Genomic DNA, 57,671 nt, shown 5'->3' with positions numbered 1-57,671 from the left:
TCAATTTTTGCGATCGCTGCTTTGCTTACCAATACTTTTTTGTATTGAACTAAAGCTAATGGATCAGCGTGCTGTGGCTCACATACAGCAACCTTATGCAAGTTGCGTGATGCCAAGTACAAATTCTCGCTAACCTGATCAACGATGATCAAGACTGAATCCAAGCCCATTGCTTTAACTTTGTCAGCTAAAACTTTGGTCTTTGGAGCATCAAGAGTAAATTGGTCAACAACGTTCAAACGACCTTCGCGAGCCAACTGAGACAAAATCGATCTCATACCAGCGCGGTACATTTTCTTGTTTACTTTTTGGCTGAAATTTTCTTCAGGTGAATTCGGAAATATACGACCACCTCCACGCCACAGCGGGGAAGAGCTCATACCAGCACGTGCACGACCAGTACCTTTTTGACGCCAAGGTTTTTTGGTTGTGTGCTTAACTTGCTCACGGTCTTTTTGTGCACGGTTACCGCTACGTGCATTTGCTTGGTAAGCCACAACAACTTGGTGTACCAATGCTTCGTTATATTCGCGTTCGAATACTTCTGGTGAGGCTTGAATGCCAGCGCCTAAAGTTCCGTTATCTTGGAGAAGCTTAAGTTCCATATTCGCTCTCCTTATTTCTTCTTCAACGGTGTCTTCACCGCTGGAGTAACAATAACTTTACCGCCTGGGGCACCTGGAATAGCGCCTTTAACCATGATGAGATTGCGTTCTGCATCAATGCGTGCGATGACTAAATTTTGTACAGTGCGTGTTTCGTCACCAAGGTGGCCTGTCATGCGCTTACCTGGGAAAACACGGCCTGGATCTTGCGCCATACCGATAGAACCTGGCACGTTATGTGAACGTGAGTTACCGTGCGACGCGCGACCTGAAGCGAAGTGATGGCGCTTGATAGTACCGGCATAGCCTTTACCAATTGTTACGCCTTGTACGTCCACTTTTTGGCCAGCAGCAAATGCAGTGTCAGCAGGAATTACTTGTCCTGGTGTCATTTCTGCGATTTTTGCTGCATCTAAATGAAATTCGTTGAGACCGTTACCAGCCATCACACCCGCTTTGGCGAAGTGACCAGCCATTGCTTTGGTAACGCGAGTAGCTCTACGTGTGCCATGTGCTAACTGGATAGCATCATAGCCATCAGTTGCCTGGGTCTTGATTTGAGCGATTCTGTTGTCGCTCACGTCAATTACGGTGACAGGAATTGCTTCCCCTTCGTCCGTAAATAGACGGGTCATGCCGATCTTGCGACCGATTAAGCCTAAGCTCATATTCATGCTCCACGCCGACTTCGATTGGTCGGCAAAATTAATTTAAGTGATTTACAAGTAAAAGTACTTCTAAATCAATAACTTACAACGTTTTTAATGCTAATGAAACTTAGATTTTCGCCCAAATAAATGAACGAAGCCTTAGATTCTATCCCGAAAGTCTAGTCTTGGCAAGCCAAAAGACTGAAAATACTAAATTACTGCAACTTAATTTCGACGTCCACACCTGCTGGAAGGTCTAATTTCATCAAAGCGTCTACAGTTTTCTCTGTAGGATCTACGATATCCATCAAACGCAGATGGGTACGAATCTCTAACTGGTCACGTGAAGTCTTATTTACGTGCGGTGAACGCAGAATGTCAAAGCGCTCGATACGTGTTGGCAAAGGTACTGGACCCTTAACAACTGCACCAGTACGCTTAGCTGTATCAACGATTTCAGCTGCTGACTGGTCGATCAAGCGGTAATCAAATGCTTTAAGACGAATACGAATTTTTTGGTTTTGCATATTAATTCCAAAGAGCGGTGTGGTGCTGCCACGTTATATTTCTAAAGAGCTCGGTGACATCCGCAGCACGGACGTCACCGGTTAGCAAACCGCTAAATATTTTTACTAATTAAAACTATTAAGCCAAAATCTTCGCAACCACACCGGCGCCAACAGTACGGCCACCTTCACGGATCGCAAAACGTAAACCTTCTTCCATCGCGATTGGCGCGATGAGTTTGACGGTAATCGTGACGTTATCACCAGGCATCACCATTTCTTTGTCTTTTGGCAACTCGATTGAACCAGTTACGTCCGTAGTACGGAAGTAAAACTGAGGACGATAGTTGTTAAAGAATGGTGTATGACGGCCACCTTCATCTTTACCCAAGATGTAAACCTCGGCTGTAAAGTGAGTATGTGGAGTGATTGAACCTGGCTTAGCCAATACTTGGCCGCGCTCAACTTCTTCACGTTTTGTACCGCGTAACAAGATACCAACGTTATCGCCTGCTTGACCTTGGTCGAGCAATTTACGGAACATTTCAACACCAGTACAAGTTGTCTTGAGTGTTGGCTTGATACCAATGATTTCAATCTCTTCACCAACCTTAACGATACCGCGCTCGATACGGCCTGTAACAACAGTACCGCGACCGGAGATAGAGAACACGTCCTCTACCGGCATCAAGAACGCACCGTCAACAGCACGCTCTGGAGTTGGGATGTAGGTATCTAATGCATCAGCTAACTTCATGATGGCTTCTTTACCCAATGGGCCTTCGTCGCCTTCTAAAGCTAACTTAGCAGAACCTTGAACGATTGGTGTGTCATCGCCTGGGAAGTCGTACTTAGACAGAAGCTCACGAACTTCCATTTCAACTAACTCGAGCAACTCAGCATCATCAACCATGTCGCACTTGTTCAAAAATACGATGATGTAGGGAACACCAACTTGGCGTGCCAAGAGGATATGCTCACGAGTTTGTGGCATTGGGCCGTCAGCTGCAGAGCAAACCAAAATAGCGCCGTCCATCTGAGCAGCACCAGTAATCATGTTCTTTACGTAGTCAGCATGTCCTGGGCAATCCACGTGTGCGTAGTGACGATTTGCTGTCTCATACTCCACGTGTGCTGTATTAATCGTAATACCGCGTGCTTTTTCTTCTGGAGCAGCATCGATCTGATCATATGCTTTTGCTTCGCCACCAAATTGCTTAGAAAGCACGGTTGCAATTGCTGCTGTCAATGTGGTTTTACCGTGGTCAACGTGACCAATGGTGCCAACGTTTACGTGCGGTTTAGTCCGCTCAAACTTTTCTTTTGCCATTTTTTTGTCTGCCTTCTTAGCTAGTCAATATTCAAAATAATGTGGATAAATTACTTCGCTTTAGCAGCCATCACTGCTTCAGCAACGTTCTTAGGTGCTTCGGAATAATGCTTAAATTCCATGGTGTAGGTAGCGCGACCTTGGGTCAACGAGCGCAAGCCAGTTGAGTAACCAAACATCTCTGCCAATGGCACTTCAGCGCGAACGATCTTGCCGCCCCCTGGAATGTCATCCATACCTTGCAAAATACCGCGACGTGATGAGAGGTCACCCATTACGTTACCCATGAAATCTTCTGGTGTTTCAACTTCAACAGCCATCATTGGTTCAAGCAACACAGGTGATGCTTTGCGCATACCATCTTTGAATGCCATCGAGCCCGCCATCTTAAATGCGTTTTCGTTGGAGTCAACGTCATGGTATGAACCGAAGAATAATGTTGCTTTGATATCTACCACTGGATAGCCAGCCAAAATACCGGAGTTCAATGTTTCGATAATTCCTTTTTCTACTGCAGGGATGTATTCACGAGGAACCACACCGCCCTTAATAGCATCAACGAATTGGAAGCCTTTGCCTGGTTCTTGTGGCTCAAGCTTCAGCACAACGTGTCCGTACTGACCACGACCACCAGACTGCTTAACAAATTTACCTTCAACTTCTTCGCAAACCTTGCGAATCGTTTCGCGATAAGCAACTTGTGGCTTACCAACGGTTGCCTCAACACCAAACTCACGACGCATACGGTCAACCAAAATTTCCAAATGGAGCTCGCCCATACCAGAAATAATTGTTTGGCCAGATTCTTCGTCTGTCTTTACGCGGAATGATGGATCTTCTTGTGCCAAGCGATTCAAAGCAAGACCCATTTTTTCTTGGTCTGGTTTTGTCTTTGGCTCAACTGCCTGTGAGATCACCGGCTCTGGGAATACCATGCGCTCCAAGATCACAATGCCATCTGGATCACACAATGTTTCGCCAGTAGTTGCGTCTTTTAGACCAACCGCAGCTGCGATATCGCCCGCAAATACTTCTTTAATTTCTTCACGTTCGTTTGCGTGCATCTGCAATAAACGACCAACACGCTCCTTCTTACCCTTGATTGGGTTGTAGATCGTATCGCCAGATTTCATCACACCAGAGTAAACACGGAAGAAGATGAGCTGACCAACAAATGGGTCAGTCATGATCTTAAATGCCAACGCTGAGAATTTCTCATCATCAGCAGCTCTACGTGTCGTAGGTGTACCGTCTTCCAATTCACAAGGAACCGGTGGAACGTCTAATGGTGATGGCAGCAATTCAACCACTGCATCCAACATAGCCTGTACACCTTTATTTTTAAAGGCTGTTCCACACATCATTGGAATGATTTCATTAGCGATAGTGCGTTGACGCAATGCTGATTTAATTTCTTCTTCGGTCAATGCTTCACCGCCGAGGTATTTTTCCATTAATTCTTCTGAGCTTTCAGCAGCGGCTTCAAGCAACTTCTCGCGCCACTCTTCAGCAGAGGCTTGTAACTCAGCAGGAATTTCTTCGTAGTTAAATTTAGTACCTTGTGATTCCTCATCCCAGTAGATGGCCTTCATTTTGACCAAGTCCACAACGCCTTTAAAGTTTTCTTCAGCACCAATCGGAATCTGGATCAAGATAGGGTTGGCCTTCAAGCGCAATTTCATCTGGTCATAGACCTTAAAGAAATTTGCACCAGTACGGTCCATCTTGTTTACGAACGCTAAACGTGGAACCTGATACTTGTTAGCTTGACGCCAAACAGTTTCAGATTGTGGCTGTACACCACCCACCGCACAGTAAACCATGCAAGCACCATCCAAAACGCGCATTGAGCGCTCAACTTCAATCGTGAAGTCTACGTGTCCTGGGGTATCAATAATATTGATGCGGTGCTCTGGGAAATTACCAGCCATGCCCTTCCAGAACGTTGTAGTAGCCGCAGAAGTAATCGTGATACCACGCTCTTGCTCTTGCTCCATCCAGTCCATGGTTGCAGCGCCATCATGTACTTCACCAATTTTGTGATTAACACCGGTGTAGAACAAAACGCGTTCTGTTGTTGTTGTCTTACCTGCGTCAATATGCGCAGAAATACCGATGTTGCGGTATCTTTCGATAGGGGTTTTACGTGCCACTGTTGGTACCTTTTCTTTACTGTGCGATTAGAAGCGGAAATGTGAGAAAGCTTTATTAGCTTCTGCCATACGGTGAACTTCTTCACGCTTCTTCATTGCTCCGCCGCGACCTTCTGCAGCTTCTAATAATTCGTTGGCCAAACGTTGAGCCATGGATTTTTCACCACGCTTTTTAGCGGCTTCGCGCACCCAGCGCATTGCCAAAGCTGAACGGCGTGATGGGCGAACTTCAACAGGAACCTGGTAGTTAGCACCACCAACACGACGGCTCTTCACCTCAACCATTGGCTTAACGTTGCCCATAGCTGTTGAGAAAATTTCGAGTGGCTCTTTATTTGCTTTTTTCTCGATGTGATCAAAGGCACCGTAAACAATACGCTCTGCAACCGATTTCTTGCCGTCCAACATGAGGACGTTCATGAATTTTGCTACTTCTACATTACCGAATTTTGGATCAGGCAAGATTTCCCGTTTGGGAACTTCACGACGACGTGGCATAACAACTCCTTCAGTTCAGTTAGGGGTGGCCCAAACAGATCACCCGCTCCGGTCGTCCTACTATCTAGCAACTGAAATAAATCAATCTCTAGACGGAACGGCCACTTACTTGTCTTTAAAGTCTGACAAACGAAGACTTACTGCAAATACTTTAAGTTGCTATTAAGCAGCTTTCTTGGCGCGCTTAGCACCGTACTTGGAACGTGATTGCTTACGGTCTTTAACACCTTGCAAGTCAAGTGAGCCACGAACGATGTGGTAACGAACACCTGGCAAATCCTTTACACGACCACCGCGGATCAACACTACTGAGTGTTCCTGGAGGTTATGGCCTTCACCACCAATGTATGAAATCACTTCAAAACCATTGGTTAAGCGAACTTTAGCTACTTTACGTAGCGCAGAGTTAGGCTTTTTAGGAGTGGTTGTGTACACACGTGTACATACGCCACGGCGCTGCGGGCTGTTTTGCAGCGCAGGGCTCTTGCTTTTAACGGTCAGCCGGGTTCTTGGCTTACGTAATAATTGATTAATTGTTGGCATAAAATAGCTCGGTTAGTACTTCTTTGTTGCTTTCTTCAAGAAAATCAATGACTTAGATAAATTCTAGGTCAAAAAGACCCTCTTCTGAATCAGTAAAACTCAGTATTCTAGCCTGGCCAGCCCATTCCGTCAACCTCGAGGGAAAGAACTGGCCATTTCTGGCCAGGAATACCAAATTAGCTTGGATCAACCTCTCCAGCAGGAGCAATCACTTCAGCCTCTATTTCTACAGGCATATCAGCCATTGCTTCCTCTTCGGCGGCAATCATTTGAGCGCGATCACGCTCGAATTGCTCTCTGACCTTGCGTGCACGGCGGTAAGACAAGCCGGTACCAGCAGGGATCAGGCGACCAATAATGACGTTTTCCTTGAGGCCACGGAGTGTATCGGTCTTGCCCATAATTGCGGCTTCAGTCAATACACGGGTGGTTTCTTGGAAAGAAGCTGCTGAAATGAAGCTGTCTGTCGACAAGGATGCCTTAGTAATACCCAGCAACACGTTCTCGAACTGAGCTGGGCGCTTACCTTGTGCAATCACGGCATCATTTGCGTCATACAACTTAGAGCGCTCAACTTGCTCACCAGTGATGTAGGCAGTATCGCCGCCATCAGTAATTTGCACACGACGCAACATTTGACGCACGATCACTTCAATGTGCTTGTCATTAATCTTTACGCCTTGCAAACGGTAAACATCTTGCACTTCATCCACGATGTAGATCGCCAACTCTTCAATACCTCTGAGAGTCAAGATATCGTGTGGATCGGCAGGGCCTTCCACAATCATCTCACCCTTGTTCACAACTTGACCGTCATGAACGAGAACTTGCTTCTCTTTAGGAATCAAGAATTCGTTAGCTTCACCATCCATATCGGTAATTACCAAACGTTGCTTACCTTTGGTTTCTTTACCAAAGGAAACAGTTCCAGTAACTTTCGCCAAGACAGCTGCATCTTTTGGTGAACGTGCTTCGAACAATTCAGCAACACGTGGCAAACCACCGGTGATATCACGAGTCTTCTGTGATTCGATCGGAATACGCGCCAATACTTCACCAACTTCGACTTTTTGACCATCTTTAACCGTGATCAAAGCGCCCACTTGCAAACCAATGTTTACTGGGTGATCTGTACCCGCAATCATCACTTCGCCGCCTTTGGCATCAACTAAGTTGATCATTGGACGAACGCCTTTGCTGGCAGCACTACGACGCTTACCGTCAATCACCACCAAAGTGGAGAGGCCAGTAACTTCGTCAACCTGCTTAGCTACAGTAACGCCTTCTTCAACGTTGTCAAAGCGAGCAATACCAGCGTACTCAGAAATAATTGGACGTGTTAACGGATCCCATGTGGCTAAGCTTGCACCAGCCTTAACTGCAGCATCTTCTTTAAACAAGAGAGTTGCACCGTAAGGCACCTTATGACGCTCGCGCTCACGACCATTCTCATCAACGATCACGGCTTCGCCTGAACGTGAAATCACGATCTGCTCGCCCTTCGCATTCTTCACAACACGCATCGTGCCGGAGAACTTCAAGGCGCCATTAGACTTGGCTTCAATATTGCTTGCAACCAATGCACGTGACGCTGCGCCACCAATGTGGAATGTACGCATAGTCAACTGTGTGCCTGGCTCACCGATGGACTGGGCGGCAATAACACCAACCGCCTCACCAACGTTCACCAAACCACCGCGACCTAGATCACGGCCATAGCATTTAGCACATAAGCCAAAGCGCGTTAAGCATGACAACACTGTGCGAACTTTAACTTCGTCAATACCCAAGGCAACGATTTGATCTACGTGATCTTCATCGAGCAATGTGTCATTGGAAACGATAACTTCTTGTGTGTCCGGATGAACGATGTCACCAATACATACACGACCCAAAATACGATCGCGCAATGCTTCGATAATTTCGCCACCCTCTACAAGAGCCTTCATTGTTACACCGGAAATTGCGCCGCAATCATCTTCGATCACCACTAGATCTTGAGTTACATCACACAAACGACGTGTCAAGTAACCTGAGTTCGCTGTCTTCAACGCCGTATCAGCCAGACCTTTACGAGCACCGTGAGTTGAGATGAAGTACTGCAACACGTTCAAGCCTTCGCGGAAGTTCGCAGTAATTGGAGTTTCAATAATCGAGCCATCAGGCTTGGCCATCAAACCACGCATACCAGCTAACTGACGAATCTGCGCTGCAGACCCACGCGCACCAGAATCCGCCATCATGTAGATGGAGTTAAAGGATTCTTGACGCACAGTTTTACCGTTACGGTCGAGCACGTCAACGTGTGACAACTCATCCATCATGGCTTTACCGACTTGGTCACCAGCAGCACCCCAAATATCAACCACGTTGTTGTAACGCTCTTGATTAGTTACGAGACCCGACATGAACTGCTTGTCATACTCCTTAACCTTGGTAGAGGCCTCACTGATGATGCGCTCTTTAGAGCTTGGAATCAGCATATCGTCGATCGCAACCGAGATACCGGCGTTAGTAGCCAAGCGGAAACCAGACTGCAAGAGGCGGTCAGCAAAAATCACTGTTTCACGAAGACCGCACTTACGGAATGAAGTGTTGATCAAACGTGAGATTTCTTTTTTCTTCAGAGGCTTATTGATTTCCTCGAAAGACATACCTTTAGGCAAGATTTCTGACAGGATTGCACGGCCAACCGAGGTTTGATAGATCTTGGTTTTTTCAGCAAAACGGGCATCGCCCTCTGCCTTCTTATCTACAATCTCAAACTCAGTAATACGCACAGCAACGCGGGAGGCTAATTCAACCTGACCAGCATCATAGGCGCGTACAACTTCAGCAATGTTTGCGAAGACCATGCCTTCGCCCTTGCCATTAATCTTGTCACGTGTAGCGTAGTACAGGCCCAACACCACGTCCTGTGAAGGAACGATAGATGGTTCGCCGTTAGCCGGGAACAATACGTTGTTCGAAGCCAACATCAATGTACGAGCTTCCATTTGCGCTTCGAGCGACAAAGGAACGTGAACCGCCATTTGGTCACCGTCAAAGTCGGCGTTAAACGCTGCGCAGACTAATGGGTGCAATTGGATCGCCTTACCTTCAATTAGCATTGGCTCGAAAGCCTGAATACCAAGACGATGCAATGTAGGCGCACGGTTCAACATGATTGGATGTTCACGAATCACTTCTTCGAGGATGTCCCAGACGATTGGAGTCTGACTTTCAACTTCTTTCTTCGCAGCCTTAATCGTGGTTGCAATTCCTAAAGTCTCAAGCTTGTTGAAAATAAATGGCTTGAATAATTCTAAGGCCATTAATTTTGGTAAGCCACACTGATGCAATTTCAATGTAGGGCCAACCACGATGACTGAACGACCAGAGTAGTCAACGCGTTTACCCAACAAGTTTTGACGGAAACGACCGCTCTTACCTTTAATCATCTCAGCCAAGGACTTGAGAGGACGCTTATTAGCGCCAGTCATAGCCTTGCCGCGACGACCGTTGTCGAGCAATGAGTCAACCGCTTCTTGCAACATCCGTTTTTCGTTACGAACGATGATCTCTGGAGCGCGCAACTCTAACAAACGCTTGAGACGATTGTTACGGTTAATCACGCGACGATAGAGGTCGTTCAAATCGGAGGTAGCAAAGCGACCGCCATCCAATGGCACCAATGGGCGCAACTCTGGTGGCAATACTGGCAATACTTCCATGATCATCCAGTCAGGCTTAATACCTGAAGTCTGGAACGCCTCGAGCACTTTTAAGCGCTTAGCGTATTTCTTGATCTTAGCATCGCTACCAGTAGCTTTTAAGTCAGCACGAATGGTCTCGACTTCACGATCGATATCAATCGAACGCAAGAGATCACGAATGCCTTCGGCGCCCATAATGGCGGTAAACGCACCGTCACCATACTCTTCAGTCTTGGTAATGTACTCGTCCTCAGACATGATCTGACCGCGTTTCATCGCGCCTTCAGGTGTCATACCAGGATCAACAATTACATATGCTTCAAAGTAAAGGACGCGCTCGATATCACGCAATGTCATATCAAGAACCATGCCCAAACGGGATGGCAAGGACTTCAAGAACCAAATGTGCGCTACAGGGGCTGCCAACTCAATGTGGCCCATGCGCTCACGACGTACCTTAGCAAGCGTAACTTCAACGCCGCACTTCTCGCAGATAACGCCACGGAACTTTAAACGCTTGTACTTACCGCATAAGCACTCGTAGTCTTTAGTTGGTCCAAAAATCTTGGCGCAGAACAAACCATCACGCTCGGGCTTAAAAGTCCGGTAGTTGATGGTTTCTGGTTTGCGTACTTCACCAAAAGACCATGAGCGAATTTTCTCAGGGGATGCAAGACCAATCTTGATGACATCAAACTGCTCATCACCCTGCGTTTGCTTAAATAAATCGAGCAATGCTTTCATATCAGTTGCGCTCCATGTCAATGTCAATACCCAACGAGCGGATTTCTTTTACCAACACGTTGAAGGATTCGGGCATGCCAGCATCAATTGTGTGCTCGCCCTTGACGATGTTTTCGTAAACCTTGGTACGGCCTGCGACGTCATCGGACTTCACTGTCAGCATTTCCTGCAAGACATATGAAGCACCGTATGCTTCGAGAGCCCAAACTTCCATCTCACCAAAGCGCTGACCACCAAACTGGGCTTTACCGCCCAGTGGCTGTTGCGTTACTAACGAGTAAGGTCCGGTTGAACGTGCATGCATCTTGTCATCGACCAAATGGTGGAGTTTCAAGACGTGCATTACACCAACAGTTACAGGACGCTCAAACTGATCGCCAGTACGGCCGTCGCACAAAATCATTTGCTGACGTGAAGGCGTCATCTTCAAAGAAGTAGCCACTTCTTCTGGATAAGCCAACTCGAGCATGCGTCCGATCTCTGCTTCAGTTGCACCGTCAAACACTGGAGTAGCGAATGGCAAGCCTTGGCGTAAATTCTCAGCCAAAACATTGATCTGCTCATCAGTGAAGTTATCGATATCTTCGATACGACCGGTTTCGTTGTAAAGCTGCTTCATGAACTTACGGAGTTCAGCTTGTTTAGCCTGTTGACGAACCATCTCATCAATACGCTTACCAATACCTTGAGCTGCCCAACCTAAGTGGGTTTCCAAGATCTGACCTACGTTCATACGGGAAGGAACACCTAATGGGTTCAAGACGATGTCAACAGGGCGTCCGTCAGCCATAAATGGCATGTCTTCTGCTGGAGCGATTTTAGAAACCACACCTTTGTTACCGTGACGACCAGCCATCTTGTCACCAGGCTGTAAGCGACGCTTAACAGCCAAGTACACCTTAACCATCTTCGTTACGCCAGGCTGCAAATCATCGCCCTGGGTAAGCTTAGTGCGCTTCTCTTCGAAGGCCTCATCAAACTGCTTACGCTTCGCTTCGATGGAAGATTTGATTGCTTCAACTTGTGAGGCAACTTCATCATCCGCCGGACGAACATCAAACCAATGGTATTTATCTAAGTCAGCAAGGTATTCCTTGTCAATCTTAGTGCCTTTAGCTAATTTCTTAGGGCCGCCGTTAGCAACTTTGCCAATCAACAGCTTTTCTAAACGCATGAAGGCATCGCCTTCAACAATACGCAACTGGTCGTTTAAGTCCAAACGATAGCGTTGTAATTCTTCTTGAATAATGGCTTGTGCACGTGCATCGCGCTCAATACCTTCACGGGTGAAGACTTGAACATCAATAACTGTACCGATCATTCCAGATGGAACGCGCAAAGAAGTATCTTTAACGTCAGATGCTTTTTCACCAAAGATCGCACGCAGTAACTTCTCTTCCGGAGTGAGAGTAGTCTCACCCTTTGGAGTGACCTTACCAACCAATACGTCGCCGGCTTCAACTTCAGCACCGATGTAAACGATACCGCTCTCGTCCAAACGGGAGAGTTGTGACTCAGCCAAGTTGGAGATATCGCGTGTAATTTCTTCTGAACCCAACTTGGTATCACGAGCAACAACCGACAACTCTTCAATATGAATTGAGGTGTAACGGTCGTCAGCAACTACTTTTTCAGAGATCAAGATTGAGTCTTCGAAGTTGTAACCGTTCCATGGCATAAATGCCACAGTCATGTTTTGACCCAAAGCCAATTCACCCAAATCAGTAGACGCGCCGTCAGCAACTACGTCGCCACGGGCTACACGATCACCAGCCTGAACGATTGGACGTTGGTTGATGTTCGTGTTTTGGTTTGAACGGGTGTACTTGATGAGGTTATAAATATCCACACCAACTTCACCAGCCGCTGTCTCGTCATCGTTTACACGAATCACGACACGGTTTGCGTCAACATAGTCAACGATACCGCCGCGAGAAGCCAAAATAACTGTACCTGAGTCAACCGCAACAATACGCTCTAAGCCAGTACCAACCAATGGCTTATCTGGACGCAAGCAAGGAACTGCTTGACGTTGCATATTCGCACCCATCAACGCACGGTTCGCATCATCATGCTCCAAGAATGGAACCAATGAAGCAGCAGCGGAAACAATCTGACTAGGAGCAACGTCGATGAAATCAATGCGCTCTGGGCTAACCATCATGGTCTCACCAGCTTGACGCGCTGAAACCAATTCGTCAGCTAACTTACCGTTCTTATCAATCGTTGCGTTTGCCTGAGCAATCACGTACTTCGCTTCTTCAATCGCTGACAGGTAGACCACTTCATCGCTTACCTTGCTATTAGCAACTTTACGATATGGTGTTTCCAAGAAACCATGCTCATTCAAACGCGCAAACAATGCGAGTGAGTTGATCAGGCCAATGTTTGGTCCTTCTGGAGTTTCAATTGGGCAAACACGTCCATAGTGAGTAGGATGCACGTCGCGCACTTCAAAGCCTGCGCGCTCGCGTGTCAAACCACCAGGTCCCAATGCAGAAATACGACGCTTGTGCGTGATCTCTGACAATGGGTTTGTTTGGTCCATAAACTGGGACAACTGTGAAGAACCAAAGAACTCACGAATTGCTGAAGAGATTGGCTTGCTGTTAATCAAATCATGCGGCATGAGGTTTTCAGTTTCGGCTTGGCCGAGACGCTCTTTAACCGCACGCTCAACACGTGACAAACCTGCGCGGAATTGATTCTCTGCCAACTCACCTACGCAACGTACACGACGATTACCCAAGTGATCGATGTCATCAACCTCGCCTTTGCCGTTACGCAAGTCAACCAAAGACTTGATGGTATCGAGGATATCTTCATCCGACAAGACCATTTTGCCTTCCATCTCAGAGCGTCCGAGACGACTGTTAACTTTCATACGACCAACGCGGGATAAATCGTAGCTATCTTCGTTGTAGAACAGGCGCTGGAACAAGGCCTCAACAGCATCTTCTGTTGGAGGCTCACCAGGACGCATCATGCGATAGATGGCAATACGAGCAGCCATTTGATCTGCAGTTTCATCAGTACGCAATGTCTGTGAAATGTACGCACCAGAATCTAAATCATTGGTATAGATGGTTTCTAATTGCTTGATGCCTGCATCGCGCAATGTAGCCAACAGCTCTTCAGTAATTTCATCATTAGCGTAAGCCAAGATTTCACCAGAGTCTGGATCAATGATGTTGCGCGCAATTACGCGACCAACTAAGTAGTCATCTGGAACAACGATGTTTTTAGTCTTAGCAGCTTCGAGTTCACGAATATGTTTTGCGTTGATACGCTTGTCTTTTTGAATGACAACTACGCCATTCTTATCAAGCACATCAAAGTTGGCCATCTGGCCGCGCAAACGCTCTGGTACAAATTCCATTGATGCGCCATTTGCGCTCAATGAAAAATGATCAAAGTTAAAGAAGTTTGCAAGAATCTGCTCGTTGTTTAAACCAATTGCTTTGAGCAAAATGGTGACGGGCATCTTACGACGACGGTCAACGCGGAAATACAGAATATCTTTTGGATCAAACTCGAAATCGAGCCATGAACCACGGTAAGGAATGATGCGTGCTGAGAACAGCAACTTACCTGAGCTATGTGTCTTACCCTTATCGTGTTCGAAGAACACGCCTGGGGAACGATGTAACTGAGAAACAATAACGCGCTCAGTACCGTTGATTACAAAAGAGCCATTATCTGTCATGAGTGGAATTTCACCCATGTAGACTTCGCTCTCTTTTACCTCTTTAACCTTAGTGGGTGCTTCGCGATCATAAATAATCAAGCGAACTTTTGCACGTAAGGCTGAGTGATATGTGTAACCCCGCTGCTGACATTCTTTAACGTCAAACGGTGGTTGTGACAACTGGTATGACACGTATTCCATACGTGCGTAGCCATTGTTAGACACAATTGGGAATGCTGATGTAAAGGCAGCTTGAAGCCCCTCTGTTAGACGGGACATTGCTGGCTTTTCAGCCTGTAAAAATTTAGCGTAGGATTCCAGCTGCGTTGCGATCAGGTATGGAACCTGATGATTATTTACTCGCTTAGCAAAGCTTTTACGGACTCGCTTGCGTTCGGTGAAGCTGTAGTTCATTTCATCTCCGAATTCAGCGACTGTACAAAGATTTGGCGATTGGCCACTACCAATCACTGGCGGACAACACTAAATCGAAAGATTCAGTGTCCGACCAAACTTGCATTCTGCAGTCGTATCAGAAGGCAAACCCGATTTCAATCAGAAATGAAATCGGGTTTGACCACTAATGGTCAAACCCAACAGGGCTAGCGCCCCTTTTTGAGGGGCACTAACTTTGTTTGTATTACTTGAGTTCTGCTTTAGCGCCAGCTTCTTCAAGCTTCTTCTTAGCTTCTTCAGCTGTCTTCTTATCAACAGCTTCTTTGATTGGCTTTGGTGCGCCATCAACTAAGTCTTTAGCTTCTTTCAAGCCAAGACCAGTGATTTCGCGAACAGCCTTAATTACTGAAACTTTATTTGCACCAGCTTCGAGCAAGTTCACAGTAAATTCTGTTTGCTCTTCAGCAGCAGCGCCACCGGCAGCGCCAGCAGGACCAGCAACAGCCATCGCTGCAGCTGAAACACCAAACTTCTCTTCGAACGCTTTAACTAAGTCGTTCAAATCCATTACGGACATGCTACCTACTGCATCAATGATTTCTTCTTTAGTAATCGCCATTTTTAGCTCCTAATACTTAAATAGTTAATCTGTCGCTTATTCAGCGGCAGGGGTTTCTTTTGTTTCTGTTCCAGCTTCTGGGGCTGCGGCTGCAGGCTCTACACTTGCCTCTGCAACTACTGCTGGGGCTGCTGCTTCAAGAACAGGTGCTGCAACTGGAGCGGGTGCTCCTTCTGCTTTTTGTGCTGCTACTGCGCCCAATACTCGAGCCATTGCAGAAACTGGGGCCAACATGACGCCCAACAACTGAGATAACAACTCTTCGCGGCTTGGAATAGACGCAAGGGATTTAACGCCCGCAACGTCCAACAACTTGCCGTTATATAAGCCAGCAGTAATGACTAGCTTGTCTTGAGTCTTAGCAAAGTTCTGCAATACTTTTGCCGAAGCAATCGGATCAGCAGAAATGCCATAGATCAAGGGGCCAACCATCGAATCAGCAAGAGGCTCAAACTGTGTGCCTTGTGCAGCACGGCGTGCCAATGTGTTCTTCAAAACACGAAGATATACACCTTGGTCACGTGCGCTAGCACGCAGCTTTGTCAACTGCTCAACTGGAATACCACGGTATTCAGCAAGCACGACTGTTTGAGCTCCAGCCAATTGAGCGCCGACATCAGCAACAATCGCTTTTTTGTCTTGTACATTCAAAGGCACGGTTTAACTCCTAAAAAACCAACTGTTTCCAGTTGGGGTTACACACCAGCGTCTGATCATTTGTCACAAGAAAATCTTGTGAAATCTTTTCAGGGTCGCCATCTGCGCTGGCTATTACTTTCGTAACGATTAAGAATTATTTCTAAGCAAGCTAATAATTCACCAACGGTCTTTGATGTTCGACTCCCACTCAATGAGCGGGAGTCGACCCAAAGTTCTTTTATTACAAACGGATTACTGCGCCGCCTGTATCGATGCTTGGTCTACACGTACGCCTGCACCCATAGTGCTGCTTACGGCAACCTTCTTTAAGTAAATGCCCTTAGATGCAGGTGGCTTAGCTTTGTTCAAAGCCTCAAGCAATGCGAGCAAGTTGGATTTCAATGCAGCTGGCTCAAATGAACGACGGCCAATGCTTGCGTGCACGATACCGGCTTTGTCCACACGGAATTGCACTTGACCAGCCTTTGCATTCTTCACTGCAGTAGCGACGTCAGGAGTAACAGTTCCCACTTTTGGGTTCGGCATCAAACCACGTGGGCCCAATACTTGTCCTAAAGTACCAACGATTTTCATTGTGTCTGGAGATGCGATCAAAATATCGAAATCAATTTTGCCGCCTTTAATTTGATCAGCAAGGTCTTCCATGCCAACGATTTCTGCACCAGCAGCTTTAGCTTGTTCAGCCTTTTCGCCTTGTGCAAATACCGCTACACGAACATGCTTACCAGTGCCGGCTGGCAGCACAACTGCGCCACGCACAACTTGGTCAGATTTCTTAGCATCAATACCCAACTGAACTGCAACGTCGATTGACTCATCAAACTTCGCAGTTGCACACTCTTTAACGAGGTTCAATGCATCTTCCAATGCATAAAACTTATTGCGATCTACTTTAGATTCGATCGCTTTTAAACGCTTAGATAACTTAGTCATGATTAGAGACCTTCCACTGTGATGCCCATTGAACGGGCGCTACCAGCGATTGTTCTTACAGCGGCATCCATATCAGCAGCTGTCAAATCTGGCATCTTTGCTTTAGCAATTTCTTCTGCTTGAGCACGGGTAATTTTTCCTACCTTATCGGTATGGGGCCGTGGTGATCCTTTTTCGATCTTCGCAGCCTTCTTAATCATGATGGTCGCTGGAGGCGTCTTCATGATGAAAGTGAAGCTCTTATCAGCAAAAGCTGTAATCACGACTGGAATTGGAAGGCCAGGTTCCATGCTCTGAGTTTGAGCATTAAACGCCTTACAGAATTCCATAATATTGAGGCCACGTTGACCCAATGCTGGACCTACGGGAGGTGATGGATTTGCTTTACCTGCAGGGATCTGCAGCTTGATAAAGCCAATGATCTTCTTTGCCATTGATTGCTCCTAAAAGCGCGCCTAACCTCATTAGGAAAGACCGCTGTTGAGTAAACGCTTCACTAGTTTTTGGCTTTCTAGATCCGCTCCTCGGTTATTACTAACCACTTAACACCACTACTCTTTGATACAGATACCCCTAAATTGGTTATTTTTTACATCTTTTCTACTTGGCCGAACTCCAACTCAACTGGGGTACCGCGGCCAAAAATTGTAACAGAAACACGCAATCTTGACTTTTCATAGTTCACTTCTTCAATATTTCCGTTGAAGTCAACAAATGGGCCTTCTTTAACGCGCACAATCTCACCAACTTCAAATAGCGTTTTAGGCTTCGGCTTATCTACACCGGCCTGCATTTGATCCATGATCTTGGCTACTTCTGCTGTAGAAATAGGACTTGGACGATTACGAACACCACCTACGAAACCAGTTACTTTTGGCGTATTTTTCACCAAATGCCAGCTCTCGTCAGTCATTTCCATCTCAATCAGGACATATCCTGGGAAGAAACGACGCTCTGACACTGATTTTGCGCCTGACTTGATTTCTACAACCTCTTCGGATGGAACCAAGATACGGCCAAATTTTTCAGGCATGCCTGAGCGAGCAATACGCTCTTCTAGGCCTCTTTTAACGCTTTTTTCCATGCCAGAATAAGCATGAATAACATACCAGCGCATATTGCCAGTAGCTTGTGGGTTTGAGACTAATTCAGCATCAATCATTATTTACTCACTTCCAGCCCAAAAAGACTGAAAAAACTAGCCATTCAATTAATTTGTCTGCAAGCCACAAAAACAAGGACATGATCACGACAAAGCCAAATACGACTAGAGTCATTTGGGTCGTCTCTTTGCGAGTCGGCCAAACAACCTTTTTTACTTCATACCAAGAATCTTTAGCGTAGGCTATAAAACGACGCCCATCTGCTGACATAGCCACAATTAAAACTGCAGCTGCTATGCCGCCAAACAAAACAGCTAAACGGATCAATAAAGATTGGTCCGACAACGTGTAGTAAAGAACTAACGCTGCAACGACGATTAAAGCAGCGAGTCCAGAGACCCAGCTGCTTTTTTCTTCAGTATTACTTGCTGTATGTTGAGACATATTACTTTCAGTTCAAATCGTGGCAGGGGCGGAGGGCATCGAACCCCCAACCTTTGGTTTTGGAGACCAACGCTCTGCCAATTGAGCTACACCCCTTTATTAAAACTATTAAGCCAAAATCTTCGCAACCACACCGGCGCCAACAGTACGGCCACCTTCACGGATCGCAAAACGTAAACCTTCTTCCATCGCGATTGGCGCGATGAGTTTGACGGTAATCGTGACGTTATCACCAGGCATCACCATTTCTTTGTCTTTTGGCAACTCGATTGAACCAGTTACGTCCGTAGTACGGAAGTAAAACTGAGGACGATAGTTGTTAAAGAATGGTGTATGACGGCCACCTTCATCTTTACCCAAGATGTAAACCTCGGCTGTAAAGTGAGTATGTGGAGTGATTGAACCTGGCTTAGCCAATACTTGGCCGCGCTCAACTTCTTCACGTTTTGTACCGCGTAACAAGATACCAACGTTATCGCCTGCTTGACCTTGGTCGAGCAATTTACGGAACATTTCAACACCAGTACAAGTTGTCTTGAGTGTTGGCTTGATACCAATGATTTCAATCTCTTCACCAACCTTAACGATACCGCGCTCGATACGGCCTGTAACAACAGTACCGCGACCGGAGATAGAGAACACGTCCTCTACCGGCATCAAGAACGCACCGTCAACAGCACGCTCTGGAGTTGGGATGTAGGTATCTAATGCATCAGCTAACTTCATGATGGCTTCTTTACCCAATGGGCCTTCGTCGCCTTCTAAAGCTAACTTAGCAGAACCTTGAACGATTGGTGTGTCATCGCCTGGGAAGTCGTACTTAGACAGAAGCTCACGAACTTCCATTTCAACTAACTCGAGCAACTCAGCATCATCAACCATGTCGCACTTGTTCAAAAATACGATGATGTAGGGAACACCAACTTGGCGTGCCAAGAGGATATGCTCACGAGTTTGTGGCATTGGGCCGTCAGCTGCAGAGCAAACCAAAATAGCGCCGTCCATCTGAGCAGCACCAGTAATCATGTTCTTTACGTAGTCAGCATGTCCTGGGCAATCCACGTGTGCGTAGTGACGATTTGCTGTCTCATACTCCACGTGTGCTGTATTAATCGTAATACCGCGTGCTTTTTCTTCTGGAGCAGCATCGATCTGATCATATGCTTTTGCTTCGCCACCAAATTGCTTAGAAAGCACGGTTGCAATTGCTGCTGTCAATGTGGTTTTACCGTGGTCAACGTGACCAATGGTGCCAACGTTTACGTGCGGTTTAGTCCGCTCAAACTTTTCTTTTGCCATTTTTTTGTCTGCCTTTAGTTAACTCTTAAACCAACACACGAAATTAAATATATTTACTACATAAGCCATGGTGCCCATGGGCAGGATCGAACTGCCGACCTCTCCCTTACCAAGGGAGTGCTCTACCACTGAGCCACATGGGCAAATACAAATACTATTAAAACTGGAGCGGGATAAGAGAATCGAACTCTTGACCGAAGATTGGAAATCTGCTGTTTTACCATTAAACTAATCCCGCACATCTCTGGTGGAGGGGGTAGGATTCGAACCTACGTAGGCATAGCCAACAGATTTACAGTCTGCCTCCTTTAGCCGCTCGGACACCCCTCCGCGAACCCAATATTCTGACTCCTAATGGAGTTATTGTCAATCTCTTAAACCTCAATACGCTTTGCACAAGTAAAAACGCCCAGACCTAAGAGGGTCTGGGCGTCGCATTGGTGCCCGGCAGTTACCTACTTTCACACGGGTAATCCGCACTATCATCGGCGTAAAGTCGTTTCACTGTCCTGTTCGGGATGGGAAGGAGTGGTTCCAACTTGCTATGGTCACCGGGCGTAGAGGGTCGAGTTGTTGATAAATCAACAACTCTTATTTGAGTAAGCATGTAATTAAGGATGCAGATTAAATCTGGCAAACATCCAACACAATAGTGCTGGTTATAGGATCAAGCCTAACGGGCAATTAGTATCAGTTAGCTTAACGCATTACTGCGCTTCCACACCTGACCTATCAACGTTGTGGTCTTCAACGACCCTTTATGTAGGTTAAACCTACGGGAGATCTCATCTTCAGGCAAGTTTCCCGCTTAGATGCTTTCAGCGGTTATCTCTTCCGTACATAGCTACCCTGCGATGCTTCTGGCGAAACAACAGGTACACCAGCGGTACGTCCACTCCGGTCCTCTCGTACTAGGAGCAGCCCCCGTCAAATCTCCAACGCCCATGGCAGATAGGGACCAAACTGTCTCACGACGTTTTAAACCCAGCTCACGTACCTCTTTAAATGGCGAACAGCCATACCCTTGGGACCGGCTACAGCCCCAGGATGAGATGAGCCGACATCGAGGTGCCAAACACCGCCGTCGATATGAACTCTTGGGCGGTATCAGCCTGTTATCCCCAGAGTACCTTTTATCCGTTGAGCGATGGCCCTTCCATACAGAACCACCGGATCACTATGACCTGCTTTCGCACCTGCTCGACTTGTCGGTCTCGCAGTTAAGCACGCTTTTGCCATTGCACTTTAGGTACGATGTCCGACCGTACCAAGCGTACCTTCGTACTCCTCCGTTACACTTTGGGAGGAGACCGCCCCAGTCAAACTGCCTACCATGCACTGTTCCCGACCCAGATAATGGGCCAAGGTTAGAACCTCAAACAAACCAGGGTGGTATTTCAAGGTTGGCTCCAGCGGAACTAGCATCCCGCTTTCAACGCCTCCCACCTATCCTACACAGACCGGTTCAAAGTCCAATGCAAAGCTACAGTAAAGGTTCATGGGGTCTTTCCGTCTAGCCACGGGTAGATTGCATCATCACAAACATTTCAACTTCGCTGAGTCTCAGGAGGAGACAGTGTGGCCATCGTTACGCCATTCGTGCAGGTCGGAACTTACCCGACAAGGAATTTCGCTACCTTAGGACCGTTATAGTTACGGCCGCCGTTTACTGGGACTTCAATCAAGAGCTTGCACCCCATCATTTAATCTTCCAGCACCGGGCAGGCGTCACACCCTATACGTCCACTTTCGTGTTTGCAGAGTGCTGTGTTTTTATTAAACAGTCGCAGCCACCTTTTTATTGCAACCCTTTCGTCCTCCCCTTGTACAGGGTCAAACTACCAGGGCGCACCTTATCCCGAAGTTACGGTGCAAATTTGCCGAGTTCCTTCTCCTGAGTTCTCTCAAGCGCCTTAGAATACTCATCTCGCCCACCTGTGTCGGTTTGCGGTACGGTCTTGTTAGACTGAAGCTTAGAGGCTTTTCTTGGAACCACTTCCAATTGCTTCGCGAATAAATTCGCTCGTCTCACGCCCTTGAATTACGCTACCGGATTTACCTAATAGCCATCTCCAACGCAAGAACCGGGACTTCCAACACCCGGACAACTTTCCGCGATCCGTCCCCCCATCGCATCTAACAATGGTCAAGGAATATTAACCTTGTTCCCATCAGCTACGCATCTCTGCCTCGCCTTAGGGGCCGACTCACCCTGTTCCGATGAACGTTGAACAGGAAACCTTGGGCTTACGGCGAGGGGGCTTTTCACCCCCTTTATCGCTACTCATGTCAGCATTCGCACTTCTGATACCTCCAGCATCCTTTACAAGACACCTTCACAGGCTTACAGAACGCTCTCCTACCATCACATTGCTGTGATCCGCAGCTTCGGTTATATGCTTAGCCCCGTTACATCTTCCGCGCAGGACGACTCGATCAGTGAGCTATTACGCTTTCTTTAAAGGATGGCTGCTTCTAAGCCAACCTCCTGACTGTTTTAGCCTTCCCACTTCGTTTCCCACTTAGCATATATTAGGGACCTTAGCTGGCGGTCTGGGTTGTTTCCCTCTTGACACCGGACGTTAGCACCCGATGTCTGTCTCCCGTGATTGCACTTGTAGGTATTCGGAGTTTGCTATGGCGCAGTAATCCGCAATGGACCCCACTACCATGACAGTGCTCTACCCCCTACAGTGATACACGAGGCACTACCTAAATAGTTTTCGGAGAGAACCAGCTATTTCCAGTTTTGTTTAGCCTTTCACCCCTATCCACAGCTCATCCCCTAACTTTTCAACGTTAGTGGGTTCGGTCCTCCAGTACGTGTTACCGCACCTTCAACCTGGCCATGGATAGATCAACTGGTTTCGGGTCTACACCCAGCAACTAGCGCCCTATTCGGACTCGCTTTCGCTACGCCTTCCCTATTCGGTTAAGCTTGCTACTGAATGTAAGTCGCTGACCCATTATACAAAAGGTACGCAGTCACCCCTTACGAGGCTCCTACTGTTTGTATGCACACAATTTCAGGATCTATTTCACTCCCCTCCCGGGGTTCTTTTCGCCTTTCCCTCACGGTACTTGTTCACTATCGGTCGATTACGAGTATTTAGCCTTGGAGGATGGTCCCCCCATATTCAGACAGGATTTCACGTGTCCCGCCCTACTTGTCTCTAGCCTAGTACCACCCAATAATTTTCACATACGGGACTATCACCCTTTATTGTCGGACTTTCCATTCCGTTCTGTTAATTACTGAGATATCACTAGAAGGCTGTTCCCATTTCGCTCGCCACTACTCTGGGAATCTCGGTTGATGTCTTTTCCTCTTGCTACTTAGATGTTTCAGTTCACAAGGTTCGCTTCTCATACCCTATGTATTCAGGTATGGATACCACAAAAGTGGTGGGTTTCCCCATTCAGAAATCCCCGGATCAAAGCTTATTTACCAGCTCCCCGGGGCTTATCGCAGGTTATAACGTCTTTCGTCGCCTGTAATCGCCAAGGCATCCATCATGTGCACTTATTCACTTGATCCTATAACGAGCACCATTGCTAGTACCTGTTACAGGTTTATTTCTACTTCTGACATGTTTGCCGTAATCCAAACTGTAAGTACTTGTTAAAGAACTTGGTAAAACTCGTTTGTATTACTGATTGATGATTCAATCTTTACCCTTATTACATTGTCAAATGTCCTCTCAAAGAAACATTTGACACTTTGCTTACTCAAATTTTTAAAGAACAGCCATAAATGGCAAAACTAAACGATTAAGTCTTCGCTTAGTTTTGACATTTAGATGATGGTGGAGGATGACGGGATCGAACCGACGACCCCCTGCTTGCAAAGCAGGTGCTCTCCCAGCTGAGCTAATCCCCCAACGTCCCACTAAGTCTTGTTTCTGGCTGGTGGTGGGTCTGGTAGGACTTGAACCTACGACCCCTGCGTTATCAACACAGTGCTCTAACCAGCTGAGCTACAGACCCGTGGCTTTTATTGTCAACCGATAAGTGTGGGCACTAAAGCTCCAGCATCTTTCTCTAGAAAGGAGGTGATCCAGCCGCACCTTCCGATACGGCTACCTTGTTACGACTTTACCCCAGTCATGAACCCTGCCGTGGCAGTCGCCCTCCTTGCGGTTAGGCTAACGGCTTCTGGCAAAACCCACTCCCATGGTATGACGGGCGGTGTGTACAAGACCCGGGAACGTATTCACCGCGACATTCTGATCCGCGATTACTAGCGATTCCAGCTTCACGTAGTCGAGTTGCAGACTACGATCCGGACTACGATGCATTTTCTGAGATTAGCTCCCCCTCGCGGGTTGGCAACCCTCTGTATGCACCATTGTATGACGTGTGAAGCCCTACCCATAAGGGCCATGAGGACTTGACGTCATCCCCACCTTCCTCCGGTTTGTCACCGGCAGTCTCTTTAGAGTGCTCTTGCGTAGCAACTAAAGACAAGGGTTGCGCTCGTTGCGGGACTTAACCCAACATCTCACGACACGAGCTGACGACAGCCATGCAGCACCTGTGTTCACTTTCCCTTACGGGCACCTAATGTATCTCTACTTCGTTAGTGACATGTCAAGGGTAGGTAAGGTTTTTCGCGTTGCATCGAATTAATCCACATCATCCACCGCTTGTGCGGGTCCCCGTCAATTCCTTTGAGTTTTAATCTTGCGACCGTACTCCCCAGGCGGCTGACTTCACGCGTTAGCTACGTTACTCAGGATGTAAATCCCGAACAACTAGTCAGCATCGTTTAGGGCGTGGACTACCAGGGTATCTAATCCTGTTTGCTCCCCACGCTTTCGTGCATGAGCGTCAGTGTTATCCCAGGGGGCTGCCTTCGCCATTGGTATTCCTCCACATATCTACGCATTTCACTGCTACACGTGGAATTCTACCCCCCTCTGACACACTCTAGCTATACAGTCACAGGCGCCATTCCCAGGTTAAGCCCGGGGATTTCACGCCTGTCTTGTATAACCGCCTGCGCACGCTTTACGCCCAGTAATTCCGATTAACGCTTGCACCCTACGTATTACCGCGGCTGCTGGCACGTAGTTAGCCGGTGCTTATTCTTCAGGTACCGTCATTCCCGGACTGTGTTAGAGCCGGTGTTTCTTCCCTGACAAAAGAGCTTTACAACCCGAAGGCCTTCTTCACTCACGCGGCATTGCTGGATCAGGGTTTCCCCCATTGTCCAAAATTCCCCACTGCTGCCTCCCGTAGGAGTCTGGGCCGTGTCTCAGTCCCAGTGTGGCTGATCGTCCTCTCAGACCAGCTACTGATCGTCGCCTTGGTGGGCTTTTACCCCACCAACAAGCTAATCAGGCATCGGCCGCTCTAATCGCGCGAGGTCTTTCGATCCCCCGCTTTCCCCCTCAGGGCGTATGCGGTATTAGCACAGCTTTCGCTGCGTTATCCCCCACGATAAGGTACGTTCCGATGTATTACTCACCCGTTCGCCACTCGCCACCAGGTACAAGTACCCGTGCTGCCGTTCGACTTGCATGTGTAAGGCATGCCGCCAGCGTTCAATCTGAGCCAGGATCAAACTCTTCAGTTTAATTCCTGTGATCCTTGCGGATCGTCGCACTCATTCAAAAGAAATTGACTTGGTAATAAAACCAAATCTTTTTACTGTCTATGAGTACTATTTATTTACATCTGTCCCGAAGGACTTGATGCTTTCACTTAGTACCCACAATTATCGGTTGACTAATTTTTAAAGAGGGCTGCGCGTTTTGTGTTTCATAAAACGTTGCAGCAGAGAGATGAGACTTTATACCCCTTTTGAGGGTCCGTCAACACCTTTCGTAGTCTTTTTCTATAAAAAAGCGATGTTTTTTCCTACTTTTTAAATAAACCCATTTAAAACAAGGGGATGGGGAGCGAAAAATATTTTTATTATTTTTGAAAATATGCCGGTGTTTATAGATAAGGCAGTAAATTTAGAAAAAGTACTCATTTTTTTGCTCTGTTTATCGTCTTTTTTTGCCTGCATTTTTAATATTAGGGAAAACCCTGAAATTTGATCTAGTTTCTGATAGTATGTTGCTATGCACAACAAATTAGCGAATAGTCACTTACCTGGTAAGCCCTATACAGCTGGCCTAGCAGTACCCGTGCGCGAATTACATGCTGGTCATAGAGAGCGAATTCTTCAACATCTTTTGCTTCTAAATGAAGAGGATCGTCGCCTTCGCTTTGGCACTCAAACGTCTGATGAGGTCATTCATAACTATGTGGAGAACCTTGACTTCAATAGGGATACCATCTTTGGAAGTTTTGATTCTCAGCTAAAACTAATTGGCATGGCTCATTTGGCGTATTTACCGAAAACTAAAGGTCAGCCATTAGCTGCAGAGTTTGGCGTATCCGTGCTGCCTAACGGCAGAGGGCAGGGCATAGGTACAGCCTTATTAGCACGCGCTTCAGTGCACTCACGCAATACTCGCATCGAAACCTTATATGTACATTGCTTGGCAAATAACCGGGCGATGATGCATTTGGCACAAAAGGCGGGAATGCTCGTTGAGTACGCTTATGGTGATGCAGATGCTTACTTGAAGTTACCGCCTGCAAATTCAAGCACGATTGTCGAAGAAGCCGCCAATGAGCAGTGGGCTGACTTTGACTATGCACTTAAAGAAAACTTTAAACGTTCAAATGATGCGTGGTCCTGGTTTCTTGGAAAGCCAGTCGTTCGTCCAACTTAATTTGCGCTAGGCGCACCGCGCAAAATCCAAGCAGCCAATAAAGATACATCAGCATCGCTTAGCTTTGCATTTGCTGGCATGGGTACAACGCCCCAAGATCCAGAGCCGCCTTTAATAATTTTGTTTTTTAGAAAAGCTACTGGGCTAGGATCGTTCGCATATTTTTTTGCAACGGCTTGAAAGCTTGGGCCCACAATTTTTTTATCAAGCGCATGGCATCCCAGGCAAGCATTTTGTTTCGCAAGTAACGCTGCCTTTGCATCATCACTAGATGCCTTCACGCTCAGAGAACATAGCAAGAAGATGCTGGCAAGTAAAAAACATTTCAGATGTTGCATAGATAAATTCTTTGCTCGCCTTTCATCAAACAGCTTTACTGTTTTGGCATTGAGTTTGGTTGCGCTTCGTCTGCCTTGCCTTGTTTCTCTAGACGCGTTTTTTCTGCTTCAGAAATGATATCGAAGTAGACGTACACATCTTTAACACCGTCAATATTGCTGGTGACTTTTTTAGCAATCGCCGCCTCATTTTGCGTCAGAATACCCATCAAATAAATACTGCTACCTTCAGCAACAATCGCCATTGAATTAGATGGCAGCTTGTCTGTGAAAATCATTTGGGTTTTGATTTTAGATTCAAGGTAGGAATCATTAGCACGAGCAGTAAAGCTGCTATTTGGTCCAATGACCAATTCATTAAAGACAGAGCGAGCATTTTTCATTGACTTTACAAAAGCACCAGCCTGACTCTTAATGTCGGCATTTTTTGCTTCACCAGTCAACAATACCTTTTGATTGAATGATGTCACGTTGATATGCGCATCATCGCCATAACGCTTAGCTAAAGCATTGCTAGCTTCCAACTCAAGGCCTTTATCAATTGCTTGAACAGCTGGCGAACGGCGATCCGCTAAAACACTTGCACCCGCCACTACACCACCAACGGCCAACACTCCGCAACCAGATAAGAATGAGAAAGTCAAAATCGCAGCAAGTAATTTGATGATGAGAGTATTTCGCATATGCGTACCTTCTAATTAATGAAACTATTAATCGAGCAATAAATGATCTACGCCATCACACAAAGCATGAAGCAAAACTAAATGTGTTTCTTGAATGCGGGCAGTGCGAGTGGAGGGCGCACATAGATGAATATCATCTACACCTAATAAGGTGGCAATTTTTCCGCCGCCGTTACCAGTCAAAGCAATAATCTGAATCCCCATCTTTTTTGCAGCCTCAATTGCTCTCACTACGTTTTTTGAATTGCCTGAGGTGGAGATGCCAATCAAGATGTCACCTTTTTTTCCAAGGCCACGAACTTGCTTGGCAAAGATTTCGTCATAGCTATAGTCATTACCTACAGCGGTCAAAATAGAGGTGTCTGTAGTTAGCGCAATCGCGGCCAACTCTTGTCGTTCTCTCTCGAAGCGACCAATGAGCTCGGCAGCAAAATGTTGCGCATCAGCAGCAGATCCACCATTGCCGCAAGCCATTACTTTTCCGCCAGCACGCAAACAGTCTGTCATGGCGACTATGCCGCGAGCAACCTGATCAGGAAGTATTTTTTCAGCCTCTTGCTTTACAGCAATACTATCTAAAAAATGTTGGGATGCGCGAGCGCGCAAACGTTCGAGAGTGTCTTTATCCATCACATTATTATGCGCCATAGTTCAGGAAACCTGCTTACGTTACCCATGATTTCAAAAGCAACGTATTCTCTTGTTTATTGATACTTTTTACAAAAGATTGCCTACATGGAATTAAGCTCCTTTGACTTTTTAAAACAACAGGATCTGCCAGCTGGGGCTCTATATATGGTTGCAACGCCCATCGGTAATTTGGGTGATATTACTTTGCGAGCACTACATGTGCTTAATTCAGTGGATGGAATTGCCTGTGAAGACACCAGACATAGCGCGCCCCTGCTGCAACACTTTGGCATTCATAAGAAATGTGTTGCTCTGCATGAGCACAATGAAATTACTGGCTCGCAAACCATTATTGAGCACCTCGCTCACAATGAACGCTGGGCCTACATTTCGGACGCGGGCACTCCGGGCGTTTCTGATCCAGGCGCAAGACTAGTAAGCGCCGTTCAGAAAGCAGGCTTTCGAGTTATTCCTATCCCCGGGGCTAGTGCGGTATTGTCCGCCATTTCTGCCAGCGGCTCAGTCATGTTGCCATCGGAAGGGCGCTTTCAGTTTCTTGGCTTCTGGCCGAACAAAGCTAAAGAGAGGGGCATACTCATTCAAGATATTCGTAACAATTCAAAAACGAGCATCTTTTTTGAATCACCACATCAAATACGCGACACCCTGATAACGCTCAGTAAAGAACTAGAGCCGGGCCGCCAGGTACTAATCGGCAGGGAGCTCACCAAAAAGTTTGAGCAACTAGTTACGCTCGACGCAATCAAAATTCCAGAGTGGCTTGATGGTGCCGAAAGCCTGAGAGGTGAATTTATTATCTTAGTAGCTGGCCGCCAAGCCAATACAGATCAGGCACCTGAACATTCCGCGCTCTTGCTATGGGCAAATGCCTTAAGTCCCTACTTAGGTAGCAAAGAAATTGCCGCCGTACTAGCTCAAACACTTGGTCTAAGCAAAAAAGAGGCTTACCAGGTGGCATTAGATGCCAAAGATCAAAATGGCAGAAAGTAAAAAGCTGGCCAGATGCCAGCTTTTTTATTGTGCTGAAAGACTATTTAGCAGCTGGGGCAGCCTATTTGGACGCCGCTGGAGGGCTGGCATCTTGGTAATTTAACTGCGCAACAGGCTTAATCAGCTGCTCAGCAGAGGCAGCGGCATCAGTACGCTTACCGTTATTAACATAAACCAACAGCAACAAGATAATGATCAAAGGCACAAAAAAGGTAGCAAATACCGTGATGATCAGTTGTTTGGGGGTTTTAATAATGCTGCCGTGTGCTTCGCTCATAGGACTTTTATAGTTTGACTGGTTTTAGAGTAACTTCACAATTATAACGAGACCGTGAAGATATAGGCACTTACAATAGCCTAGTTAGCGAATTTCCTACTGGCGCCCGTAGCTCAGTGGATAGAGTATTGGCCTCCGAAGCCAAGGGTCGCAGGTTCGATTCCTGCCGGGCGCACCAAATCAGGGGGTTTTTGACCTACATCATGCGCAAATTCGTGAAAAAGGCTATCATTTCTCCCTAACTTATTGATTCTTATCATGTCAAATCATCTAAATTCTGCCCTATCCGAACCTTCTATGGCCAATCCTTTGGCTCCAGATCTTCCGTTGCCACACCGAAAAATTATTCGCAGCTGGCTGATCCCCATGGCTCAAGGAGAAACAGCAAAAGCAATTGCGTTGCTAGTGATGGATGCTGTTTTATGGCTTGGCTGTATCGCTGGGACTATTTTTATTGAAAGCGTGCTGATCAAAATCGTTTTGGGCTTAGTTGCTGGTTTTGTTACTGGTCGTATCTTCATCTTAGGTCATGATGCCTGCCATCAAAGCTACACTCCGCACCGCGAACTAAACAAAGTGTTGGGTCGCATTGCGTTCTTGCCATCACTAACCCCTTATAGCTTATGGGATGTGGGCCACAACGTGGTACACCATGGTCAGACCAACCTGAAGGGTTTTGACTTTGTCTGGGCTCCGTTATCAAAGGCAGAATTTGATGCCCTTCCTGCATGGCGCAAGGCTTTGGAGCGTCTTTACCGTAGCGGTTGGGGCCCTGTTTTCTACTATCTCATTGAGATCTGGTGGAGACGTGAGTACTTCCCGAATGCCAAAAACAAGCCTGGCGATCGTCCAATTTTCTTAAAAGACAATCTATTGGTAACCGGTTTTGCCATTATCTGGATTGCTTGTCTTATCGCTGGTGCCCTAGCTACTGGTCAATCTGTTTGGCTTGGCCTCATTACTGGTTTTGCTGTTCCTTTCCTGTTTTGGAATGGAATGATTGGTTTTGTGGTCTATGTTCATCACACCCATACATCGGTCTCTTGGTATGACAAGAAATCTGAGTGGTTGCGCGCCCAACCTTTTGTATCCACCACAGTGCATTTGACCTTTAATTGGATTTGGGGCTCTTTAATGCACCATATCATGGAGCATACCGCCCACCACGTGGATATGAGCGTCCCCCTGTATCGCCTCAAAGAAGCCCAAAATACCCTGGAAACCATCCTTCCAGAGCGTATTTTTGTCCAAAAGTTCTCCTGGGCCTGGTATTTCGAGACAGCTCGCAAGTGCAAGCTCTATGACTTTGAAAACAAGGCTTGGCTCGATTTTGATGGCAATAAAACGGCTGATTCAGTCAGAGTCGTTCTAAGCCCAGCCCCAGCGGGACAAAACGGGTAAAATAGAGTTTCTGTACAAGATTTGGATTACTCGGATTGCCCATGACTACCTCGACTCCAGCTGCTACCCAAGAAACCTCACAGAGCCTTAAGTTTTGCTCCTCATGCAGTCGTGAAAAGCGTCTGGAAGGTGGCACTTGGATTCCGACCAGCAATCGCAAGCAGCGCTGGATTTGTGCCAGTTGCTTATACAACCGTACACATCGTACTGGCTCAGCAAAAACCTAAATTTTTATTTAGTTTTACCAGCTCAGCATTGATCAATCCCCAAAAAAGGATTGCTTCGATGCTTTTCAATAAACGTCGATAGAAATCCATGACGCGGAACAAACCCATGTCGTCACCGACATAGTCCACAGGATACATAATGAAAACTCAAGACACATTTAAGTTTGCAGAAACACATGAGTGGGCCAGTATCGAAGATGATGGACTGGTATGGGTGGGTATTAGCAATCATGCGCAAGAGGCTTTAGGTGATGTCATGTTTTTCCAAGCGCCTAAAATTGGCCAGCAAGTGAAGCAGGGCGAAGCCATTGCCGCAATAGAGTCAGTTAAAGCGGCAAGCGATATTCATGCGCCCATTAGCGGCGAGATTATTGCCCTCAACGAAGAGATGGACGCTAACCCTGAGGTAGTAAACACTCAACCGTATACAGTTTGGTTATTTAAAATTAAACCAACATCCCCGGAGATGTTGAGTACCAATCTAAACGACCTGATGTCGCTCACACAATACGAATCGAGTGCAGGCGCTTAGATAGCAATCGGATCGCGCTCTACCAACCATCGAATGCGTGATGTTTTACTGATTCTTCCTGTGGAATCTTGGCGTAACTCTTGATCAATTATTTCAAGTGTTTCTTGTAGCAGTTTACGATTTCCTGACTCAATTAATAATTGGGCACGCTCTGCACCCGCCACCCGCATGACCGGCTTAGGTACTGGGTCGTACACTTTAAGCTCTTTCGTAATCAGTCCCTTTGTTTTTATACGCGTCTTTAGTTCATTCAAAAACTGAATCGCCTGATCCAAGCTTTTACCTTCTGCATGTATGAGCGCTTGATATGAGTAGGGTGGTAATTTTGCCTCTTCTCGCTCTTTGGCAGTAAATGCTAAAAATCCATCGACATCATGTCTTAACAAATACTGAAATACAGGTGACTCTGGGTATTGTGTCTCGATATAAATATCACCCCCAGCTTCACCTTGAGTGCCTGACCTACCCGCACGTCCAGCAACCTGAACTAACTGCGCAAATAATCTTTCAGCGGCCCTAAAGTCTGCTGAATACAGTCGACTATCAGCATCCAATACGGCGACTAGTCCAATGTTTTGATAGTCATGTCCTTTGGCAATCATTTGAGTGCCAACGACAATATCAACATTGCCATCGTGTATTTCCTTAAAGAGTGCTTCTGCTCCTTTACTCTTTCTGCTTGAGTCTGTGTCGACCCTCAGCACTCTGGCTTGTGGCCACATTTCTTCAATGGCATCTTCTAATTTTTGAGTTCCATGCCCAAGTGTTTTCAGATCTGCATTTCCACAGTCAGGGCAAAACTGGGGAATGGACTTTACCAAACCACAATGGTGACAATTTAGCACCGATCTTTTGCTTAATGCTCCGGCCTTATGCATGACGGTATAGGTTGAGCATTGAGTACATTTTGATAACCAATTACATGCCGTGCAACTGAGTACCGGAGCATAGCCGCGCCTATTAATTAAAATCAAACTTTGTTTTTTCTCTGCAAGCGTTTTTGTAATGGCATTTGCCAATGTTTTTGTAATCAGACTTTTTTGCTTGCTTGCGCCTACATCGCCTGGGCTAAATTGATTTTGTGGATCACGTGTATTAATTAAGTGCACGCAAGGCAAGCTTGCACCCTGTGCACGCTGATCAAGCCGAATATTTTCATAGCGACCAGATTTAGCTGCTAACCAGGTTTCTAGTGACGGTGTTGCAGAAGATAAGAGGATGGGTATTTTTTGATCATGGGCTCGCCAAATTGCCAAATCTCTTGCTGAGTAGCGGGTACCATCTTGTTGTTTATAAGATGGGTCGTGCTCTTCATCTACCACTATGACGCGTAAATTTGGAATTGGCGTTAATGCCGCCAACCTAGTTCCCAAAATAATTTGTGCTTTACCAGTCATCGCTTCATACCAGGCGACACCTCTTTTCTTTTCACTGATACCGCTATGCAACACCGCCATTTTTTTATCAGGGAAGTAGGCACTCACCTGTCTTTCTAATTGCGGCGTTAAGTTAATCTCTGGCACCAGTAACAGTACTTGTGCATCCTCTTCTTTAAGGGTGCTTGCAAGCCAATTCAGAAAAACAGCTGTCTTGCCACTTCCTGTTTGACCCTGCAGCAGAATTGCCCTAAATTGATTTTCTTTTTCACCATCTGACAGTAATTGATCTAGGGCGATCTTCTGTTCGGAATTTAATTGATCTAGTGTGATCAATCCTTCTGTGACATCAGCTAGCTTTTTTTTACTTTGCTTTTCAGCTGCTTTCAGTTTTTCTAAAATCTTTTCCCAGTCATCTGCCTTTTTCCACATTTGTGGAATCACTGGCAAGATGGTTTCTCCTAGCGCATGGACGTAATACTGACTTGCAAAATTCATTAGTCTTAATAGGGCTGGATCGAATACTGGAAGTGGTGCGAGACTTTCCACAGACTTTAGTTTCGATATTTCATAATCAGAGTGATTACTCACTTTTATTACAAGTGCGATTACTTTTGATCTTGCAAATGGTACTGAAACCACATTACCTATCTCTGGTAACTTGCCTAATTTTTCAGCATCCCATAGGTAGTCAAATCCCTGGGCCAAAGGTTTATCTATTACTACCTGAACGATAGTGGGTTTAAGCGTCATTAACTAATTTTTCTGTTTAAACCTGTGGATAAGTCTGTGGATATCATTTACTTTTTTCTTCCTATTTAGTCATTTTATAGGAACAACAGCTTGCACAGAAAATCAGCATTTTATTTTTTTATTATATAAATCAATACTTTAGAATGATTACTAAAGGTGAAAGTTCACAATTCTCTTGAATCTCTCTGTATTTATGATTTAGCACATTTCTGTGCATAACTTTTGCCGAAATATTGGCTAAAGTTAGCAATTACTTGCGTTTACCGCTTTGCTCGTAAGGCTTTTGACTTGGAGATTACCGCATCGGAGAGGGCTGTTACGCTTTCAGGTGGGGTAAATTGGTTAATGCCGTGACCCAAATTGAAGATGTGTCCGTCCAGCGGATGAAGGCCCGGCTTTAGTGTGGGAGCACCAGCCAAGTCCACCAAAAGGCCCTCGGCAGCACTTGCAATATGCTTCGGTTCTGAAAACAAAATTAGCGGATCTAGGTTGCCTTGCAAAGCCAGCGGCTTGTTAATATCTACAAGCTGCTTACGGGCACGACTTAAAGGCATCGTCCAGTCAATGGCAATAACATCTGCTCCAATTTGCGCCATATCGTTTAACCAAATACCGCCACCTTTAGTGAACATAATGATTGGGAGCTTACGTCCCTCATGTTCACGCGGCAATAGTTCGATCACTTTTTGCATGGCAGCCAAGGACATGCGCTGATACCAACCATCGGGAAGTAAACCTCCCCAGGTGTCAAATATCATGAGCGCTTGTGCTCCAGCTTTTACCTGCTCAATTAAATATGCGGCTACTGACTGGACATTAATCTCAAGAATATGCTCAAGCAAATCAGGGCGACTAAACATCATAGTCTTGGCATGACGAAAATCATCTGAGCCTGAACCGTCAATCATGTAGCAAGCTAGTGTCCATGGGCTTCCAGAAAAACCAATCAGCGGCACGCGCTGTTTACCGTCCTGAATCAATGCCTTGCGAATTTCTGATACAGCATCAAAAACATATTTAAGCTGATCCATATCAGCAACGCGTAATTTTTTTACCGCCTCCTCTGTGCGAAGTGGGTGATCAAAACTGGGCCCCTCACCTGCAGTAAATTTCAGTCCTAAACCCATAGCATCGGGAATGGTCAAAATATCAGAGAACAAAATCGCTGCGTCTAATGGGTAGCGATCCAAAGGTTGGAGGGTTACTTCTGTAGCGTAAGCTGGATTTTTAGCAAGGCCAAGAAAGCTACCGGCCTTAGCTCGGGTTGCATTGTATTCCGGGAGATACCGACCAGCCTGGCGCATGAGCCATAGCGGCGTTTGATCAACCGCTTCGCCTAGGCAGGCTTTTAAAAATCGATCATTTAACAACAAGGAAATGTCCGATTCTTATTTTTTACGACGGAAACGGGCAATTGCAGCTAATTGTGCTGCTGCCATAGCAAACTCTGACTGTGCTAAGGCCATATCAAAGTCAGTACCACGATTCTGCATAGCTTCTTCAGCGCGTTTCTTAGCTTCGTTAGCTTTGGCTTCATCAAGATCGTGTCCGCGAATGGCGGTGTCAGCCAATACAGTGACATGGTCTGGCTGCACTTCTAAATAGCCACCTGCAACGAATACAAACTCTTCATCACCATCAGCTTTTTCAATACGAACTGAACCTGGACGAATGCGTGTAATCAAAGGAGTGTGGCCACGCAAAATACCGAGCTCACCATTCTCACCAGGAAGCGCAACAAACTTGGCTTCTCCGCTAAAAATAGATTGCTCAGCACTTACTACATCGACGCGTATGGTTGACATAATTTCCCTAGATGAGTTCGATTAAAGCTTCTTAGCTTTCTCGATGGCTTCATCAATTGAACCCACCATGTAGAACGCTTGCTCTGGCAAGTGATCCAATTCTCCACTGCAAATCATTTTAAAACCACGGATGGTTTCTTTCAATGGAACGTATTTGCCTGGTGAACCAGTAAATACTTCTGCAACGTGGAAAGGCTGGGACAAGAAACGCTGAATCTTACGCGCACGTGACACAGCTAATTTGTCTTCTGGTGACAACTCATCCATACCCAAAATAGCAATAATATCGCGCAACTCTTTGTAACGCTGCAATGTCATCTGAACTTCACGGGCTACGTCATAGTGCTCTTGACCAACTACTTGTGGGTCCAACTGACGACTTGTTGAGTCTAATGGGTCAACGGCTGGGTAAATGCCCAAAGCAGCAATATCACGTGACAACACCACAGTGGAGTCTAAGTGTAAGAAGGTTGTGGCTGGCGATGGATCGGTCAAGTCATCCGCAGGAACGTAAACAGCCTGAATAGATGTAACGGAACCAGTCTTTGTTGAAGTAATACGCTCTTGTAGCTTACCCATTTCTTCAGCCAATGTTGGCTGGTAACCCACAGCTGAAGGCATACGACCCAATAACGCAGATACTTCAGTACCTGCGAGTGTGAAACGGTAAATATTATCAACGAAGAACAAAATGTCACGGCCTTCGTCGCGAAATGCTTCAGCCATTGTCAAACCAGTCAACGCAACACGCAAACGGTTGCCGGGGGGCTCGTTCATCTGACCAAAGACCATTGCTACTTTGTCGATAACGTTAGATTCTTTCATCTCGTGATAGAAGTCATTCCCTTCACGAGTACGCTCGCCAACACCGGCAAATACAGACAAACCTGAGTGTTGCTTAGCAATGTTATTAATCAATTCCATCATGTTCACGGTCTTACCAACACCCGCACCACCGAACAAGCCAACCTTACCGCCTTTAGCAAACGGGCAAACCAAGTCAATAACCTTAATACCAGTTTCCAACAAGTCAACAGAAGGGGAGAGTTCGTCAAACCTCGGTGCCGGCTGGTGAATAGCGCGACGCTCTTCAGTAGCAATCGGACCTGCATCATCAATTGGACGCCCTAAAACATCCATGATGCGACCCAGTGTTGCTGGACCAACTGGGACTGAAATTGGCTTACCTGTGGAGGCAACTTCCATTCCGCGGCGTAAACCATCACTTGCGCCCATGGCAATCGCACGAACTACGCCGTCGCCAATTTGTTGTTGCACCTCAAAGGTCAAGCCTTTTTCAGCAAATGATTTTTCTCCGCTCTCAACTAATGTCAAGGCATCATAAATATTTGGCATTTTGTCGCGTGGGAACTGAATGTCCACCACTGGACCGATACACTGCACGATATTTCCGTTACTCATCGCATTTCTCCGCTTTTAATTCCTGAATTCTTTCGTATTCCTAAACGCTAACCGCTTAAACCGCAGCCGCTCCGCCAACAATCTCTGACAACTCTTTAGTAATGGCAGCTTGTCGTGTTTTGTTGTATTCCAATTGCAATTCGCCAATTACATTCTTCGCATTATCTGAGGCAGCCTTCATTGAGACCATCCGTGCAGATTGTTCTGAAGCCATGTTTTCAGCAACAGCTTGATAAATCATTGCTTCTACGTAGCGCTTTAGTAGGCCATTTAAGACAGACTCAGCATCTGGCTCGTAAATGTAATCCCAAGAGTTGCCCGTCTTTTCTTCTGGAGTTAATGCTGCCGATTCCAAAGGTAAGAGTTTTTCTAAAATAGGCTCTTGCTTCATTGCATTGACAAAGCGGGTATATGCCAAATAAACAGCATCAATTTCGCCGCGCTCAAACGCTTCCAACTGGGCAGTAATTGCGCCAATCAAAACATCCATGTGTGGCGTATCGCCAATCTGAATTGTTTGAGAAATGAGTTTTGCCTTAGAGCGATTTAAAAACTGGAGGCCTTTTGAACCAATGGCAGTGTATTCAATGCCAATATTGCTGCCCTCCATATTGCGCACTTGGTTTGCAATCAGACGCAATACGTTGGTATTTAAACCACCGCACAAACCTTTGTCCGTTGTAACCAAGATCGTGCCAATTTTCTTCACTTCACGAATCGCCATGTAAGCAGGGCGGAACTCAGGATTTGCTTTGGAAAGATTGGCTACAATTTCACGAATTTTTTCAGCATATGGGCGCGCATTACGCATCCGCTCTTGGGCGCGGCGCATCTTGGATGCTGCGACCATTTCCATTGCCTTCGTGATCTTGCGCGTATTTTGTACGCTCTTGATCTTAGATCGTATTTCTTTTGTGCTTGCCATGATTTATGCGGGCTCTCTTAGAAAGAGGCTGAACGCTTGTAATCCTCAATTGCGGCACGTAAGGCGGCCTCGTCATCCTTGCTCATTTCTTTAGTCTCTTCAATACGACCAACCAAATCAGCGTATTTAGATTTCAAATGATCTTGCAAGCCTTTTTCGAATGGCAATACGTTCTTCACTTCAAGGTCATCAAAGAAGCCGTTATTAACAGCGTAGAGTGAAGCTGCCATTTCCCAAACCTGCAAAGGCTTGTACTGAGCCTGCTTACACAATTCGGTAACACGACGACCGCGCTCTAACTGCTTACGAGTTGCTTCGTCAAGATCAGAAGCAAATTGGGCAAACGCTGCCAATTCACGATACTGCGCTAAGTCGGTACGAATACCGCCAGACAATTTCTTAATCACTTTAGTTTGCGCTGCGCCACCAACACGTGACACAGAAATACCGGCGTTAATCGCAGGACGTACACCGGCGTTAAACAAGTCAGTTTCCAAGAAGATCTGGCCGTCAGTAATCGAAATCACGTTGGTTGGAACGAATGCAGAAACGTCGCCAGCTTGAGTTTCAATAATTGGCAATGCAGTCAAAGAACCTGTCTTACCTTTTACTGAACCATTTGTAAATTTCTCAACATATTCAGCATTTACACGAGCAGCGCGCTCAAGCAAACGTGAGTGAAGATAGAAAACATCGCCAGGATAAGCTTCGCGGCCTGGTGGGCGACGCAAAAGCAAAGAAATCTGACGGTATGCAACAGCTTGTTTTGTTAAATCGTCATAAACAATCAATGCGTCTTCGCCACGATCACGGAAGTATTCACCCATTGTGCAACCAGCATATGCTGAAAGGTACTGCATTGCTGCAGACTCAGAAGCACTCGCAGCAACTACCACCGTGTATTCCATTGCACCTAGCTCTGTGAGCTTGCGAACAACGTTAGCAATCGTGGAAGCTTTTTGACCAATCGCTACGTAAACGCAATAAACACCTTTACCTTTTTGGTTAATGATCGCGTCAACCGCAACTGCTGTTTTACCTGTTTGGCGGTCACCAATGATCAGCTCGCGCTGACCGCGGCCGATTGGAACCATCGCATCAATCGCCTTCAACCCAGTTTGTACTGGCTGGCTAACGGACTGCCGTGCGATAACGCCCGGAGCAACTTTTTCAATAAAGTCAGTCAACTTGGTATTGATTGGGCCCTTACCATCAATTGGTTGACCGAGTGCGTTTACAACGCGGCCGAGCAACTCTGGTCCAACTGGAACTTCTAAAATACGGCCCGTACATTTAACTGGGTCGCCTTCTTTAATATGGATGTACTCACCCAACACCACAGCGCCAACTGAATCACGCTCAAGGTTCAAGGCAAGGCCGATTGTGTTGTTAGGGAATTCCAACATTTCGCCCTGCATAACACCAGACAAGCCATGTACACGGCAAATACCGTCGGTCACTGAAATTACAGTACCTTCGTTGCGAAGTTGGGAATCAACACCCATTTCGCTGATTCGGCTTTTGATCAGCTCACTGATCTCGGAAGGGTTGAGTTGCATTACTTACTCCTGGGTCTTATTTCGTATGTTCTTAATAGGGATAACTTATGCGCCAAGACTTGCTTGCATTTGAGCTAGCTGTGCCTTAACTGAACTATCCATTACCTCATCTCCAACTTGAATGCGAACTCCGCCAATCAATTCTGGATCTACTTGGATAGTTGGGCGCAATTCTTTGCCCCCAAAGCGTTTCTTCAAACTTGACAACAAATCATTTAACGCAGAACCCTCTAATGGGAATGCGCTAGTAATCATTACTTCTGCTGCGCCCTCGCTCTTATTCTTCATCGCCTCAAATTGTTTAGCAATTTCAGGGATAGCTGATAAGCGGTGGTTTTGATTTACAAGACTTAAAAAGCTTGCGATTTTGCCGTCAAGCTTTGTCTTCACCATGCCAGAAAGTAGCTTGCTTAGATCATCCGCAGATACTTTTGGATTATTTGATAAAGCGGCAACTTCTGGTAAGGCAGCTATCTGAGCCAATTCATTTAACTGCTCTAAACATGTAGCAAGCTCAGCTGCCTTAGTGCTTTGAAAAAGCGCCTCAGCATAAGGCCGCGCAATAGTGGCTAATTCAGCCATATCAAAGTTCTGCCTTTAGTTGATCGAGCAATGTACCGTGGGCTTTTGCATCTACTTCACGACGCAAAATTTGCTCTGCGCCTTTGACAGCCAACATAGCTACTTCAGCACGCAATATTTCGCGAGCGCGTGCTACTTGTTGATCGGCATCTTGCTTGGCTTGGGTGATGATGCGAGCAGCCTCAGCTTGTGCGTTTGCGCGAATTTCTTCTGCAGATATTTGAGCACGTTTTTCTGCCTCTGCAACACGCTGCACACCCTCTTGGCGTGCTTTAATTAATTCTTGCTCGGCTTCATTGCTTGCCAATGCGAGCGCTTCTTTACCGCGCTCGGCAGACGCCAAGCCATCAGCAATTTTGCTTGAACGCTCATCTAGCGCCTTAACTAGTGGCGGCCACACGAAGCGTGCAACAACCCACCATAAGACGAAGAAAACGATCATTTGCGCGAATAGGGTCGCGTTCAGATTCACGATATTCCTTTCAGTATTGTTGAGAACAGTGGGATGACCCGATGGTCATCCACGCCAAAACAATTACTTAATAACTGCGAGCAGTGGGTTTGCAAAAGCAAACAGCATTGCAACACCAACGCCGATCAAGAACGCAGCATCGATCAAACCAGCCAAAAGGAACATTTTGGTTTGTAGCTCGTTGATCAATTCTGGTTGACGGGCAGCGCCCTCAATGAACTTACCGCCCATTATGCCAATGCCCAAACAGGCTCCCAATGCGCCGAGGCCGATGATGAGGCCAATACCGATAGCGGTTAGTCCTTGGATGTTGGCTAAGAATGCTTGCATGTTTACTCCTAAGTATTGAAAGTGAGGTTAAAAATAAAAAATTAATGGTGACTGTGGGCTTGCCCAATGTAAACCAAGGTCAACATCATGAAAATAAATGCTTGCAACAAAATAACTAAGATGTGAAAGATTGCCCAGGCCGAGCCCGCAATCACATTGCCGACGAAACCGAGCATGTACAAATCTAAGTTAAAGGTCCACATACTTCCCAAAAGGGCGATGAGCAAAAATAGTAACTCGCCTGCGTACATATTGCCGAAAAGTCGCATACCAAGGGAAACACCCTTAGCAATATATTCAATGATGTTCAAAATCAGGTTGAAAGGCGCCAGATACCACTTTGCTCCAAAGGGTGCCGAAACCAGCTCATGCAAAAAGCCCCCAAGACCTTTTGCTTTGAAACTGTAGAAGAACACCAACAAGAGAACTGAAAATGACATGCCGAAGGTGGCGTTCAAATCGGTAGTGGGGACTAACTTGTGATGAGGAACATGAACTCCGAAACCCCCAATAAATTGGTTAACCCCGTAGACCCAATCTACCGGCACTAAGTCCAAGGTATTTAAAAGAATAATCCAGCAAAAAACGAACAGAGCCAAAGGGGCAATAAAGCTTCTATCACCATGAACAATGCTTTTAGTCTGGTTATCCACCATCTCTACCAGCATCTCAATCAAACATTGAAAGCGGCCAGGAACACCAGGGGATGCCCTACGTGCGGCGAGAATCAATAGAAAGACTGTGATCAACCCCATTAAAGAGGCCCAAAAGATGGTGTCTAAATTAATGATGCTGAAATCAATAACTGAAGTTTGCGCCCCGCCGATATTGTTGAGGTTTTGTAAGTGCTCAGCAATATAAGCAGTCGGTGTAAGCGGTACACTTGCCGCTTGATGGGCCGCCCCTGCTGCTGCGTTGACTTCGCTAGACATCTCTAAACTTGTCCTTATCTATGTTAACCACCTGTTACTTCCAAAACCACACTAGCAAATAACACTTGAGCGTAGCCAAATAAGTAACAAGCAATGGAATCCATTTCAAATCAGGTTGCTTTAAGGCAAAGCCAATAAACAGGAGTGAGGTTACTAGAATTTTTATAAATTCACCAGAAACCACTGCTGCTAAATATCCGCCAGGGCCTGATTTTACATTCTTTTTTGCCGCCTCTAAGCGCACCAAAAATAATGCTGAGGGTAAAAACCCAATCAAACCGCCTACTAAAGCCGAATAAGTATAAACGCTTTTGTCAGCCTGCTTAGAAAAAACAAAGCAGGCAGAAGCAATAATTAATGTTAGTGCCACCTGACTTAAGACGATCCACCATGAATTGATCAACTTAAAATTGTGCGGCTTTGCCTTACGCAATAACTCCATTTCCTCTTTACTCAGGGCTTTATAGGAGTCATCGTCGATTTCATCCCACGGATGCTTGGAAATTGGCAGTTCTTTATTCATAAAATTCATTTCTCGAAGCAGATTAGGACCCTCTTAATCTGCCCGAATACCCAACTTTTTTAACAGGGAATCTAGCTCATCAAATTGGCTAAAACGTATTTTTAACTCACCGCCCTTGCCCTTGAACTTAAATTCCGCACTTAAACCTATCAAATCTGCGATTTCTTGTGTCAAGCGGCGCATGTCAGGATCGCGACTTGGTGCAAGCCCTGCCACCGTGGTTTTGGCTTTTTTGTCCCCAATTTGACCGCCGGCGAGCGCTAGGGCAGCAGCCATTCTCTCAGCCTCTCGCACCGAAAGACCTTGAGCCGCAATTTTTTGTGCCAAAGCGACTTGGCTTGCTCCAGGCAAAGGCAATAGGGCGCGGGCATGGCCCATATCAATATCGCCTGCCAAGAGCATGGCTTGTACTGGTTTTGCCAGCTGATTTAAACGTAATAAATTAGTAACGGCACTACGTGACTTGCCTACCGCTTTTGCCGCTTGCTCATGCGTAAAACCAAACTCTTCAATCAGCCTAGCCAGGCCCTGAGACTCCTCTAGCGGATTCAGATCTTCACGCTGCATATTCTCAACTAAAGCCATTGCAGCAGCAGCTTGGTCATTGGCGCCAGAAACTAATACAGGCACCTCCTGTAGACCAGCCAAAGTTGCCGCACGAAAGCGGCGCTCGCCGGCAATAATTTCGTATTTTCCGGGTGCAACTAAGCGAACTAACAGGGGTTGCATCACGCCTTGCTCGCGAATGCTTTCAGCCAACTCTTGTAATGCACCCGCTTCCATTTTTTGACGCGGTTGATATTTACCTGCCTGTAATGCGCTTAATGGCAAACGATTAATTTCACCCGTGGTTTCTTTTTGTGCTTTATCGCCGAGGAGTGCCTCTAAGCCACGACCCAAACCTTTTTTCTTAATTGCAACCATGATATTTTTATTGTTCCTAGGATTTACATTTGCTTAATGCGCTCAATCATCTCGGCGCCAAACTCTAAATAAGCTTTTGAGCCACGCGATGATCTATCAAACGCCACCCCAGGAAGCCCGTAGGATGGAGCTTCGGCTAGGCGGACGTTGCGGGGAATAATGCTCTTAAATACTTTATCGCCAAAGTGCTCAAGCAGTTGGTCGGAAACCTGTTGTTGCAAAGTCATGCGGGGATCAAACATCACACGCAATAAGCCGATGATCACCAAATCAGGATTTAAGTTTGCATGAACTTGCTTGATTGTATTTACTAGATCTGACAAGCCTTCCAATGCAAAATATTCACACTGCATCGGTACGATCACACCATTTGCTGCACACAATCCATTGAGCGTTAACAAAGATAGTGCAGGGGGGCAGTCAATCAAAATAAAGTCATAGTCATTCGCTACAAGAGCAAGCGCATCTTTCAATCTTTGTTCGCGCGAATCTAAATCTACCAACTCAATTTCTGCACCGGCCAAATCACGATTTGCCGGCAACACATCGTACCCCGAGCTCTCGCAACGTACCGCAGTTTCCTTTACTGTCGAGAGGCCAATTAACACTTGATACACGGTGCTATTGAGGTCTGCTTTTTCAACTCCTGAGCCCATCGTCGCGTTGCCTTGTGGATCTAAATCCACTAATAAAACACGTTGCTGATGTCCAACTAAACCAGCAGCCAAATTAACGGCGGTAGTGGTTTTTCCCACTCCGCCTTTTTGGTTCGCAATGCAAAATATTTTGGCCATAATTTTTCTTAGAATTGTCGCACTTTAAAGGGGTAATTTTCTCACGGGTGATAGGACCAAAAGTCGGCGCTCCACCGCTAAATTTGGGATCTCTAGGGGCTCATCGGCCACTAAGCGCCAATCATTCATACAAACATCCTGCAACTCTTGATCCGCTCGCTTAGCCTTCATAGCAAATACGAGGCCATTTGGATTGAGCAAGGGTAAGGACAGCTCTAAAAAATAGGCGAGATTGGTAAATGCCCTAGAAATGACCGCATCAAACTGACCCGGCTGAGCTTTGGCAACAACTTCAACGCGCTCGCTTAAGACTTGGATGTTCTTTAATCCTAACTTTCCGCGCACATGCTGCAAAAATGCCGTCTTTTTACGAATAGCCTCAATCAAAGTCAAATGCCACTCAGGCTGCAAAATAGCAATCGGGATTGCAGGCAAGCCACCGCCCGACCCAAGGTCAGCAATTTTGGGGTTTGGCAAACCCAAAAATCGGCGCATTACTGGTAAAACTGTAATAGAATCAATAAGATGCAGTCGAACCGAGTTCTTTTCACCCTCAATAGCAGTCAAATTATGCACCTGGTTCCAGCGACCCATTTCTTGCAAGAAAAGCTCTAAATCAGCAATGTTGGTAGAGGTGAGATTGAGGCCCAAACTCTCAATCCCCAAAGAAACCAAATCATTACTCATGGGCTTCTTCTTGGATGCGGCCTAAGCCCTTTTTAAGGTGTACTAACAATAAAGAGAGGGCTGCAGGTGTGACGCCAGATATTCTGCCGGCCTGACCCAAGGTGCCTGGCTTATGCAGATTGAGTTTTTGCTGCACTTCTTTGGATAAGCCAAGCACTTGGGTGTAATCCAAAGCCTCAGGCAGCGGAAAAGTCTCGTTATGCTCTTGCCGAGCAATCTCCACAGCCTGTCTCTCGATATAACCCTGATATTTAATGGAAATTTCAACCTGGTCGCTGATTTGCTGTGCCAGACCTAAATCGTCATCCAGGGTCCCTGGCGACCAAAGGCCCTCGGCCAAACCCATAACTGCCTCATATGTAATGCCTGGGCGCCTTAAAAGGTCGGCCAAGCTACACTCGTGCGACAAATCTTGGCCTAAAAGTTCAGAAACAGCATTTGCTGATCCATGTTTTGGACCAATCCAAATTTCCCGCAAACGAGATGTTTCACGTGAAACAGCTTCTTGTTTCCTGCAAAACGTATTCCAGCGGTAATCATCCACTAAACCTAGTTCACGACCAATAGTAGTAAGTCGGAGATCCGCATTATCCTCGCGCAAACTCAGACGATATTCCGCTCGGCTAGTAAACATGCGGTACGGCTCTTGGACGCCTAAGGTAATGAGGTCATCTACCAAAACACCAATATAAGACTCGCTACGTTTGGGCAACCAAGGTTCTTTACCCTGTGCCGCTAGACCGGCATTGATACCCGCAAGCATGCCTTGGGCAGCAGCCTCCTCATAGCCTGTTGTGCCATTAATCTGGCCGGCAAAGTATAGGCCTGCAATTGCTTTGGTCTCTAGACTGTGGCGTAAATGGCGTGGGTCAAAGAAGTCGTATTCAATGGCATATCCAGGGCGCACAATTACTGCGGACTCTAAACCACGAATGCTGCGCACCAAATCCCACTGAACATCAAACGGCAGACTAGTAGAAATGCCATTAGGATAAAACTCATTTGTTGTTAGGCCCTCAGGCTCTAAAAAGATTTGGTGGCTATTTCTGGAAGCAAAACGATGGATCTTATCCTCAATAGAAGGGCAATAGCGTGGGCCAACCCCCTCAATAACACCCGTATACATGGGGGAACGATCTAAACCACCCCGAATAATGTCGTGCGTTTGTTCATTTGTATGAGAAATCCAACAGGGGACCTGCTTAGGGTGCTGCTCAGGTCGACCTAAATATGAGAAAACGGGGACTGGATCCAAATCTCCGGGCTGCTCCAACATTACCGAGAAATTAATAGTGCGTCCATCAATCCTCGGTGGGGTACCGGTTTTTAAGCGGCCCTGAGGGAGCTTCAATTCTTTCAGCTTAGAAGACAAGGATGTCGCCGCTGGATCGCCGGCTCGCCCACCAGCATAGTTATTTAAGCCTACGTGGATTTTACCATCCAAGAATGTACCGGCAGTTAGCACCACTTTCTTGGCCATAAACTTCAGCCCCATTTGCGTAACTACACCTTGAATCTCATCACCCTGGACCAGGAGATCATCTATAGCGGCCTGGAAAAGGGTCAGGTTTTCTTGGTTCTCGAGACGGCGACGAATCGCCGCTTTATATAGGACCCGATCACCCTGTGCACGGGTTGCACGAACAGCAGGGCCTTTGCTTGAGTTCAATATCCGAAACTGAATGCCAGCCTCATCGGTAGCTGCTGCCATAGCACCACCCATTGCATCAATCTCTTTGACTAAATGGCCTTTACCAATTCCACCGATTGATGGGTTGCAGCTCATGGCGCCCAAACTCTCAATGCTATGAGTTACGAGTAGGGTGTCGCATCCCATGCGTGCAGACGCAAGGGCAGCCTCTGTACCAGCATGACCGCCGCCAACCACAATGACATCGAAGTTCTTTGAATAACGCATGATTTGCCTCAGATAGGGCGATGATCATAGCATTTTGTTGGTTTCACGTGAAACAAATCTATGCCTGAGGTATTAAGCACAATATCAGTATTTTGTAAGCCATTGATTTAATTAAATATTTTTACAGGCTGAAACAAAACACTCTACACTCTTGCTGGCGTCTTACTTTAAGCAGAAAGCGGGGGATCTTAAATGAGTACGGCGCCAAAGCGCCGTACTAAAACCTAATAAGCAAAAAACTTAGCTCTTGCTCTTAAAAAAGTGGGTAATTTCACCAACAACGCCTCGACGAAAAGCCAAGACACAAACAACAAAGATAAATCCAGTTGCAATAGTGCTCCAAGATCCAATATTGGCTAAATAGTTTTGCAAGCCGACCACAATGCCGGCGCCAACCACTGGACCAAGAATGGTTCCCATGCCGCCCAATAAGGTCATCAAAACAACTTCGCCTGACATATGCCAGTGAACATCGGTCAACGTTGCTAACTGGAATACTAAAGACTTCATCGACCCTGCCAAACCAGAGAGGGCGGCTGAAATCACGAAAGACATTAACTTAAAACGGTCAACGTCGTAACCCAAAGAAACTGCACGCGGTTCATTCTCACGAATAGCTTTTAAAACCTGGCCAAAAGGAGAATGCACAGTACGAACGATCAGCGCAAATCCAAGCAAGAAAATAGCCAAAACAAAGTAATACATGCTGACGTCATCTTTTAAATCAATCAAGCCAAACAGCATGCCACGTGGCACCCCTTGAATGCCGTCCTCGCCACCAGTGAATGGAAGTTGTACCGCCAAAAAGTAAACCATTTGGGAAAGCGCCAATGTCACCATCGCAAAATAAATGCCTTGACGACGAATTGCTAAGGAGCCAATCAAAAATCCTAAAATGCCAGAGCCCAAGACGCCCAAGACAACTCCCAACTCAGGGGATAGGCCGGCTTCTTTACAAAAATACGCAGTAATGTAGGCGGCGGTTCCAAAGAAGGCGGCGTGGCCAAAAGAAAGAAGACCAGTAAAGCCTAGTAACAAATTAAAGGCGCAAGCAAAAAGGGCGAAGCACAACACCTTCATTGCAAACACTAAATAGATAAAGTCCTGAAAGGGCAGCAGCAGGGCAATTAAAACCAAAATGCCATAAAGCAATTTTATTTTTAAACTCACTTATTTCTCCCGGCCGAAAAGTCCAGCAGGGCGAATGAGCAACACAATTGCCATGATCACAAAAATAACCACGCCAGATGCTTCTGGATAAAACACTTTAGTTAAGCCCTCAATCAAACCTAAAGCGAGGCCAGTCAAGATAGAACCCATGATGGAGCCCATGCCACCAATCACGACAACTGCAAAAACTACAATGATGAGGTTCGAACCCATCAGTGGGTTGACTTGAAAAATAGGTGCGGCCAGAACACCAGCAAAACCAGCCAAACCAACACCATAGGCATAAGCCAAAGAAATCATCAAAGGGACGTTGATGCCGAACGCCTGAAGTAGTTTTGGATTTTCAGTTCCAGCGCGAAGATAAGAACCCAACTTCGTTCTCTCAATGACATACCAGGTGGAGAAACAAACCACCAAAGAGGCAATCACTACCCACAAACGATATTTGGGCAAAATAATGCCAATCGACTCTAATGGAATAACGCCTTGTAATAGTTCAGGTGCCGGATAACTCTCGCCAGAAATTCCGTACCAATGGCGGAACATGCCCTCAATAATCAAAGCCAATCCAAAAGTTAATAGCAGGCCATAAAGGTGATCAAGGTGATATAGGCGTTTGAGCATTGTGCGCTCAAGAATTAAACCAAAGCCTGCCATTACCAAAGGCACCAAAATTAATGCAAACCAATAATTAATTGAGAAATCAGGAAATCCAAACCATTGGCCAACTTGAGTCAAACCAATCCACGCAATAAAAGCTCCCATGGTGTACTGAGCACCATGCGAAAAATTAATGATGTTGAGTAAGCCAAAGATAATAGCTAGGCCCAAACTCAAAATGGCATAGAAAGAGCCATTAATAAGCCCCACTAAGAGCTGAGCAGCCAGCCCTTGTGGGGTAATTCCAAGAAGTTCAAACATGCTAGTTAAAAAACCAATTACTTGTTAGTAACCAGCTTGCATCGTGACAATGAAAGTGGTTGTGTTGCCTCAGCAGCCGGAATCACAGCCTTGACGTTGTAATAATCCCAAGGGCTAGTGGATTCAGATGGCTTCTTGACTTCTAGCAAATACATGTCGTGTTCAAACTTACCGTCAGCACGAATTTTTCCTTTAAACAAACCATCATCAATATTGGTAGATTTCAGAACCTTCATGACCGCTTGAGTATCGTCAGTGCCAGCTTTTTGAACTGCAGCTAAGTAAGCAAGGACTGAAGAGTAGACGCCGGCTTGAACACTGGTCGGCATGCGCTTGTGTTGCAAAATAAAACGTTTAGCAAACGCGCGTGTCTTGTCGTCTTTGTCCCAATAAAAACCTTCGGTTAAGAACATGCCTTGAGCAGCACTCAAACCCAAAGAATGGACATCAGAAATAAACATCAACAAAGGTACAACAGTTTGCTTTTTATTAATACCGAACTCGGAGGCCTGCTTAACAGAGTTAATTGTGTCTTGGCCCGCATTTGCCAAGGCAACAACATCTGCGCCACTAGCTTGAGCTTTTAAGAGGTATGAAGAGAAGTCACTATTCGGGAATGGGTGCTTACTAGTTCCCAATACCTTGCCACCATTAGCATTAATAACATTCGTTGCGTCTCTCTCCAAAGCGGCGCCGAAAGCGTAATCAGCCGAAAGGAAGTACCAATTCTTTTTGCCCTGTTTTACAACAGCCTTAGCGGTTCCGTTTGAAAGTGCGTAAGTGTCATAGGTCCAATGCACGTTATTAGCAGTACATTTTTCATTAGTAATTGGCAAAGAAGCTGCGCCAGATACGAGGGTGATCTTGTTCTTTTGTTCCGCCACTTCCATTACCGCTAGGGCAACGTTGGTAGACACCAATTCAACAATGACGTCCACGCCATCTTTGTCGTACCACTCACGTGCTTTATTTGCAGCAATATCTGCTTTGTTTTGATGGTCAGCACTAAGTAATTCAATCTTCTTGCCAATGACTGTGCCATCCTTTGAAAAATCAGCGATCGCCATTTTTGCAGCAATCACCGCGCCAGGACCGGCCAGATCAGAATAGATTGAAGAAAGATCGGTCAACACACCAATCTTAATTACATCACCACTCACTTTAGATGTTTGCGCGAATGCTGGATTTGAACCAAAAAAGGTTGCCGCCACTAGACACGCCGTAATTTGCTTTAACTTCATTTATATCTCCTATTAATAACTACTAAACACCAAGATACTCGTTTAATAAACTTGCTTTTTCCGTAAGCTCATTTTGATTGACAACCTCAACTACGTTGCCATGCTCCACCACATAATGCCGATCAGCCAAAGGGGCAGCAAAGCGGAAATTTTGCTCCACCAACACAATAGTGAAACCCTTATTGCGTAAGCTAGTGACTACCTCGCCCAACTTTTGAACGATCACCGGCGCCAAGCCTTCGGTAATTTCATCCAACAATAGTAGTTTTGCGCCCGTTCTCAGAATGCGTGCCATTGCGAGCATTTGCTGCTCACCACCCGACAGTCTTGTGCCAGGGCTATTACGCCGCTCGTATAAATTGGGGAACATTTCATAAATCTCGTCCAAGCCCATGCCACCAGACGAAATCTCTGGCAAGAGCAGCAAATTTTCCTCGGCACTTAAGCTGGCAAAGATACCGCGCTCTTCCGGACAAAAACCGACACCTAGGCGGGCAATTTTGTAGGTTGGCAGCGCAATGGTTTGGTTGCCATAAATTTCTACCGAGCCCGTTCTTTTACTGGTCAAACCCAAAATGGTTTTTAAGATGGTACTGCGACCAGCACCATTACGACCCAGAAGCGTGACCACCTCACCATCACGAACAGCAAAATTTACACCATGAAGAATATGGGACTCGCCATACCAAGACTCGAGGTTTTTAACCTCCAACGCCATCGTGCTCATGCTCCATCACCCCCATGGGTTCCCATGTAGGCCTCAACCACCAAAGGGTTATTGGAAACCTCTTGGTAAGAGCCTTCAGCCAGCACTGAACCCCGCTGTAATACTGTGATGCGGTCAGCTATAGAGGAAACCACCTTCATATTGTGCTCAACCATCAAAATAGTGCGGCCTTTGGCAACCCGATCAATTAGCTCCGTAACGCGCTCTACATCCTCGTGCCCCATGCCTTGTGTCGGCTCATCCAACAACATTAATTCGGGCTCCATTGCCATGGTGGTAGCAATTTCTAAGGCTCTTTTACGACCGTATGCTAGGTTAAGGGTTTCCTCATGTGCAAAGTCTGCTAGACCCACCTCACACAAAAGCTCTTCAGCGCGCTCGTTGAGCACATTTAGTGAGTTTCCAGACTTCCAAAAGTGAAATTCGGTGCCCAATCCTCGCTGCAGTGCAACACGAACATTTTCCAAAACAGTTAGGTGTGGAAAAACAGCTGAAATCTGAAATGAGCGGACAACGCCACGGCGCGCTATTTGCGCTGGTCGCTCTTTCGTGATGTCGAGACCATTAAACAAAATCTGGCCACTAGAGGGTTCCAAAAATTTTGTAAGAAGGTTAAAGCAAGTTGTTTTACCGGCGCCATTGGGGCCAATAAGGGCGTGAATAGTTCCACGGGTAACATCTAAATTGACATCACTTACCGCAGAAAAACCTTTAAACGTCTTTCCAAGTCCGATTGTTTTTAATATTGTTTCTTGCAAACCTAAATCCTTATACCCATCTATAGGCAAGAGTTTGAGAATACCCTAAGAGAAGATTTACCAATACAGCAATAACCCTAAAAACGTAGAGGATGTAATGATTAATTCGCCTGAGTGTTACTTAGAAAATTTTGGATTGCTAACCTTGCCGTCTCATCCAGAACTTCGATAGGAAGCCTTTGGGCGCCCTGAACAATCATCAAGGCATATGGTTTTGCAAGAGCGGCAGCTTCTGGGCATAAATGAAGCTCCTCCCCAACTGCGGGTGATTGGCTGCGCCAATAATTAATGGCAGTCTCTAAATCCTGAATAGTAATAAACAACATGTTAAGAAAAGAACTTACTTCTTATCAAGAGACAGCATCGTGCCTCGACATTTTTTAGCGCCACATCGGCACTCATAATCCCTTTTCATTTGTTTGGTAATGCGGCCTTCAACCCCAAGGGAGTAATCGTAGAAAAGCTCCTCGCCCACCTTAAGATCTCTTTTGGCATAGATAAATACACGAGGCTCACCATCAAAGCTATCTTCTTGGGTTTCACAAATTGGCTTGCAAGAGTGGTTGATCCAGCGAGCAGCATTTCCACCATACTTCGCATCAATACAACGACCATCTTCTAGTGAAAAGTAAAACGTGTGATTCGGATCCTTGGGATCGTGTGGGTGGCGCTTTTCCGCCAACTTCCAACTAATTCGCTCCCCTTTGTACTCAATAATGGCATCACCCTTTTTAATCGGTTTCGCAACAAAAACACCTTTTCCGTGAATGGGTGAGGACTTAACAACAATACGCGAGCGATCAATTTTTGGGGGGGTTAGTTTCTTTTTACTCATTTAAATCAAACATCCAGATTGCGCGCGATTAGAGCATTTTTCTCAATAAAGGCGCGGCGCGGCTCCACCTCATCACCCATTAGCGTGGTAAAAACCTGGTCAGCAGCGATTGCATCTTCAATTTTGACTTGAAGCAAGGTGCGTGATCCGGCATCCATTGTGGTTTCCCACAATTGAGAGGGGTTCATTTCACCAAGACCCTTATAGCGCTGACGACTGAGGACGCGCTCAGCCTCAGAGAGTAGCCATGAAAAAGCAGCCCTAAAGTTTTGAATTGCCTGTTCCTTTTGATTTTTGTCTGGATCCCCGCGGCGCACTTTCGAGCCCGGCAACACTTTGCCAGATAAAACCGCCGCCGCATTGGACAGGCTTTGATAGTCATCACCATGAACAAAATCCGAATTGATTGCCGAAAGCTTCAGGTTGCCATGGATACGTCGAGATAACAGTAGTTTGTAGCGATCTGTGCGCTCTTCTTTTTGGACAATGATTTCGGGTGGAAGCGCCAATGGGTTTAGGGACTCAGCAAGCGCAACACGTAAACGATCAGCAGATTCTTGGGCTGACTTTTCTGTGTCCAAATTCAATTGAGTGCCAGAAGCAATAGCGCGCAAGGCATCTTCATCAATAGTGCGTGATAAACGGTCAACAATAGACTGAATCACTTGGTAGTGTTTAGCCAGCTCACCCAATGCAGCTCCCTCAATGATTTCACCGGTGGGGGTTTGAAGTGATGCTGATTCAAGAGCAATCTTTAAAAGTAATTGATTGAGTTCGGCGTCATCCTTAATATATTGCTCGTTTTTACCGAACTTCACTTTGTATAAAGGTGGTTGAGCAATATAGATATGTCCACGCTCAATTAATTCGGGCATTTGTCTATAAAAGAAGGTGAGTAAAAGTGTGCGTATATGACTACCATCCACATCCGCGTCGGTCATAATAATGATGCGGTGGTAACGAAGTTTGTCCGCTTTATATTCTTCTGCGCCGATACCAGTTCCAAGTACAGTGATTAGAGTAACCACCTCTTGGCTTGCCAACATCTTGTCAAAGCGTGCCTTCTCCACATTGAGAATTTTTCCCTTAAGCGGAAGAATCGCCTGAAAACGACGATCTCGACCCTGCTTTGCAGAGCCGCCCGCGGAATCTCCCTCAACAATAAACAACTCAGATTTAGTGGGGTCCTTTTCTTGGCAGTCCGCCAACTTTCCTGGAAGCCCCAAGCCATCTAAAACACCTTTGCGACGCGTCATATCCCGAGCCTTGCGGGCCGCTTCGCGCGCACGAGCGGCATCTACTATTTTTCCGCATAAAATTTTGGCATCGGCTGGGCGCTCCTGTAAATAAGCACTCAAGGCTTCAGCAACAATCTCCTCTACCGGTCCACGAACCTCGCTAGAAACCAACTTATCTTTTGTTTGGCTTGAAAACTTTGGCTCCGGAACCTTAACAGACAAAACGCAAGCAAGGCCTTCACGCATATCGTCGCCAGAAATTTCTACCTTAGCTTTCTTGGCAACTTCATGTTCATCAATATATTTGTTGATCACGCGCGTCATCGCCGCGCGCAATCCTGTTAAGTGGGTACCGCCATCGCGCTGAGGGATGTTGTTGGTAAAACATAAAACTTGTTCGCTAAAACTATCATTCCACTGCATTGATACTTCAGCGGTGATGTTGCCACCCAAATCTGATGGACGAATACCTTCAGCATAAAAAATATTAGGGTGTAAAACATTTTTTGTTTGGTTGATATATTCAACAAAGCCTTTTACACCGCCAGAAAAAGCAAAATCTTCTTCTTGACCAGAGCGTTGGTCAATTAATTTAATGTGAACACCGTTATTTAAAAAAGAGAGTTCGCGGATACGCTTAACAAGTATTTCATAATGGAACTCGACTTTTCCAAAGATGGTTTCATCCGCCAGGAAGTGAACCTCTGTACCAGACAGAGCTGTATCACCAGTAATAGTGATTGGCGATGTAGCAACACCATTTTCCTTTTGAATATTGCGATTCTGAATAACGCCGCGTGCAAATTCCATATAGTGGGCTTTGCCATCGCGACGAATAGTAAGTTTTAACCATTTAGATAATGCATTCACGCAGCTAACACCTACACCATGCAAGCCGCCCGAGACTTTATAACTATTTTGGTCAAACTTGCCTCCTGCATGCAGCTCAGTCATCACGATTTCAGCCGCACTCCTTTTTGGCTCATGCTTGTCATCGTATTTAATGCCTGTTGGAACGCCACGACCATTATCAACAATAGAGATCGAGTTGTCAGTTTGAATGACGACAGTAATTTCAGAACAATAACCTGCGAGGGCTTCATCAATTGAGTTGTCTAAAACTTCAAAAACTAAGTGGTGCAAGCCTGTGCCATCGGAGGTATCTCCAATGTACATTCCTGGGCGTTTGCGAACAGCCTCAAGACCTTCTAAGATTTGAATTGATGATGCACCATACTGCTCTACTACTTTTTTTTCTTCAGTCATTTTTTTCTAAATTAAATACGCATTGGCATCACAACATACTTGAAATCTTCAGAACCAGGTAAGGTAATCACCGCACTACTATTGGCATCACCTAAACTAATTTGAATCTTTTCATTCTTCAAGTTTGATAAAACATCTAGTAAGTAACTTACATTGAAGCCAATCTCAACAACATCACCACTGTATTCAGTTTCAATCTCTTCTTGCGCCTCTTCCTGCTCAGCATTGGTTGATTGAACTGTGATTCGATTTGGCGACAAAGAAAAGCGTACACCTTTAAATTTATCGGTTGTTAAAATTGCAGCACGTTGAAGTGCAGATTGCAGAACGTCGCGCCCAACGACTAACGAGTTTTTATGGCCCTTAGGAATCACTCGCTGGAAATCAGGGAACTTACCCTCAACTAATTTTGAAATTAACTCTATATCACCAAAAGTAAATTTCACTTGGTTAGACGTAAGACTCATCTCCAACATCTCTTCAGAATCTTCAAGTAGATGTTGACACTCAAGAATGGTCTTGCGAGGAATAATGATTTCCTGTCTCTGTCCGGAGCCCACTGGAGCCTCAACCAACTCAACTTGAGAATAGGCCAAACGATGACCATCGGTAGCCACTGCAATCACTTGCTTACCCTCAATAACCAACAACATGCCGTTAAGGTAATACCGAATATCCTGCTGAGCCATGGCGAAGTGAACCTGACCAACCAACTGGCGAAAGCTCTTTTGAGTCATTCTCCAACTCGCAGTTACTTCACCAACACTTTGCATTACAGGAAACTCTGTTGCAGATAAAGTTTGTAAAGAAAAACGGCTTTTACCGCTTTGTACAACCATCTTGTTATCTTTCAGGTTTAGGGCCACCTGCCCTTCTGGTAGTGCACGCAAAATATCAAGCAGTTTTCTTGCTGCAACGGTAGTAGTGACATCCTCAGCACCTACACCAAAGCTTGCATTCGTAGTGATTTGAATTTCTATATCTGTTGATATAAAAGAAACTTTATCGCCCTGCTTTTTGAACAAGAGGTTTGCCAAGATAGGTAGGGTATGTCGACGTTCAACAATGCCACTAACAACCTGAAGTGGTTTTAATAAACTATCCCTGGAAGTGTTTACGAGTTGCATTGCTTTTAAATCCTTGTATATATCTTATTAGTAGTAGTAATAAGGCTTGTTGTTTCGGTGGATAAGTTAAAAACTATATATAAAACAACCCACTAAAACCAAAAAAACCTGTGGAAAACTTTTGTATAAACCGTGCATAAATCTTGGATAACTTTTTATCAACACCCTATTTTTGCATGAAGCGCCATCTTTCCACAATTTATCCACATGCAATCCTCAAACTTATTCACTGAGCTATCCACAACCTTATCCACAGGCAAAAAACTTAAGATTTTAGGGTTTGCTCAATAACGTGGATTTCGTGATTAAGTTGCCCATCATGGGAGCGCTCCTCACCAATCTTCCGCACGGCATGTAAAACAGTTGTATGGTCCCGCCCCCCAAACAATTCACCTATCTCCGGAAGGCTTTTCTGAGTTAACTCTTTTGCCATAAACATAGCAATTTGTCGTGGACGGGCAATGTTTGCAGGGCGCTTCTTGGAGTACATATCGGCAACTTTGATGCTATAAAAATCAGCTACAGCCTTTTGTATGTTGTCGACTGAAATTTGTCTGTTCTGTATGGACAAGAGATCCTTTAGGGCCACGCGGGCTACCTCAATCGTGACCTCTTTACCGTGGAAGCGAACAAATGCCAAAATTTTTCTTAAAGCCCCCTCTAACTCTCGCACGTTAGATCTAAGGTGTTTGGCTACAAAAAAAGCCACATCCTCACTCATGGGGATGCCCTCACTCAGAGCTTTTTTCATTAAAATGGCAACGCGCATCTCTAGCTCTGGCGGCTCTATGGCTACGGTTAAGCCAGAATCAAAGCGAGAAATAAGACGGTCATCAATTCCAGCCATTTCTTTAGGGTAGGTATCACTTGTAATAATGACCTGGGCTTTGTTGCTTAAAAGTGCCTCAAAGGCGTAAAAAAACTCTTCCTGGGTTCTTGATTTACCGCTAAAAAATTGAATATCGTCAATTAACAGTAGGTCAAGTGAGTGGTAGTAGCGCTTAAAGCGATCAAACGCTTTTTGTTGATAGGCCCGCACCACATCCGAAACGTATTGTTCAGCGTGAATGTATCGAATTCGAGCATTGGGCTTTTCTTTTAAAAGATGATTTCCAATTGCATGAATTAGGTGGGTTTTACCCAAACCCACCCCGCCATATAAAAACATGGGGTTGTATGAGGTGCCAGGATTATGGGCAACCTGAATTGATGCGGCTCTAGCCAGCTGGTTTGCTTTACCGGTTACAAAAGTATCAAAGGTCAGGTTGGGGTTTAGCTTGGAGTGGTCTTCAATCTCAAAAGCCTGTTCCTCTGTCGAGTTGCTGTCTGTGGCTACAACAAGCTCTTGCTGCTCAGGCAGCTTCTGGATTGGGGCAATCCCCACTGTCTGTGCGCCAGATCCTCCAACACTAAGCACAAAACTGAGGTTGATTGGATGACCAAAATATTGATCGGCCAACTCTTGAAGCCGGTCAGAGAAAGTTTTTTTAATCCAATCAAGCTTGAATCTGTTTGGAGCCCCTAATATGAGTGATTGCTCACTTTCATCAAAAGAAACCAAGCTCAAGGGCTGGATCCAGGTTTTAAATTGTTGGGGGGAAAGCTCGCGAGCAAGCGCGCCAAGCGCGCCGTCCCAAAACCCCAAAGGGCTAAGTGAGTTCAAAGTAATAGGATTCTGTAGGTTGCTCAT

49 protein-coding genes, 7 tRNA genes, 3 rRNA genes and 1 pseudogene (1 of these 60 running past the window's edge) are annotated in these 57,671 nt (G+C 45.9%); 6 read left to right on the top strand and 54 right to left on the bottom strand.

Annotation, left to right across the window (positions count from 1 at the left end; all coding sequences use genetic code 11):
* The 25 genes and pseudogenes from rplD to CL55_RS00185 form a co-directional block, all read right to left on the bottom strand.
* Nucleotides 1–605: the 5' portion of a 50S ribosomal protein L4 gene (gene rplD / locus CL55_RS00305; protein WP_046329377.1), read on the bottom strand. The gene continues 16 nt to the left of window position 1, outside the view; only the first 605 of its 621 coding nucleotides appear in the window; it begins with the start codon at nucleotides 603–605; its stop codon lies beyond the left edge, outside the window.
* Between the two features lie 11 nt (nucleotides 606–616).
* On the bottom strand, nucleotides 617–1,273 hold the full coding sequence (rplC, locus tag CL55_RS00300) for a 50S ribosomal protein L3 (RefSeq protein ID WP_046329376.1): 657 nt from the start codon (nucleotides 1,271–1,273) through the stop codon (nucleotides 617–619).
* Between the two features lie 197 nt (nucleotides 1,274–1,470).
* Entirely contained in the window at nucleotides 1,471–1,782 is a 312-nt protein-coding gene (gene rpsJ / locus CL55_RS00295) for a 30S ribosomal protein S10 (RefSeq protein WP_011901899.1), read from the bottom strand.
* Between the two features lie 118 nt (nucleotides 1,783–1,900).
* Entirely contained in the window at nucleotides 1,901–3,091 is a 1,191-nt protein-coding gene (gene tuf / locus CL55_RS00290; RefSeq protein WP_046329368.1) for an elongation factor Tu, read from the bottom strand.
* Between the two features lie 50 nt (nucleotides 3,092–3,141).
* Nucleotides 3,142–5,244 carry an elongation factor G gene (gene fusA, locus CL55_RS00285; RefSeq protein ID WP_046329375.1) on the bottom strand — a complete coding sequence of 701 codons (2,103 nt, stop codon included), beginning with the start codon at nucleotides 5,242–5,244 and terminating at the stop codon, nucleotides 3,142–3,144.
* A 27-nt stretch (nucleotides 5,245–5,271) separates the two neighbouring features.
* The gene (rpsG, locus tag CL55_RS00280; RefSeq protein ID WP_011901897.1) at nucleotides 5,272–5,742 is read right to left on the bottom strand and encodes a 30S ribosomal protein S7; all 471 of its coding nucleotides are present in this window, start codon (nucleotides 5,740–5,742) and stop codon (nucleotides 5,272–5,274) included.
* 162 nt (nucleotides 5,743–5,904) lie between these two features.
* The gene (rpsL, locus tag CL55_RS00275; protein ID WP_041484791.1) at nucleotides 5,905–6,285 is read right to left on the bottom strand and encodes a 30S ribosomal protein S12; all 381 of its coding nucleotides are present in this window, start codon (nucleotides 6,283–6,285) and stop codon (nucleotides 5,905–5,907) included.
* A gap of 176 nt (nucleotides 6,286–6,461) precedes the next feature.
* Complete coding sequence (gene rpoC, locus CL55_RS00270) at nucleotides 6,462–10,724, bottom strand: DNA-directed RNA polymerase subunit beta' (protein ID WP_046329374.1); 4,263 nt, start codon at nucleotides 10,722–10,724, stop codon at nucleotides 6,462–6,464.
* Nucleotide 10,725: 1 nt separating this feature from the next.
* Nucleotides 10,726–14,826 carry a DNA-directed RNA polymerase subunit beta gene (gene rpoB / locus CL55_RS00265; protein WP_046329373.1) on the bottom strand — a complete coding sequence of 1,367 codons (4,101 nt, stop codon included), beginning with the start codon at nucleotides 14,824–14,826 and terminating at the stop codon, nucleotides 10,726–10,728.
* Nucleotides 14,827–15,052: 226 nt separating this feature from the next.
* Nucleotides 15,053–15,427: a 50S ribosomal protein L7/L12 gene (gene rplL / locus CL55_RS00260; RefSeq protein WP_011901893.1), complete on the bottom strand. Its 375-nt coding sequence runs from the start codon at nucleotides 15,425–15,427 to the stop codon at nucleotides 15,053–15,055.
* 144 nt (nucleotides 15,428–15,571) lie between these two features.
* A pseudogene (gene rplJ, locus CL55_RS00255) lies at nucleotides 15,572–16,084 on the bottom strand (50S ribosomal protein L10); the annotation flags it as partial.
* 234 nt (nucleotides 16,085–16,318) lie between these two features.
* Nucleotides 16,319–17,020: a 50S ribosomal protein L1 gene (rplA, locus tag CL55_RS00250; RefSeq protein WP_046329371.1), complete on the bottom strand. Its 702-nt coding sequence runs from the start codon at nucleotides 17,018–17,020 to the stop codon at nucleotides 16,319–16,321.
* Between the two features lie 2 nt (nucleotides 17,021–17,022).
* A complete protein-coding gene (rplK, locus tag CL55_RS00245) occupies nucleotides 17,023–17,454 on the bottom strand; it encodes a 50S ribosomal protein L11 (protein ID WP_011901890.1) in 432 nt (143 codons plus the stop codon).
* A gap of 155 nt (nucleotides 17,455–17,609) precedes the next feature.
* Nucleotides 17,610–18,182: a transcription termination/antitermination protein NusG gene (gene nusG, locus CL55_RS00240; RefSeq protein ID WP_046329370.1), complete on the bottom strand. Its 573-nt coding sequence runs from the start codon at nucleotides 18,180–18,182 to the stop codon at nucleotides 17,610–17,612.
* A 7-nt stretch (nucleotides 18,183–18,189) separates the two neighbouring features.
* The gene (secE, locus tag CL55_RS00235) at nucleotides 18,190–18,567 is read right to left on the bottom strand and encodes a preprotein translocase subunit SecE (RefSeq protein WP_046329369.1); all 378 of its coding nucleotides are present in this window, start codon (nucleotides 18,565–18,567) and stop codon (nucleotides 18,190–18,192) included.
* Nucleotides 18,568–18,587: 20 nt separating this feature from the next.
* Nucleotides 18,588–18,663, bottom strand: a tRNA-Trp gene (locus CL55_RS00230).
* A 12-nt stretch (nucleotides 18,664–18,675) separates the two neighbouring features.
* Nucleotides 18,676–19,866, bottom strand: coding sequence for an elongation factor Tu (gene tuf, locus CL55_RS00225; RefSeq protein ID WP_046329368.1), 1,191 nt, complete (start codon nucleotides 19,864–19,866; stop codon nucleotides 18,676–18,678).
* 68 nt (nucleotides 19,867–19,934) lie between these two features.
* Nucleotides 19,935–20,009 (bottom strand) — tRNA-Thr (locus tag CL55_RS00220).
* Nucleotides 20,010–20,030: 21 nt separating this feature from the next.
* Nucleotides 20,031–20,104: transfer RNA gene (locus CL55_RS00215), tRNA-Gly, on the bottom strand.
* Nucleotides 20,105–20,111: 7 nt separating this feature from the next.
* Nucleotides 20,112–20,196, bottom strand: a tRNA-Tyr gene (locus CL55_RS00210).
* Between the two features lie 112 nt (nucleotides 20,197–20,308).
* A 5S ribosomal RNA gene (gene rrf / locus CL55_RS00205) occupies nucleotides 20,309–20,422 on the bottom strand.
* 107 nt (nucleotides 20,423–20,529) lie between these two features.
* Nucleotides 20,530–23,403 (bottom strand): 23S ribosomal RNA (locus CL55_RS00200).
* Nucleotides 23,404–23,670: 267 nt separating this feature from the next.
* Nucleotides 23,671–23,746 (bottom strand) — tRNA-Ala (locus CL55_RS00195).
* Between the two features lie 30 nt (nucleotides 23,747–23,776).
* Nucleotides 23,777–23,853, bottom strand: a tRNA-Ile gene (locus CL55_RS00190).
* A 58-nt stretch (nucleotides 23,854–23,911) separates the two neighbouring features.
* Nucleotides 23,912–25,444, bottom strand: a 16S ribosomal RNA gene (locus CL55_RS00185).
* Together the 16S, 23S and 5S rRNA genes with 5 tRNA genes alongside form the textbook arrangement of a ribosomal RNA operon.
* Before the next feature lie 493 nt (nucleotides 25,445–25,937).
* On the opposite strand from CL55_RS00185, the gene CL55_RS00175 reads away from it, so the two are divergent.
* On the top strand, nucleotides 25,938–26,597 hold the full coding sequence (locus CL55_RS00175; protein WP_046329366.1) for a GNAT family N-acetyltransferase: 660 nt from the start codon (nucleotides 25,938–25,940) through the stop codon (nucleotides 26,595–26,597).
* Here CL55_RS00175 and CL55_RS00170 read toward each other — a convergent pair.
* The 3 genes from CL55_RS00170 to CL55_RS00160 are packed head-to-tail and all read right to left on the bottom strand — an operon-like array spanning nucleotide 26,594 to nucleotide 28,266.
* The gene (locus CL55_RS00170) at nucleotides 26,594–26,935 is read right to left on the bottom strand and encodes a c-type cytochrome (RefSeq protein WP_237150506.1); all 342 of its coding nucleotides are present in this window, start codon (nucleotides 26,933–26,935) and stop codon (nucleotides 26,594–26,596) included. The two genes, CL55_RS00175 and CL55_RS00170, sit on opposite strands and share 4 nt — an antisense overlap.
* A gap of 35 nt (nucleotides 26,936–26,970) precedes the next feature.
* Nucleotides 26,971–27,618, bottom strand: coding sequence for a BON domain-containing protein (locus CL55_RS00165; RefSeq protein ID WP_046329365.1), 648 nt, complete (start codon nucleotides 27,616–27,618; stop codon nucleotides 26,971–26,973).
* A gap of 27 nt (nucleotides 27,619–27,645) precedes the next feature.
* The gene (locus CL55_RS00160; RefSeq protein ID WP_269464920.1) at nucleotides 27,646–28,266 is read right to left on the bottom strand and encodes a phosphoheptose isomerase; all 621 of its coding nucleotides are present in this window, start codon (nucleotides 28,264–28,266) and stop codon (nucleotides 27,646–27,648) included.
* An 87-nt stretch (nucleotides 28,267–28,353) separates the two neighbouring features.
* On the opposite strand from CL55_RS00160, the gene rsmI reads away from it, so the two are divergent.
* Nucleotides 28,354–29,259, top strand: coding sequence for a 16S rRNA (cytidine(1402)-2'-O)-methyltransferase (rsmI, locus tag CL55_RS00155; protein ID WP_046329364.1), 906 nt, complete (start codon nucleotides 28,354–28,356; stop codon nucleotides 29,257–29,259).
* Nucleotides 29,260–29,320: 61 nt separating this feature from the next.
* Here the strand turns inward: rsmI and CL55_RS00150 are convergent, their stop codons facing one another.
* Nucleotides 29,321–29,536, bottom strand: coding sequence for a hypothetical protein (locus CL55_RS00150; protein ID WP_237150505.1), 216 nt, complete (start codon nucleotides 29,534–29,536; stop codon nucleotides 29,321–29,323).
* Between the two features lie 102 nt (nucleotides 29,537–29,638).
* Here CL55_RS00150 and CL55_RS00145 point away from each other — a divergent pair.
* The 4 genes from CL55_RS00145 to gcvH all read left to right on the top strand — a co-directional run bounded on the left by CL55_RS00145 (nucleotide 29,639) and on the right by gcvH (nucleotide 31,696).
* Nucleotides 29,639–29,714: transfer RNA gene (locus tag CL55_RS00145), tRNA-Arg, on the top strand.
* Nucleotides 29,715–29,902: 188 nt separating this feature from the next.
* Nucleotides 29,903–30,937: a fatty acid desaturase gene (locus CL55_RS00140; RefSeq protein WP_082091941.1), complete on the top strand. Its 1,035-nt coding sequence runs from the start codon at nucleotides 29,903–29,905 to the stop codon at nucleotides 30,935–30,937.
* A 41-nt stretch (nucleotides 30,938–30,978) separates the two neighbouring features.
* Nucleotides 30,979–31,164 carry a hypothetical protein gene (locus CL55_RS00135; RefSeq protein WP_041396810.1) on the top strand — a complete coding sequence of 62 codons (186 nt, stop codon included), beginning with the start codon at nucleotides 30,979–30,981 and terminating at the stop codon, nucleotides 31,162–31,164.
* Nucleotides 31,165–31,300: 136 nt separating this feature from the next.
* Nucleotides 31,301–31,696, top strand: coding sequence for a glycine cleavage system protein GcvH (gene gcvH, locus CL55_RS00130; protein WP_418054937.1), 396 nt, complete (start codon nucleotides 31,301–31,303; stop codon nucleotides 31,694–31,696).
* On the opposite strand, the gene priA is transcribed toward gcvH, so the two are convergent.
* The 25 genes from priA to dnaA all read right to left on the bottom strand — a co-directional run bounded on the left by priA (nucleotide 31,693) and on the right by dnaA (nucleotide 57,671).
* Entirely contained in the window at nucleotides 31,693–33,825 is a 2,133-nt protein-coding gene (gene priA, locus CL55_RS00125) for a replication restart helicase PriA (RefSeq protein WP_046329362.1), read from the bottom strand. The genes gcvH and priA overlap by 4 nt on opposite strands.
* Before the next feature lie 260 nt (nucleotides 33,826–34,085).
* The gene (gene hemE, locus CL55_RS00120; protein ID WP_046329361.1) at nucleotides 34,086–35,204 is read right to left on the bottom strand and encodes a uroporphyrinogen decarboxylase; all 1,119 of its coding nucleotides are present in this window, start codon (nucleotides 35,202–35,204) and stop codon (nucleotides 34,086–34,088) included.
* Between the two features lie 9 nt (nucleotides 35,205–35,213).
* Nucleotides 35,214–35,630: a F0F1 ATP synthase subunit epsilon gene (locus CL55_RS00115; protein ID WP_046329360.1), complete on the bottom strand. Its 417-nt coding sequence runs from the start codon at nucleotides 35,628–35,630 to the stop codon at nucleotides 35,214–35,216.
* A 21-nt stretch (nucleotides 35,631–35,651) separates the two neighbouring features.
* Nucleotides 35,652–37,052 carry a F0F1 ATP synthase subunit beta gene (atpD, locus tag CL55_RS00110; RefSeq protein WP_046329359.1) on the bottom strand — a complete coding sequence of 467 codons (1,401 nt, stop codon included), beginning with the start codon at nucleotides 37,050–37,052 and terminating at the stop codon, nucleotides 35,652–35,654.
* A gap of 55 nt (nucleotides 37,053–37,107) precedes the next feature.
* Entirely contained in the window at nucleotides 37,108–37,977 is an 870-nt protein-coding gene (gene atpG / locus CL55_RS00105; RefSeq protein ID WP_046329358.1) for a F0F1 ATP synthase subunit gamma, read from the bottom strand.
* Between the two features lie 17 nt (nucleotides 37,978–37,994).
* Nucleotides 37,995–39,536, bottom strand: a complete 1,542-nt coding sequence (gene atpA / locus CL55_RS00100; RefSeq protein WP_046329357.1) for a F0F1 ATP synthase subunit alpha — start codon at nucleotides 39,534–39,536, stop codon at nucleotides 37,995–37,997.
* A gap of 45 nt (nucleotides 39,537–39,581) precedes the next feature.
* Nucleotides 39,582–40,118 carry a F0F1 ATP synthase subunit delta gene (locus tag CL55_RS00095; protein ID WP_046329356.1) on the bottom strand — a complete coding sequence of 179 codons (537 nt, stop codon included), beginning with the start codon at nucleotides 40,116–40,118 and terminating at the stop codon, nucleotides 39,582–39,584.
* A 1-nt stretch (nucleotide 40,119) separates the two neighbouring features.
* Nucleotides 40,120–40,590 (bottom strand): F0F1 ATP synthase subunit B, encoded by a 471-nt coding sequence (locus CL55_RS00090; RefSeq protein ID WP_046329355.1) that lies wholly within the window; start codon nucleotides 40,588–40,590, stop codon nucleotides 40,120–40,122.
* Between the two features lie 63 nt (nucleotides 40,591–40,653).
* The gene (gene atpE / locus CL55_RS00085; RefSeq protein WP_046329354.1) at nucleotides 40,654–40,920 is read right to left on the bottom strand and encodes a F0F1 ATP synthase subunit C; all 267 of its coding nucleotides are present in this window, start codon (nucleotides 40,918–40,920) and stop codon (nucleotides 40,654–40,656) included.
* Between the two features lie 41 nt (nucleotides 40,921–40,961).
* Nucleotides 40,962–41,852, bottom strand: a complete 891-nt coding sequence (gene atpB, locus CL55_RS00080; RefSeq protein WP_046329353.1) for a F0F1 ATP synthase subunit A — start codon at nucleotides 41,850–41,852, stop codon at nucleotides 40,962–40,964.
* A 34-nt stretch (nucleotides 41,853–41,886) separates the two neighbouring features.
* Nucleotides 41,887–42,384 carry an ATP synthase subunit I gene (locus CL55_RS00075; RefSeq protein ID WP_052728686.1) on the bottom strand — a complete coding sequence of 166 codons (498 nt, stop codon included), beginning with the start codon at nucleotides 42,382–42,384 and terminating at the stop codon, nucleotides 41,887–41,889.
* A gap of 24 nt (nucleotides 42,385–42,408) precedes the next feature.
* Nucleotides 42,409–43,299, bottom strand: coding sequence for a ParB/RepB/Spo0J family partition protein (locus CL55_RS00070; RefSeq protein ID WP_046329352.1), 891 nt, complete (start codon nucleotides 43,297–43,299; stop codon nucleotides 42,409–42,411).
* Nucleotides 43,300–43,322: 23 nt separating this feature from the next.
* Nucleotides 43,323–44,093 carry a ParA family protein gene (locus CL55_RS00065; RefSeq protein ID WP_046329351.1) on the bottom strand — a complete coding sequence of 257 codons (771 nt, stop codon included), beginning with the start codon at nucleotides 44,091–44,093 and terminating at the stop codon, nucleotides 43,323–43,325.
* Between the two features lie 24 nt (nucleotides 44,094–44,117).
* The gene (gene rsmG, locus CL55_RS00060) at nucleotides 44,118–44,780 is read right to left on the bottom strand and encodes a 16S rRNA (guanine(527)-N(7))-methyltransferase RsmG (RefSeq protein WP_046329350.1); all 663 of its coding nucleotides are present in this window, start codon (nucleotides 44,778–44,780) and stop codon (nucleotides 44,118–44,120) included.
* Complete coding sequence (gene mnmG / locus CL55_RS00055; RefSeq protein ID WP_046329349.1) at nucleotides 44,773–46,698, bottom strand: tRNA uridine-5-carboxymethylaminomethyl(34) synthesis enzyme MnmG; 1,926 nt, start codon at nucleotides 46,696–46,698, stop codon at nucleotides 44,773–44,775. The genes rsmG and mnmG overlap by 8 nt, the downstream gene beginning before the upstream one ends.
* Nucleotides 46,699–46,938: 240 nt before the next feature.
* The gene (locus CL55_RS00050) at nucleotides 46,939–47,868 is read right to left on the bottom strand and encodes a branched-chain amino acid ABC transporter permease (RefSeq protein ID WP_046329348.1); all 930 of its coding nucleotides are present in this window, start codon (nucleotides 47,866–47,868) and stop codon (nucleotides 46,939–46,941) included.
* Nucleotides 47,869–48,789, bottom strand: a complete 921-nt coding sequence (locus tag CL55_RS00045) for a branched-chain amino acid ABC transporter permease (RefSeq protein WP_046329347.1) — start codon at nucleotides 48,787–48,789, stop codon at nucleotides 47,869–47,871.
* 17 nt (nucleotides 48,790–48,806) lie between these two features.
* On the bottom strand, nucleotides 48,807–50,030 hold the full coding sequence (locus CL55_RS00040) for an ABC transporter substrate-binding protein (protein ID WP_046329346.1): 1,224 nt from the start codon (nucleotides 50,028–50,030) through the stop codon (nucleotides 48,807–48,809).
* A gap of 22 nt (nucleotides 50,031–50,052) precedes the next feature.
* Nucleotides 50,053–50,757, bottom strand: coding sequence for an ABC transporter ATP-binding protein (locus CL55_RS00035; RefSeq protein ID WP_046329345.1), 705 nt, complete (start codon nucleotides 50,755–50,757; stop codon nucleotides 50,053–50,055).
* The gene (locus CL55_RS00030) at nucleotides 50,754–51,515 is read right to left on the bottom strand and encodes an ABC transporter ATP-binding protein (protein ID WP_046329344.1); all 762 of its coding nucleotides are present in this window, start codon (nucleotides 51,513–51,515) and stop codon (nucleotides 50,754–50,756) included. Before CL55_RS00030 ends, CL55_RS00035 begins: the two co-directional genes overlap by 4 nt.
* A gap of 101 nt (nucleotides 51,516–51,616) precedes the next feature.
* Nucleotides 51,617–51,841: a DUF3717 domain-containing protein gene (locus tag CL55_RS00025; RefSeq protein WP_046329343.1), complete on the bottom strand. Its 225-nt coding sequence runs from the start codon at nucleotides 51,839–51,841 to the stop codon at nucleotides 51,617–51,619.
* Between the two features lie 14 nt (nucleotides 51,842–51,855).
* A complete protein-coding gene (locus CL55_RS00020; protein WP_046329342.1) occupies nucleotides 51,856–52,350 on the bottom strand; it encodes an SET domain-containing protein in 495 nt (164 codons plus the stop codon).
* Nucleotides 52,351–52,355: 5 nt separating this feature from the next.
* Nucleotides 52,356–54,854: a DNA topoisomerase (ATP-hydrolyzing) subunit B gene (gene gyrB, locus CL55_RS00015; RefSeq protein WP_046329341.1), complete on the bottom strand. Its 2,499-nt coding sequence runs from the start codon at nucleotides 54,852–54,854 to the stop codon at nucleotides 52,356–52,358.
* Nucleotides 54,855–54,865: 11 nt separating this feature from the next.
* A complete protein-coding gene (gene dnaN, locus CL55_RS00010; protein WP_046329340.1) occupies nucleotides 54,866–55,981 on the bottom strand; it encodes a DNA polymerase III subunit beta in 1,116 nt (371 codons plus the stop codon).
* Between the two features lie 265 nt (nucleotides 55,982–56,246).
* A complete protein-coding gene (dnaA, locus tag CL55_RS00005; protein ID WP_205621278.1) occupies nucleotides 56,247–57,671 on the bottom strand; it encodes a chromosomal replication initiator protein DnaA in 1,425 nt (474 codons plus the stop codon).

The sequence above is a fragment of the Polynucleobacter duraquae genome, assembly GCF_000973625.1.
In the GTDB taxonomy this organism is placed as follows: Bacteria; Pseudomonadota; Gammaproteobacteria; order Burkholderiales; family Burkholderiaceae; genus Polynucleobacter; species Polynucleobacter duraquae.
Note: the sequence above shows the minus strand (reverse complement) of the source record. Positions and strands in the feature narration are given on the sequence as shown.

Bases quoted from the DNA above. Each gene is read 5' to 3' on its own strand.
- rplC (WP_046329376.1), bottom strand. From the start codon at position 1,273: ATGAGCTTAGGCTTAATCGGTCGCAAGATCGGCATGACCCGTCTATTT.
- rpsJ (WP_011901899.1), bottom strand. From the start codon at position 1,782: ATGCAAAACCAAAAAATTCGTATTCGTCTTAAAGCATTTGATTACCGC.
- tuf (WP_046329368.1), bottom strand. From the start codon at position 3,091: ATGGCAAAAGAAAAGTTTGAGCGGACTAAACCGCACGTAAACGTTGGC.
- rpsG (WP_011901897.1), bottom strand. From the start codon at position 5,742: ATGCCACGTCGTCGTGAAGTTCCCAAACGGGAAATCTTGCCTGATCCA.
- rpsL (WP_041484791.1), bottom strand. From the start codon at position 6,285: ATGCCAACAATTAATCAATTATTACGTAAGCCAAGAACCCGGCTGACC.
- rpoC (WP_046329374.1), bottom strand. From the start codon at position 10,724: ATGAAAGCATTGCTCGATTTATTTAAGCAAACGCAGGGTGATGAGCAG.
- rpoB (WP_046329373.1), bottom strand. From the start codon at position 14,826: ATGAACTACAGCTTCACCGAACGCAAGCGAGTCCGTAAAAGCTTTGCT.
- rplL (WP_011901893.1), bottom strand. From the start codon at position 15,427: ATGGCGATTACTAAAGAAGAAATCATTGATGCAGTAGGTAGCATGTCC.
- rplA (WP_046329371.1), bottom strand. From the start codon at position 17,020: ATGACTAAGTTATCTAAGCGTTTAAAAGCGATCGAATCTAAAGTAGAT.
- rplK (WP_011901890.1), bottom strand. From the start codon at position 17,454: ATGGCAAAGAAGATCATTGGCTTTATCAAGCTGCAGATCCCTGCAGGT.
- nusG (WP_046329370.1), bottom strand. From the start codon at position 18,182: ATGATTGATGCTGAATTAGTCTCAAACCCACAAGCTACTGGCAATATG.
- secE (WP_046329369.1), bottom strand. From the start codon at position 18,567: ATGTCTCAACATACAGCAAGTAATACTGAAGAAAAAAGCAGCTGGGTC.
- tuf (WP_046329368.1), bottom strand. From the start codon at position 19,866: ATGGCAAAAGAAAAGTTTGAGCGGACTAAACCGCACGTAAACGTTGGC.
- CL55_RS00175 (WP_046329366.1), top strand. From the start codon at position 25,938: ATGCACAACAAATTAGCGAATAGTCACTTACCTGGTAAGCCCTATACA.
- CL55_RS00170 (WP_237150506.1), bottom strand. From the start codon at position 26,935: ATGCAACATCTGAAATGTTTTTTACTTGCCAGCATCTTCTTGCTATGT.
- CL55_RS00165 (WP_046329365.1), bottom strand. From the start codon at position 27,618: ATGCGAAATACTCTCATCATCAAATTACTTGCTGCGATTTTGACTTTC.
- CL55_RS00160 (WP_269464920.1), bottom strand. From the start codon at position 28,266: ATGGCGCATAATAATGTGATGGATAAAGACACTCTCGAACGTTTGCGC.
- rsmI (WP_046329364.1), top strand. From the start codon at position 28,354: ATGGAATTAAGCTCCTTTGACTTTTTAAAACAACAGGATCTGCCAGCT.
- CL55_RS00150 (WP_237150505.1), bottom strand. From the start codon at position 29,536: ATGAGCGAAGCACACGGCAGCATTATTAAAACCCCCAAACAACTGATC.
- CL55_RS00140 (WP_082091941.1), top strand. From the start codon at position 29,903: ATGGCTCAAGGAGAAACAGCAAAAGCAATTGCGTTGCTAGTGATGGAT.
- CL55_RS00135 (WP_041396810.1), top strand. From the start codon at position 30,979: ATGACTACCTCGACTCCAGCTGCTACCCAAGAAACCTCACAGAGCCTT.
- priA (WP_046329362.1), bottom strand. From the start codon at position 33,825: ATGACGCTTAAACCCACTATCGTTCAGGTAGTAATAGATAAACCTTTG.
- CL55_RS00115 (WP_046329360.1), bottom strand. From the start codon at position 35,630: ATGTCAACCATACGCGTCGATGTAGTAAGTGCTGAGCAATCTATTTTT.
- atpD (WP_046329359.1), bottom strand. From the start codon at position 37,052: ATGAGTAACGGAAATATCGTGCAGTGTATCGGTCCAGTGGTGGACATT.
- atpG (WP_046329358.1), bottom strand. From the start codon at position 37,977: ATGGCAAGCACAAAAGAAATACGATCTAAGATCAAGAGCGTACAAAAT.
- atpA (WP_046329357.1), bottom strand. From the start codon at position 39,536: ATGCAACTCAACCCTTCCGAGATCAGTGAGCTGATCAAAAGCCGAATC.
- CL55_RS00095 (WP_046329356.1), bottom strand. From the start codon at position 40,118: ATGGCTGAATTAGCCACTATTGCGCGGCCTTATGCTGAGGCGCTTTTT.
- atpE (WP_046329354.1), bottom strand. From the start codon at position 40,920: ATGCAAGCATTCTTAGCCAACATCCAAGGACTAACCGCTATCGGTATT.
- atpB (WP_046329353.1), bottom strand. From the start codon at position 41,852: ATGTCTAGCGAAGTCAACGCAGCAGCAGGGGCGGCCCATCAAGCGGCA.
- CL55_RS00075 (WP_052728686.1), bottom strand. From the start codon at position 42,384: ATGAATTTTATGAATAAAGAACTGCCAATTTCCAAGCATCCGTGGGAT.
- CL55_RS00070 (WP_046329352.1), bottom strand. From the start codon at position 43,299: ATGGTTGCAATTAAGAAAAAAGGTTTGGGTCGTGGCTTAGAGGCACTC.
- CL55_RS00065 (WP_046329351.1), bottom strand. From the start codon at position 44,093: ATGGCCAAAATATTTTGCATTGCGAACCAAAAAGGCGGAGTGGGAAAA.
- rsmG (WP_046329350.1), bottom strand. From the start codon at position 44,780: ATGAGTAATGATTTGGTTTCTTTGGGGATTGAGAGTTTGGGCCTCAAT.
- mnmG (WP_046329349.1), bottom strand. From the start codon at position 46,698: ATGCGTTATTCAAAGAACTTCGATGTCATTGTGGTTGGCGGCGGTCAT.
- CL55_RS00045 (WP_046329347.1), bottom strand. From the start codon at position 48,789: ATGTTTGAACTTCTTGGAATTACCCCACAAGGGCTGGCTGCTCAGCTC.
- CL55_RS00040 (WP_046329346.1), bottom strand. From the start codon at position 50,030: ATGAAGTTAAAGCAAATTACGGCGTGTCTAGTGGCGGCAACCTTTTTT.
- CL55_RS00035 (WP_046329345.1), bottom strand. From the start codon at position 50,757: ATGAGCACGATGGCGTTGGAGGTTAAAAACCTCGAGTCTTGGTATGGC.
- CL55_RS00025 (WP_046329343.1), bottom strand. From the start codon at position 51,841: ATGTTGTTTATTACTATTCAGGATTTAGAGACTGCCATTAATTATTGG.
- CL55_RS00020 (WP_046329342.1), bottom strand. From the start codon at position 52,350: ATGAGTAAAAAGAAACTAACCCCCCCAAAAATTGATCGCTCGCGTATT.
- gyrB (WP_046329341.1), bottom strand. From the start codon at position 54,854: ATGACTGAAGAAAAAAAAGTAGTAGAGCAGTATGGTGCATCATCAATT.
- dnaN (WP_046329340.1), bottom strand. From the start codon at position 55,981: ATGCAACTCGTAAACACTTCCAGGGATAGTTTATTAAAACCACTTCAG.
- dnaA (WP_205621278.1), bottom strand. From the start codon at position 57,671: ATGAGCAACCTACAGAATCCTATTACTTTGAACTCACTTAGCCCTTTG.